Origin of the sequence: Burkholderia perseverans, from assembly GCF_022870505.1 — a bacterium.
Classification (GTDB): Bacteria; Pseudomonadota; Gammaproteobacteria; order Burkholderiales; family Burkholderiaceae; genus Burkholderia; species Burkholderia plantarii.
This window is the reverse complement of sequence record NZ_CP045094.1, coordinates 2,589,629-2,645,953: the sequence shown is the minus strand read 5'-3', so window position 1 is coordinate 2,645,953 and position 56,325 is coordinate 2,589,629. Positions and strand designations below refer to the sequence as shown.

The following is a 56,325-nucleotide window of genomic DNA, read 5'->3' as shown; positions in this document are numbered from 1 at the left end:
CGTGGTGTCGGGCGTCTGCGACGGCTTCATCGGCAACCGGATGGTCGAGCAGTACATCCGCCAGGCGCTGTTCATGCTCGAGGAAGGCGCGCTGCCGGCGCAGGTCGACCGCGCGATCGAGGCGTTCGGCTTCGCGATGGGGCCGTTCCGCATGAGCGATCTGGCCGGCAACGACATCGGCTGGGCGATCCGCAAGCGCCGCTACGTCGAGCAGCCCGACCTGCATTACTCGAAGATCGCCGACCGCCTCTGCGAACTGGGCCGCTTCGGCCAGAAGACGGGCGGCGGCTGGTACGACTACCAGCCGGGCGAGCGGCGCGCGAAGCCGTCGAAGCTGGTCGACGAGATGGTGCTGGCCTATTCGAAGGAAGCCGGCATCGAGCGGCGCGCGATCGGCGACGACGAGATCGTCGAGCGGCTCGTCTACGCGCTCGTCAACGAAGGCGCGAAGATCCTCGAGGAAGGCATCGCGTCGAAGGCCTCCGACATCGACATGGTCTACCTGACCGGCTACGGCTTCCCGCTCTGGCGCGGCGGCCCGATGCTGCACGCCGACGTGGTCGGGCTCTACAACGTCGAGCGCGCGATGCGGCGCCATGCGGCCGGCGCGAACGGCGACGCGTGGCGAATCGCGCCGTCGATCGTCGAGCTGGCGGCGAGCGGCAAGGGTTTCAACGGCTGACGCGCGGAGAACACACGATGATGCGGACCGACGACGTGCTGCTCGTGATCGACGTGCAGAACGATTTCATGCCGGGCGGCGCGCTCGCGGTGGCCGACGGCGACGCGGTGGTGCCGGTGATCAACCGGCTCGCGCGGCGCTTCGACCAGGTGGTGCTCACGCAGGACTGGCACCCGCGCGCGCACGTCTCGTTCGCCGCCAATCACGCGGGCCGCGAGCCGTTCTCGATGCTGACGCTGCCCTACGGCGAGCAGGTGCTGTGGCCCGTGCATTGCGTGCAGGACACCGACGGCGCCGCGCTGCATCGCGATCTCGACGTCCCGCACGCGCGGCTCGTGCTGCGCAAGGGGCTCGACGCGGCCGTCGACAGCTATTCGGCCTTCGTCGAGGCCGATCGCGCGACCTCCACGGGCCTCGCCGCCTATCTGCGGGCGCTCGGCGCGAAGCGCGTCTGGTGCTGCGGGCTCGCCACCGACTATTGCGTCGCGTGGTCCGCGCTCGATGCGCGCGCGGCCGGCTTCGAGGCCGCCGTGATCGACGACGCGTGCCGCGCGATCGACCTGGACGGCTCGCTCGCGCGCGCCTGGCAGGCGCTTCACGGCGCGGGCGTCGCCCGCGTGCATGCGGACGCGGTGCCGCTCTGAGCGGCATGGCGCGCGCCGCGTTCCGTCTACAAGCAATTCGAACCAGGAGACTGGCATGACCGAAGCCGTAATCGTATCCACTGCCCGCACCGCGCTTGCCAAATCGTGGCGCGGTTCGCTCAACATGACGCACGGCGCGACGCTCGGCGGCCACGTGGTCGCCGCGGCGGTGGCGCGCGCGAAGCTCGACCCGGCCCGCGTCGAGGACGTGCTGATGGGCTGCGCGAACCCCGAGGGCGCCACGGGCGCCAACATCGCGCGGCAGGTTGCGCTGCGCGCCGGCCTGCCGGTGTCGGTGCCGGGCATGACGATCAACCGCTTCTGCTCGTCGGGGCTGCAGACCATCGCGCTCGCCGCGCAGCGCGTGATCGCGGGCGAGGGCGACGTGTTCGTGGCGGGCGGCGTGGAATCGATCTCGTGCGTGCAGAACGAGATGAACCACCACATGCTGCAGGAAGGCTGGCTGATGGAGCACAAGCCGGAGATCTACTGGAGCATGCTGCAGACCGCCGAGAACGTCACGAAGCGCTATGGCATCGCCAAGGAGCGCCAGGACGAGTACGGCGTGCAATCGCAGCAGCGCGCCGCCGCCGCGCAGGCGGCCGGCCGGTTCGACGACGAGATCGTGCCGATCACGGTGCTGGCCGGCGTGGCCGACAAGGCGAGCGGGCGGCTCTCGACGCGCGAGGTCACGCTCGCGGCCGACGAGGGGATTCGCCCCGACACCACTCTCGAAGGCGTCTCGAAGATCCGCTCGGCGCTGCCGGGCGGCGTGATCACGGCCGGCAACGCGAGCCAGTTCTCGGACGGCGCGTCGGCCTGCGTGGTGATGAACGCGAAGCTGGCCGAGCGCGAGGGGCTGCAGCCGCTCGGCATCTTCCGCGGCTTCGCGGTGGCCGGCTGCGAGCCCGACGAGATGGGCATCGGCCCCGTGTTCGCGGTGCCGAAGCTGCTGAAGCAGGCCGGCCTGACGGTGGACGACATCGATCTGTGGGAGCTGAACGAGGCGTTCGCGGTGCAGGTACTCTACTGCCGCGACACGCTCGGCATCCCGAACGAGCGGCTCAACGTGAACGGCGGCGCGATCGCGGTCGGCCATCCCTACGGCGTGTCGGGCGCGCGGTTGACCGGCCACGCGCTGATCGAAGGCAAGCGGCGCGGCGCGAAGCGCGTGGTCGTGACGATGTGCATCGGCGGCGGGCAGGGCGCGGCGGGGCTGTTCGAGATCGCCTGAGGCGCGGCGGGGTGGGTGGCGATCGGGTGGCGGGGCGCTTGATGCTGCGCTTCGCGGCGGCGGCAAGTTTGGTAGGCTTCGCCTCTGGACCCGCCGGGCGCCGCGCGCCCGGCCCTGGTGGCCCCTCGGACCCGTTACGCAAGAAGGCATCATGATTCGTCAGATCGTCAGGTGGAAGTTGAAGGAACCGGCAACGCGCGTTGCCGGTCATGCCCAGCCCTCGTCGCTGTCCTCATCCCTGTCCCGGCCGGCACGGTGAGCGCCATGACGACCACCGGCACCCCGCGCCAGACGCCGCCCACCATCGAAAGCCCGTTCGTCGACATGCTCGGCGTGCGGCTCGTCTCGGCCAGGGACGGCGCGAGCGAGATCGCGCTGTCGCTCGACGAACAGCACCTGAACACCTGGAGCATCGCGCACGGCGGCGTGACGATGACGCTGGCCGACGTGGCGCTCGCGATGGCCGCGCGCAGCCTGACCGACGACGGCGTCGGCGTGGTCACGGTGGAGATGAAGGTCAACTTCATGCAGCCGGGCCGCGGCGAGCTGCGCGCCTACGGCCGCGTGATGCACCGCTCCACCACCATGGCCTACTGCGAGGGCGAGGTGCGCGACAGCGCGGGCAATTTCGTCGCCAAGGCGCTCGGCACCTTCAAGTACATGAAGCGGCTCGCGGTGGGCCGCGACGTCGCGCGCCAGCGCACGCGCACCGATCCGGGCGCGACGCCGGGGCCGAGCGACGTCTGAGGCGCGGCTGTCGATCACCGGTCTCGCCACGGGCTTCATTCTGTTCGCGGCAAGCCGGACGGCCGTTCCCGGCTGAGCGCAGCGCCGGCGGCGTCGCGCGACTCGCGGCGGCTGGAGCATGCGCGGGCGCCGCGTCCCGCACCGCCGGCATTTCGATATCACCCCGAGCCGCGCGGCGCCGCGCGCGCGATGGCATCATTGTCCGCTGTCGCCACTGTCCCTCCGACCGATGCCGCTCAATCCCGTCATTGCGCAGGTGCTCGAGATGATCGAGCGCGCCCGGCGCCCGTCCTACGAATCCCAGACGCCGCAGGCCGCGCGCGCCGCCTACGAACGCAGCGCGCCGATCCTCGAGATCGCGTCCGCGCCGATGGCCGAGGTCGAAGACCTGCGCGTGCCGGTGCGCGACGGCACGACGATCGGCGCGCGGCTCTATCTGCCGGTGGCGCCGAGCCTCGCCGAGCCGCTGGCGACGCTCGTCTACTATCACGGCGGCGGTTTCATGATCGGCAGCCTCGACACGCACGACGCGCTGTGCCGGATGTTCGCGCGCGACGCGCATTGCGCGGTGCTGGCGGTGGACTACCGGCTCGCGCCCGAGGCGACGTTCCCGACCGCGCACGACGATGCCGAGGACGCGCTGGTCTGGCTGCATGCGCATGCGAGCGAGTTCGGCCTCGACGCGGCGCGCTTCGCGGTGGGCGGCGACAGCGCGGGCGGCACGCTCGCCGCGGCGGTGGCGGTACTCGCGCGCGATCGCGGCATCGCGCTCGCGCTGCAGCTGCTGATCTATCCCGGCGTGACCGCGCACCAGCAGACCGACTCGCACGCGCGGCTCGCCAGCGGCTATCTGCTGACGGCTGACACGATCCAGTGGTTCTTCTCGCACTACGTGCGCGATCCGGCCGATCGCGAGGACTGGCGGTTCGCGCCGCTCGACGGCCAGCGCGGCGCGCCGTCGTTCGCGGGCGTCGCGCCGGCCTGGATCGCGGTGGCCGAATACGATCCGCTCTCGGACGAGGGCGTCGCCTACGCGGACAAGCTGCGCGCGGCCGGCAATGCCGTCACGCTGATCCGCTACGCGGGCATGATCCACGAATTCTTCAAGATGGGCGGCTACGTGCCCGAGGTCCGGCAGGCGCATGCCGATGCGGCGAGTGCGTTGCGCGCGGCGTTCGACGCGGTTTGAACGGCGGGGTGGGGAAGGGGCGGATGGGGGGAACGCGGACGGCGAGCGGCGTGGGCGGCCGCATGATCGGCGCGATCAGGTTGCCCTGCATCGCGCCGGTGAGCGGCATGGCAACGACGCGCGCCGCGGCAGGCGTGGGCCGCGACGGCACCTGCGTAGCTGGCTTAGCCGGTTCGGTGCCGCGCAAGGCAAGCGCCATGCGCATGCAGCGCCGACGCGCGCCGCAAAATCCGCTCGCCTAGCGCGCGCCGCCTAACGCGACGTCGAAATTCATCGCCCGCTCGAACGCGCCGGGCCGCACGATCCGGTGCGAGCCGTCGTCGTCGCAGCGCTCCTTGATCTCGACCGACAGCCGCGAGCCTTCCTTCAGCGTCACGCGCAGCGCGGTGGTGCCGCGCGTGCCGTACTCGGGCGTCTCGATGAAGGCGGCCGACAGCGCGCGCTCGCGTTCGAGCGGGATGCCGGTGCGCGGCAGCGCGTCGTCGTCGGCCGTGCGCGTGTCGCGCATGATCTCGATCAGCGCGTCGAGCGACGGCGCGGCCTCGTAGGTCAGCAGCGTGCCGAGTTCGCTGCGTTTGTGGACGAGCTTCGGCCACGGCGTGTCGAGCCGCGCGTTCGACAGCCCGTGGATGCCGGCCTCGATCAGGAGCGGCGCGTCGAGCGCGGTGTCGGGCTCGGCCGGCCGGTTGCAGAACCAGGCCAGCTCGCGCCGCCGGCAGTCGCCGACCAGCAGGTTGAAGCCGTTGTAGAGCGCGGCGGTGCCGGCGAGCTGCTGCAGGTAATCGAGCGGTGCGAGGTTGCGTCCGCCGAGGAAGTCGGACACGAGCCGGCCGCGCGTGGGCGCGCCGGCACGGATGTCGAACGGCGCGCGGTAGTTGGTCAGCGCGGCGAAGCGGCCGTCGCGCGACACGCCGAGCCAGGTGCCGCCGCCTTCGAGGTCGCGGCCGGCCAGCACGCCGGGCAGATCTTCCCACCAGGCGAGCGGCGCGCTGGTGCGGCGCAGGAATTCGTCACGGTTCGCGGTGAGCGTCAGCACCGGGCCGTCGTCGGCCTCGGGCTGCCAGTCGAATACGATCAGGCACATCGGGAGATTCCCTCGCTGGGATCGGGGTGCGCGAAGCCGGCACCCGCGCGCGGCGCGCCGGCTTCGCGCGCCACGATAGCACGGGTGCTCAGACTTCGGTGGGCAATGCGTAGGGCAGCGGCAGGAACGCGAGCGGCGCGCCGTCGGCGCTGCCGAGGTGGACGCTGCCGCCTTCCTGCGCGGCGAGCTTGACCTCGGCCAGCAGGTCGACGCCGCCACCCGGCGCGGCCGCCGCGTTGACGATCAGCCCGCACGGCTGGCCCGGGTCGGCGCTGTGGAACAACTCGACGCCGGCCCGCACCTCGGCGGTGTCGCCGTCGACGTGCGCGAGCGCGGTGCGACGCTTGATGGTGCCGCGATACTGGCTGCGCGCGACGATTTCCTGGCCCGGATAGCAGCCCTTGCGGAAATTGACGGCGCCGATCACGTCGTAGTTGACCATCTGCGGCACGAATTGCTCGACCACCGGCTGCGTGATGCGCGGCTCGGCGGCGCGGATCTCGAGCCAGTTCCAGACCGCCGGCGACACGCGCGCGAGCTTCGCGTCGAGTTCCTCGGCGCGCGCCTCGACGTCCGCGCGGCGCGCGATCCACAGATAGCGCGGCTGGCCGGCCGCGTCGGGCAGCCGGATCAGCGTGCCGGCCGGGCCGTCGAGCTTGGTATGCACGCCGTCGGGCAGCGCGTCGAACAGGCCCGAGAGCGCCTCGCGGACGTCGCCCGCGAAACCGAGCGCGACCGATTCGGCACCCGCGTCGCTGAGCTTGGCCTTGGCGCGCAGCACGAACATCGACAGGCGCTTCTGCACGGTGGGCTGGAGTTCCTTCGACAGCAGCAGCTGCACGCCGCCGGACGTGCGCCAGACCAGGAACGAGGCGAGCAGCCGGCCTTTCGGCGAGCAGTAGCCGGCCAGCTTCACGCTGGCCGCGTCGAGATGCTCGATGTCGTTGGTCAGCTGGCTGTGCAGGAAGGTGGCGGCGTCGTCGCCGGCCACGTCGATCAGGCCGAGCTGGGGCAGGGGCGTATAGGCGCCGCGCGTCCGGACGGCCTCGAATTCGGCATCCTGCGGACGCGCGAATTCGGGCGGGGCGGGCGGCGTGGAGGCCGATGAAGCGGGAGCGGCCGTGGCCGGTGTGCCGTTGGCAATCGGTGAGTTCATGGGGCTGGGAGCAGTCAAAACTGACTTTGGCGAAGACAAGCAATCATTATATTGATGTTGTCGCCGTCTCGTTTTGCGTGCCCCTACTGGAGCCATGTTTCCAGTAGGGGCTTATGCGGCGCGGGTTCGTGCGCCTGCTTCGAGCGGCGGGCCCGAATGCGTCGCGGCCTTCGCGTGCCGCATGACGTGCCCGCATTTTCCACCGCGTGAAATGTGCATGAGCGATCCCGGCGCGAGCGCAGGGGGATCCATCGCGCGGCGCGCTGGCATGTCGGCCGCATGAAACGCCGGGCGAGGGCGCAACGGCAAGCGGCCGGGAGCTTCGTGCCTTCACCGCAAGAATCGGAGTTGCCCGCCGGGACCTCGCCGGCAAAGTGACGTCAGGCGCGAATCGCAGTCGACGCGCACCGCCACCTGCCCACGAGGAAATCATGAGCGTCAGCACGATCTTGCCGCCGGAAGCGGCGCATCGAATTGCAACGAGCCGGTCCCCCGTCCTGACCCGGCAACATCTTGAACACGGCGATATCGACGCGCTCGCCGCCATCGATGCACCGGATCTGGTCATCCTCACCGAAGCCGAGCGGCTGGCCTCGCTGCGGCAGACGCTGGCGATTCGCCCGCCGGGCGACGTGTGGGTGTTCGGTTACGGCTCGCTGATCTGGAATTCGGCGATCCGGGCCGTCGAAAGACGCATCGCCAGGATCGAAGGCTGGCATCGTTCGTTTTGTCTCTCCATCACCGCGCTGCGCGCCACCGCGGAGCGTCCCGGACTGATGCTTGCGCTGGATCGCGGCGGCGCCTGCCATGGGGCCGCGTACCGGCTCGCGGAGGACGCGGTGGAACGCGAGCTGCGTCTGCTGTGGCGCAGAGAAATGGTGTGCGGCGCATATGTGCCTCGATGGGTCGAACTGAAGCATGCCGATGGGGAACCCTTCGGTTGGGCCGTCGCGTTCACGATCGACGCGGACGATCCTCGGTATGCGGGCGATCTCGATGAAGACACCGTGGTGGATCGGCTGGCGACGGCGTCGGGCGGGCTGGGAAGCGCTGCCGACTACCTTTTCAAGACCCGTGACGGTCTGCGCGCCAGCGGCATCCGCGATGCCGAATTGGAGCGCCTGGCCGCGCTCGTGAAGGCCTCGCACGACGAATACCGCTGCCAGGCGCCGGCCTGGCGGGAACCCGCAGGCGATGGGCACGCCGCCGGGTTTCGGCTCGATCAGGCAGCAAGAACCGGAGTTCGCGATTTCGACCGGACAGTTATCTTCGTTTCCAGGTCATCGAGCGGTGTCGTTGACCCTCCCGAAACGATTGATAAGGAAACCGAAATGAGAAAGGAAGAGCAAAACAAGGCCATCGTCGGCCGTTGGTTTAGCGAATTCTGGGGCAAGGATCCCAATCTGGCGGTCATCGACGAAATCGCCGCGCCCGACATGCTGCTCCACTATTCACTGCACGAGCCGCGTCGCGGTCGCGCGCAGATCCGTGCGTTCATGACCGACTTCCGCGCGGCGTTCCCCGATCTCAATTTCTGGGGGACGGCCGATCTGATCGCCGAGGGCGATTACGTGGTGGGCCAGTGGGAAGGTGGCGGGACCCACACCGGCCCGGCGCACGACGACTTCCTGATCGGCGGCCTGCCGGCGGCGACCGGGCGCAGGATGCATTTCACCGGCACCACGGTGCTGAAAGTGATCGACGGCAGGATCGTGGAAGAGCGTGGACTGGACGACGGCGTGGCCGCGCTGACCCAGCTCGGGCTGATCGAGGCCACCGCCGTGAATGGCGACGCCTGATTCACCCGGCGGGCCCGCATTTTTGCGGGCCGTTCCCATCGATCCCGTATCCCGTGCCATCGCGTGGTGCGCCGCGCCGCGCCGGCTCGCCGTCCGGCTAGCGCCGGGGCGTGGAGCGCCAGGCGCGCGTTGCTGACCGAAGAGGCGGCCGGGCATGGCGTGGCGGTCACGGCACGAAGGGCGGGGCACGGCGGCGTCGCGAGGCCGGCTGCCAGTGATGAGACGGGCGTGAGGCGCTCGAAGCGAGCGGGCTTCGGCCCGCGACGATCCAACGAGGAGTGCGTCATGAAACTGTTCCTGAGCCAACTGGATTCGCCGCTCGGCGCCATGCTGCTCGTGACCGATGCGCAGCAGGCCGTGCATGCGCTCGATTTCGCCGATCGCCGGGCGCGCCTGCACCGCGGTCTGCGCGAACGCCACGGCGAGGTCGCGTGGGCCGGGAGCGAGGCGCCGGCCGACGTCGCCGATGCCTTGTCCCGATACTTCGCCGGGGAATGGGCCGCCGTGGACGGACTGCGCGCGCAGGCGGCCGGCACCGGGTTGCAGCGCCGGGTCTGGGCCGCATTGCGCCGCATCCCGGTGGGCACGACGACGAGCTATGGCCAGCTGGCCAGGTCGCTGGGGTTCGACGATCCGCGCGCGGCCATCGATATCGGCGCGGCCAATGGTGCCAACCCGATCGCCATCATCGTGCCGTGCCATCGCGTCATCGCCGGCAACGGCGACCTCAAGGGTTATGCCTGGGGGCTGCACCGCAAGCGTTGGCTGCTGGAGCACGAGAAAGCCATCGCATCCCGGGAGGACGCACCACGAACCGCCATGCTGCCGGGGTTCTGATTTCGCGCGGCATCATGGCGGCCGACCGGTCGCGATGCGTGGCGCGCGGCCTTGCAGCCGCCCGTCGCCGGCCCGACGCCGCGCCGGATGCACGAGATCGGCGACGTCCGGTGCGCCGGCGCCGACAGGAAAAACGGCCCGGCTCCACCGCCGGGCCGATGCGCTCCGCGGAACTCGCATCGATCCAGCCTCGTCGGGCGACCGCGCCGTTGCACCGACCCGCGTCAAGCTGGCCGGCCAGCCCCGACGGTGCTGCATGCCACCATCGTCGCCAGGCACGACGGACGGTGCCCTTTATTGCGCCCGCACATTTACAATACGTGACCTAGCGCTCCGAAGCGGCTATCAACGGCGAACTCTCCGTGCTGACCGGATAGAGACTTTTTCGTTTAAAATCAACCTGTTAATGCTGTTGAGATACTAGCCTACCGTGGTGTCCCTACTCTCGAAATGCGCCGCGCTCGCGGCAGCGGCCGTCGTTCTGGCCGCTGCGCTTGCGGGCGGTGGCTATTACTGGTCGACCCGGCCGCTCACGCTCGCGACGCCGACGCTCGATGTCACGATCAAGCCCCACAGCAGCGTCCGGAGCGTCGCCCAGCAGTTGGTGCGCGGCGGCGTGCCGTTGCAGCCGGTGCTGTTCGAGGCGATGACGCGCGCGCTCGGCCTGTCGGGCCGGCTCAAGTCGGGCAACTACGAATTCAAGTCCGGTGTGACGTCATACGACGTGTTGCAGAAGCTCGCGCGCGGCGACGTGAACGAATATGTCGCCACGGTCATCGAAGGCTGGACCTTCAAGCGCATGCGCGCCGAACTCGACGCCAGTCCGGCGCTCGTCCACGACACGGCGCGGCTGAGCGACACCGAGCTGCTGCGCGCGATCGGCGCGCCGGCGGCGGCGGTCGCGCGCGGCAGCGGCGAGGGGCTGTTCTTTCCCGACACCTATCTGTTCGACAAGGGGACGAGCGATCTCAACGTCTACCGTCGCGCCTACCGGCTGATGCAGGAACGCGTCGACGAGGCATGGAGCATGCGCGCGCCGGGGCTACCCTATCGTTCGCCTTACGAAATGCTGACGGTGGCGTCGCTGATCGAGAAGGAAACCGGCCACGCGGCCGACCGCGCCTACGTGTCGGCCGTGTTCGCGAACCGGCTGCGCATCGGCATGCCGCTGCAGACCGACCCGTCGGTGATCTACGGCCTCGGCGACGCCTACGACGGACACCTGCGCAAGCGGGATTTGCAGATGGACACTCCTTACAATACCTACACGCGCCGTGGCCTGCCGCCGACGCCGATCGCCCTGCCGGGCGTGGCGTCGCTGCAGGCCGCCGTGAACCCCGCCCCGACCGCGGCACTCTACTTCGTTGCGAAGGGCGACGGGACCAGCGTGTTCTCGGACACGCTGGGCGATCACAACAAGGCCGTGGACAAATACATTCGAGGTCAATGATGGCGCGTGGAAAATTCATCACGTTCGAAGGGATCGACGGCGCGGGCAAGACGACGCACCTCGCCTGGTTCTGCGAACATCTGCGCGCGAAGGTCGCGCCGACCGGCCGGCAGGTCGTGCAGACTCGCGAGCCGGGCGGCACGGCGCTGGGCGAGGCGCTGCGCGCGGTGCTGCTGGAGCAGCCGATGGACCTCGAGACCGAGGCGCTGCTGATGTTCGCGAGCCGCCGCGAGCATCTCGCGCGCGTGATCGAGCCGGCCGTCACGCGCGGCGACTGGGTGGTCTCGGACCGCTTCACCGACGCGACGTTCGCCTACCAGGGCGGCGGCCGCGGGCTGCCGCGCGACAAGCTCGAGGCGCTCGAACGCTGGGTGCAGGGCGGCTTCCAGCCCGACCTGACGATCCTGTTCGACGTGCCGCCCGAGGTGGCGAGCGAGCGGCGCGGCGCGGTGCGCGCGCCCGACAAGTTCGAGAGCGAGAGCGAGGCGTTCTTCCAGCGCACGCGCGCCGAATACCTGCGCCGCGCCGAGGAAGCGCCGTACCGCTTCCTGATCGTCGACGCGACGCAGTCGATCGCGCAGATCCAGCGGCAGCTCGAAGGCGTGCTGGCCGCGCTCTGATGCCGCCCGCCGCTCCTACGACCCGCTCATCCGACCAGAGGCCGAGATACCGATGATCTATCCGTGGCAAACCGACGACTGGGACCGGCTGCAGGCGCTGCGCGCGCACTGGCCGCATGCGCTGCTGCTGCACGGCCAGGCCGGCATCGGCAAGCTGCGCTTCGCCCAGCATCTGGCGCAGGGCCTGCTTTGCGAGTCGCCGCGAGGCAACGGCGAGCCGTGCGGCACGTGCCCGGCCTGCACCTGGTTCGGGCAGGGCAACCATCCCGACTACCGGATCGTGCTGCCCGAGGCGCTGGCCGGCGAGGCGCCCGGCGCCGTGGCCGAGGAGCCGAAGGCCGACGCCGACGAGGGCGGCAAGAAAACCCGCACGCCGAGCAAGGAGATCAAGATCGAGCAGGTGCGCGGCTTGCTCGACTTCGTCGGGGTCGGCTCGCATCGCGGCGGCGCGCGCGTGGTGGTGCTGTATCCGGCCGAGGCGCTCAACGTGGCGGCCGCCAACGCGCTGCTGAAGACACTCGAGGAGCCGCCCGCGGGCGTGGTGTTCCTGCTCGTCTCGGCGCGGCTCGACCGGCTGCTGCCGACCATCATCAGCCGCTGCCGGCAATGGCCGATGACGGTGCCCTCGCACGCGGCGGCGGTGGCCTGGCTCGCCGCCGAGCACGTGGACGACGCGGCCGCGCTGCTGGCCGAGGCCGGCGGCGCGCCGCTCGCCGCGCTCGCGCTGGCGAGCGACGAGCACCGGCCGCTGCGCGACTGGACGCTCGCGCAGCTGGCGGCCGGCGCGCGCTGCGATCCGTTCGCCTGCGGGGAGTCGCTGCAGAAGCTGCCGATGCCGCTCGTGCTCGGCTGGCTGCAGCGCTGGCTCTACGACCTGCTGGCCGAGCGCAGCGCCGGCCGGCCGCGCTATTTCCCGGCGCAGCGCGAGGCGCTCGCGCGCTGCGCGGCCGCGCTCGACGCCGACGCGTTCACGCGCTTCATGAAGACCGTCACGCGGCAGCGCATGGTGGAGAACCACCCGCTCAACGCGCGGCTCGTGTTCGAGGAACTGTTCCTCGGCTACCGCGCGCTCTACGCCTGAACCCGGCCGCCGGCCCACCCCGAACCCAGACAGGAAGCGCAGATGTTCGTCGATTCCCATTGCCACATCAATTTCGAAGGCCTCGCCGAGCGCCTGCCCGAGGTGCTCGCCAACATGCGCGAGCAGCAGGTCACGCACGCGCTTTGCGTGTCGGTCGACCTGGAGACGCTGCCGGCGGTGCTCGACATCGCCGAGCGCCATGACAACGTGTTCGCCTCGGTGGGCGTGCATCCGGACCACGAGGACGTGAAGGAGCCGACGCTCGCCGAACTCGTCGAGCTGGCCGCGCACCCGAAGGTGGTCGCGATCGGCGAGACCGGGCTCGACTACTACCGGCTCGGCGAGCGCACGCTTGCCGACATGGAGTGGCAGCGCGAGCGGTTTCGCACCCACATCCGCGCCGCGCGCGAGACCATGAAGCCGCTCATCATCCACACCCGCGCCTCGGCCGACGACACGCTGCGGCTGATGGCCGAGGAGGGCGCCTCGGAGGCCGGCGGCGTGATGCACTGCTTCACCGAGCCGTGGCCGGTGGCCGAGGCCGCGCTCGCGCAGAACTTCCACATCTCGCTGTCGGGCATCGTCACGTTCAAGAAAGCCGAGGACGTGCAGGACGTGGCGCGGCGCGTGCCGCTCGAGCGGCTGCTGATCGAAACCGACTCGCCGTACCTCGCGCCGGTGCCGTATCGCGGCAAGCCGAATGAACCTGCGTACGTCAGTTATGTCGGACGCTTTATCGCGGCACAGCGCGGCATCAGCGACGAAGCGCTGGCCGCCGCGACCTCGCAGAACTTTTTCCGGCTGTTCGGCATCGCCGCCTGACGCGGTGCCGGCCCGGAACAACCCAGGGAAGGAGCCAAAATCAATGAAAACGATCCACGGTGCATCCACGATTCGCCCCGGCGCCGCGCTGCGCGCGCTCGTCGTCGCCGCCGGCGTGGCCGCGGGCCTCGCCGCGCCGCTCGCGCAGGCCGAATCGCGCGACGCGATCGTCAAGGCCGTCAAGTTCGACGACATCGACGACATCGCGAAACAGCTGAAGCACGGCCTCGACCCGAACCTGACCGACGACCGCGGCAACCCGCTGCTCGTGATCGCCGCGCGCGAGAAGTCCGACAAGGTCGCCGAGGCGCTCGCCGCCGCGCCGAACGTCGATCTGGAAAAGACCGATCCGGCCGGCGAGAACGGCCTGATGATGGCCTCGCTCAACGGCGACCTGCCGCTCGTCAAGTACCTGGTGGACAAGGGCGCCGAGGTCAGCAAGAAGGGCTGGACGGCGCTGCACTACGCGGCCACCAACGGCCACGACGACGTGGTCAGCTACCTGCTCGACAAGTCCGCCTACATCGACGCCGGCTCGCCGAACGGCACCACGCCGCTGATGATGGCCGCGCGCGGCAACCACGACACCACCGTCACGCTGCTGCTCGACCAAGGCGCCGATCCGGCCATCAAGAACCAGGTCGGCGTGACCGCGCTCGAGTTCGCGAAGCACTATCAGGCGCCCGACGCGGTCGCGATTTTGTCGAAGCGCACGGTGCGGATCGGCGATGCGCGGCCCGCGAATGCGGCCAATGGTCAAAACAGTGCAAAATAGCGGTTTTGGGCGCGGCGCTTGCCGCGCCGTTTTTGTCGTGCCGGCCTGACGCCGCCGACCTGACATAAAGGAACATCCAATGTTGCGGGCTCTGTTTTTTACCGCCGCGTTCGTCGTGCCGCTCTCGGCGCACGCCTTCACGGCCGGTGATCTCGACAAGCTCTGTGCGAAGACCGACGTGAAGTCTCGCGCGTCGTGCGGCGCGTATATCGAGGGCGCCGCCGACGGCGTCTACAACACGATCGACGCGATCGGCGGCACCACCGGGCCGCGCGTCGGCCAGTATTTCTGCCTGCCGCCCGACATCAAGGCGCAGCAGATGACGGACGCGATCCGCAAGTACGTCGCCGAGAACCCGAAGATCGTCGACTACAACGCCAGCACGGCGGTGTCGCTCGGGCTCGGCAAGGCGTTTCCGTGCCGCAACGTGAACTGAGCGCCGGGCGCGCGGCTGCCTGAGCTTGCCCAAGCGCGCCTGAGCCCTCCCGAGCCCACCGTTGCGCGACGGCTGGCGTGCCGCCGGCACCCGGCCGCTGCGCCCCGGCGCGAGCGGGGCTGCCTTTGGCCCGCCGCGCCATCCGACCACCCCGCGCGGGAATCCCGGTTCCCGCCCCTGACGATGCAGCCACCGCGCGATGACGACGACGCTCGATCAACTCGCGGCCATCGCCGATGCGCCGCTCCACTCCTGGCCGGGTACGCTGCTGGTCGCCGTGCTGCTGCTGGCCGCCGTGACCGGCATCCACTGGCTCGGCGCGCGCGTGGTGATCCCGCTTGCGCGGCCCTATCCGTTCATGAGCGTGATCGTGCGCTACATCGACCGGCCCGCGCTAGCGGTGCTGGCCTTTCTCGCGCTCGAATTCCTCTCGCTGCAGGTCGCCGACGAGCTGTCGCACGCGGGCGGCCTGCGCACGCTGTCGGCGGTCGGGCTGATCGTCTCGCTGACCTGGCTGCTGATGCGGCTGGCCGCGGCGACCGGCGAGGCGATCGTGCTGGCCCACCCGGTCGACACGCCGAACAACCTGGAGGCGCGCCGGATCCACACCCAGGCGCGCGTGCTGGCGCGCTCGGTGATGGTGGTGATCGTGATCATCGGCACCGGCGCCGCGCTGATGACGTTCCCGAACGTGCGCCAGATCGGCGCCAGCCTGCTGGCCTCGGCGGGCGTGGCCGGGCTGGTCGCCGGTATCGCCGCGCGGCCGGTGCTCGGCAACCTGATCGCGGGCCTGCAGATCGGCCTGTCGCAGCCGATCCGGCTCGACGACGTGGTGGTGATCCAGGGCGAGTGGGGGCGCATCGAGGAGATCACCGGCACCTACGTGTCGGTGCGGCTCTGGGACCAGCGGCGGCTGGTGGTGCCGCTGCAGTGGTTCATCGAGAACCCGTTCCAGAACTGGACGCGCAACAGCGCCGAGATCATCGGCACCGTGTTTCTGTTCGTCGACTACCGCACGCCGCTCGCGCCGCTGCGCGACGAGCTGGCGAGGATCGTCACCTCGGCGCCCGAATGGGACGGCCGCGTGCAGGTGCTGCAGGTGACCGACGCGACCGAGCGCTCGATCCAGCTGCGCGCGCTGGTCAGCTCGCCCGACTCGTCGCTGTCTTGGGACTTGCGCTGCCGCGTGCGCGAAGGGCTGATCGCGTTCCTGCAGACGCATTATCCGGACAGCCTGCCGCGCGGCCGCATGGAGCTTGCCACGCCGGGCAGCAACGACACGCCGAACCTGCCGTCGTGGCTGCCGGGCGAGCCTGCGTCGAGCACCGCCGCGAACACGCCGGCCGATCCGACCGCCACCGAGACGGTGTCGGTGCGCTGACGGCCGCGCCAGCCCGCTTCCCTGCCGCGAACGCCCCATGCCGATGCCCGATTCCGCCGCGCCGCTGCCGCCGCTGAGCGCGCTCGCGATCGCCAACTACCGCTCGCTGCGCGACTTCATCGTGCCGCTGGCCGGGCTCAACGTCGTGACGGGGCCGAACGGCAGCGGCAAGTCGAGCGTCTACCGCGCGCTGCGGCTGCTGGCCGACACCGCGCAGGGCCGCGCGATCCCGTCGCTGGCGCGCGAGGGCGGGCTGGCCTCGACGCTGTGGGCCGGCCCCGAGCGCTTCTCGCGCGCGATGCTGGCGGGCGAGGCGCCCGTCGAGCCGCTGGTGCGCAGGGAGCCGGTGTCGCTGCGGCTCGGCTTCGCCTGCGCCGATTTCGGCTATGCGATCGATCTCGGCATGCCGATCGTGAACGAACGCACGCTGTTCGGCCGCGACCCGGTGATCAAGCGCGAGTGCGTCTGGAGCGGCACGCTGCTGCGGCCGTCCGCGCTGCTCGTCGATCGCCGCGGCGCGCAGATCCGCACGCGCGACGCGGCGGGCGACTGGCGCACCGTGCCGCAACCGGTCGCGTCGTTCGACAGCATGCTGACCGAATTCGTCGATCCGGCCGGCGCGCCCGAGATGATCGCGCTGCGCGAGCGGATCCGCTCGTGGCGCTTCTACGACCATTTCCGCACCGACGCCGACGCACCCGCGCGGCGCGCGCAGATCGGCACCCACACGCCGGTGCTGGCCGACGACGGCGCCGACCTGGCCGCCGCGCTGCAGACGATCCGCGAGATCGGCGACGCCGAGGCGCTCGACGCGACCATCGACGACGCGTTCCCCGGCGCGCGGCTCGCGGTGGACGACGCGGCCGGGCGCGGCCGTTTCGAGGTGACGATGCGCCAGCCCGGGCTGCTGCGCCCGCTCGGCGCGGCCGAGCTGTCGGACGGCACGCTGCGCTACCTGCTGCTGGCCGCCGCGCTGCTCACGCCGCGCCCGCCGGCCCTGCTGGTGCTGAACGAACCCGAGACGAGCCTGCATCCGGACCTGCTGCCGGCGCTCGGCCGGCTGATCGCGCTGGCCGCGGCGCGCTCGCAGGTGATCGTGGTCTCGCACGCGGCACGGCTCGTCGCCACGCTCGAACGCGAGGCCGACAGCCTGTCGCTGGTGCTGGACAAGCGGCTCGGCGAGACCCGCGTCGACGACGAGGCGCTCGACCGGCCCGCCTGGAAGTGGCCATCGCGTTGAGCGCCCGGTGCCGGGCCGGCGAGCCCGCATCGGTCGACCCCCGAGAGCGGAAAAAATGACCGACGCGAATGTATCCGTGCTGTAACAAGGTCCAGAAAATGCAATCCCGCTGCCGCCGGCCACGGCGATCGCGAATAATATCGGGAGACGGTGCCCCGCTGTTGCGGCACCGCCGACGGGCATCCCGGAGATAAAACGATGAAGATTGCTCAGATCGCGCCATTGACCGAATCCGTGCCGCCGAAGCTCTACGGCGGCACCGAACGCGTCGTCTCCTACATCACGGAGGCGCTGGTCGAACTCGGCCACGACGTGACGCTGTTCGCGAGCGGGGACTCGCACACCAGCGCGAAGCTGGATGCGGTATGGCCGCGCGCGATGCGGCTCGACGTGTCGATCCGTGACCGCGTGGCGCCGCACATGCTGCTGATGGAGCGCGTCGCGCGTCGCGCGAGCGAGTTCGACGTGCTGCATTTCCACATGGACTATTACTCGTTCTCGGTGTTCAAGCGCCAGCCGGTGCCGTTCCTCACGACGCTGCACGGCCGCCTGGACCTGCTCGAACAGCAGCCGATCTTCGACCTGTTCGACACCGCGCCGGTGGTCTCGATCTCGAACGCGCAGCGCCAGCCGCTGCCGCGCGCGAACTGGCTGAAGACGGTGCAGCACGGCCTGCCCGACACGCTCTACACGCCGCAGCCGGTCGAGCCGCGCTATCTCGCGTTCCTGGGCCGGATCTCGCCCGAGAAGCGCGTGGACCGCGCGATCCGGATCGCCGAGCGCTGCGGCCTGCCGATCCGCATCGCCGCGAAGATCGACGCGGCCGACGAGGAATACTTCGAACGCAAGATCAAGCCGCTGTTCGCGCTGCCGCATGTCGAGTACATCGGCGAGATCGCCGACGGCGACAAGGCCGCGTTCCTGTCCGGCGCGCATGCGCTGCTGTTCCCGATCGACTGGCCCGAGCCGTTCGGGCTCGTGATGATCGAGGCGATGGCCTGCGGCACGCCGGTGATCGGCTTCAACCGCGGCGCGGTGCCCGAGGTGATCGAGGAAGGGCTGACGGGCTTCATCGTCGAGGACGAGATCGGCGCGGTGGCCGCCGTAAACCGCCTGCCGCTGCTGTCGCGCACGCGCGTGCGGCAGCGCTTCGAGGAGCGCTTCACGTCGCGCCGCATGGCGCAGCAGTACGTGGACGTCTATCAGGCGCTGATCCGCGCGCAGAAGCGTTCGCGCTTCAAGGTGATCGATTCGGCCTCCTGATCCGGCATGCCGGACGAAAAATGGCGCCCTTCGCGGGCGCCATTTTTTTGGTTCCTCGCAGCGGCGGGGCCTCGAAATCCAGAGCGGCCCCCGCCGCCCGCGCGATCACAGATCCAGCTTCGTCACCTTGGTGCCGTTGATCGACACGTCGCCCATCAGGCCGGCGTTGGTCAGCACCACCACTTCGACCGGCGCCGTGGCCGTGTTCGAATCGACCGCGCCGTTGGCGCCCATCTTGACCAGCGCGACCGAGGCGTCGGCACCGGCGGCCCAGCCGTTCGAGGCGCGGAATTTGTCGAGCGAATCCTGCGTCATGAACAGGAAGATGACGGCCTTCGACTGCGCGCCGGCCTGCAGGCCCACCGACAGCGACGAGGTGTTGAAGTACCCGATGGTGCTGCCGCCCACGCGCAGCGCACCGTTACCCGATTGCGCGCCGACGATGAAGCCGGCCTGCAGCACTTCCGGGAACACCAGCATGCCGCGCGACTTCGCCGCCAGTTCGCGCGAGCCGGGCACCGTGGAATAGAGGCGCGAGAGCGTGGCGTTCACGCTGGCGTCGATGGCCTGGCGCTTCGATGCGTTGGTCGAGGCGGTCGCGGGCTTGTCGGGCGTGGTGGTGCAGCCGGCGAGCGCGAGGCTGCCGACGATGAGCGCGGCGGCGGCTTTCAACACGAGATTGCGTTTTTGCATCGTTTTTCTCCATCAGGTGTGGTTTCGCGGGTTGTCCCGCCAAAACAGGGCAATGCGTCCCGAGTTATATCACAGCGATCCGTATCTTTTTTTCTCCCTCACGTAAAAAAAGCGTCAAATCGTTAAGTTTGGTTAAACCTTTGTTTTTGAGACTAAATTTCTGAATTGACGGAGCGGAGAGAGGGCAGGGACCGGGTGCGAAAATCGTCCGGAAATCGGTCTGAAGCGAGCCGGAAAACGCGCCGCAAAACGATCGTGGGGCGTCCGTTTCGATGCCTGCTCCGGCGCACGGCCAGGCCGCTGTCGCGAACACGGCGGCTCCGCGTCGGACGCGCCACGGCTCGATGTCATGCGGCGCGCCCGATCAGGCGGCGGCGGGCGGATCGACGGGCGGCACCGGGGCATGCCGCAGCGCGCGCCGCAGCAGCCCGATCGCCGCGCCGAACGCGAACAGCAGCGCGGCGGGCGCGATCCAGTAGCCGATCAGCGCGTGGAGCAGATAGGTCGCGAGCGTGCGCCGGCGCAGCGCGTATTCGACCTCGGCCTCGTGCTGGCGCGGCGCGTTGGCGGCCAGCACCGCGTCGGGGCAGCCGGCCGCGCGCGCGGCCTCGGGCGTGCCGCGGCAGCGCGCGGCGAAACCGGCGGCCTGCTGCGCGTCGCTGAACTGCCAGCTGCTCAGTTCGCGCTGCAGGTCGGCGCGGTTGTAGGCGGATTCGTCCCGGACCTCGCGGACCGCGACGATCGCGACCGGGATGGCCCAGCAGGCCACGACCAGCAGCCAGCGGCGTAACCAGCGACGGCGTCTCGTTGTCATTGCTGCCTCCGTTCTCGTGCGGGGCGATGCTTGTGGCGTGGCGTGGCGTGGCGCGGGCATGGCCGGCCCTCGGGTGACGGCAGGCGGATCGGTTTCACGCGCGCGGCTCATCCATCATAGGAGAAAACGCGGCGCGGCACGGGGCGGATTGGGGCGACGGGAGCGAACGGAAGCGGGCGGGGCCGCCATGAAAAATGCCGCGCCCGCGTGAGCGGGGCGCGGCATCGAGCGGGCGCGGGAGCGTCAGGCCGCGGGCTGGTTCGACAGGCAGCTCTTCATGAACGCCTTGCGATCGTCGCCCTTCTTGCCGGCCGCCTGCGTGTTGCAGGCCTTCATCTTGTCCTGCTGGGACATCTTCGGTTTCGCGGACAGACAGTCCTTCATGAAGGCCTTGCGCTCGTCGCCCGACTTGCCGGCCGCCTGCGCGTTGCACGCCTTCATCTTGTCCTGCTGGCTGTTGGCGGCAAACGCGGGCGAAGCCAGCATGCCGCCGACGAGCAGCGCGGCCATCAGCGATCGGATTTTCATTGGACACTCCCGTTGGGTAATTGGCGTTCTCGTGACACCGGACGTCACGCGCGGCTGCGCGCAACGCGAGGCCATTATGGCAAATCATCCCGAAAATACCAAAATGGGCAAACGCGAGGCCCGGCGCGGGCGAGCGCGCGGCGCGCCGGCGCCGGAGGCCGTCGTGGCGAGTGCTTCCGGCACCGGGCGCGAAGGATTGCCGACGCGCGGCGGACAGCGATTACAATCGCGGCCATGACCTATTCGACTCCCCACCCGAACTTGGCCGGCGCCGCGCCGGCGCTGCCGCGCATCGCGGTCCTCGCCACCGGCGGCACGATCGCCGGCGCCGCTCCCGACGCCACCAACACGGCCGGCTACCAGGCCGGCGCGCTCGGCATCGCCTCGCTGCTCGACGCGGTGCCGGCGCTCGCGCGCGTCGCGCGGATCGAAGGCGAGCAGATCGCCAGCATCGACAGCAAGGATCTCGAGCCGGCGCTCTGGAGCGCGCTGGCCGCGCGCATCGACGCGCTCGCGGCCGACGACGGGATCGACGGCATCGTGATCACGCACGGCACCGACACGCTCGAAGAAACCGCCTGCCTGCTGCACCTGACCGTCAAGACCCGCAAGCCGGTGGTGCTGACGGCCGCGATGCGGCCCGCCACGGCGCTGTCCCCGGACGGCCCGCTGAACCTGCTCAACGCGGTGACCGTCGCCGCGCACCGCGCTGCGCACGGGCAGGGCGTGCTGGTCGCGTTCAACAACAAGATCCACAGCGGGCGCGACGTCGTGAAGACCAGCACCTATGCCGTCGACGCGTTCCAGTCGCCGGAGCTGGGCGTGCTGGGCTGGGTGCAGGACGGCCGCGTCGAGTTCGCGCGCGGCGTCACGCGCCCACATACGGCGGCCACGCGTTTCTCGATCGGTACCGACTGGCCGGCCGTGGAGGTCGTCACGAGCTACGCGGGCGTGTCGCGGCTTGGCGTCGATGCGCTGGTGGCCGCCGGCGTGAAGGGCATCGTGGTGGCCGGCACCGGCAACGGCTCGATCCACGCGCGGCTGCAGGAAGCGCTCGTCGAGGCCGCGCGGCGCGGCGTGGCGGTGGTGCGCGCCTCGCGCGTCGGCTCGGGGCACGTGATGCGCAACGGCGCGGCCAACGACGACGCGCTGCGCTTCGTCAGCGCCGGCTCGCTGAACCCGTTCAAGGCGCGCGTGCTGCTGATGCTCGCGCTCGCGGCCGGCGTGAGCGACCCGGCCGAACTGCAGACGGTGTTCGATACCTACTGAGGCGCGGCGCCTCGCGTCGACGCATGTGAAAAACGGACCCAGCGGTCCGTTTTTTCATGGCCGCTTCCGATCGAAGCGGCCGGCGTGAGAAGCAGGGAAATGATGAGGATCGCTGACGAATCCGACAAGCGGACACCCGACGACGACGTCTGACCGACCAAGGCTTCCCCGGCGCCGCCGGGTGCCGCTGCGGACCCCACCAGCCGCTCTCAGCCCAGAGCGGCCTTCAACCGCCCGCCGGACCCGAAGACCCGGCGGGCGCCCCACCGTGCGGCGCGGCGCGTGGCCGGCGCGCCGCGCCCGCGCTCACTTCGGCTCGGCGATCTCGAGGTTCGACATGATCTCGAGCGCGCGGACGATGCCCGAGTGATCCCAGGCCTTGCCGCCGTGCGCGGCGCACACGCTGAACAGCTGCTGCGCGCTCGCGGTATGGGGCAGCGCGAGGCCGAGGCGGCGCGCGCCGTCGAGCGCGAGGTTCAGGTCCTTCTGGTGCAGCTCGATGCGGAAACCCGGCTCGAACGTGCGCTTCGTCATCCGCTCGCCGTGCAGCTCGAGGATCCGCGACGACGCGAAGCCGCCCATCAGCGCGCGCCGCACGCGCTCCGGATCGGCGCCCGAGCGGGCCGCGAACAGCAGCGCCTCGGCCACCGCCTCCAGGTTCAGCGCGACGATGATCTGGTTCGCCACCTTGGTGGTCTGGCCGGCGCCGTTGTTGCCCACCAGCGAGATGTTCCTGCCCATCAGCTCGAACAGCGGCCGGGCCCGTTCGAACGCCTGCTCGGGGCCGCCCACCATGATCGTCAGCGTCGCGTCGCGCGCGCCGACCTCGCCGCCCGACACCGGCGCGTCGAGGTAGTCGCAGCCGAGCGCATTGATCTGCCTGGCGAATTCCTGCGTGTCGAGCGGCGAGATCGAGCTCATGTCGATCACCAGCTTGCCGGCCGTCAGGCCCTTCGCGACGCCGTCGTCGGCGAACAGCACGCTGCGCACGTCGGGCGTGTCCGGCACCATCGAGATGATGATCTCGGCGCTGTCGGCCACCGCCGTCGAGTTCGCGACCACGCGGGCCTGCCCGCGCAGGTCGTCGGGCACCGGGAAGGCGCCGTTGACGACCAGCGAGTGGCCGCCCTTGATCAGGTTGCGGGCCATGTGCGAGCCCATGATGCCGAGGCCGATGAAACCGATCGTTGCCATGTCAGAGTGTCTCCGTGGGGATATGAGGAAAGGGGAGCGTCAGGCGTGCTCGGCGCTGCGCTGCTTCGCTTCGCGCAGCCAGCCGAGCCCGTCGCGGGTGGTCGTGCGCGGCTTGTACTCGCAGCCGACGTAGCCGTCGTAGCCGAGCTCGTCGAGCAGGTCGAACAGGTAGGCGTAGCGGATCTCGCCGGTGCCGGGCTCGTGGCGGCCCGGGTTGTCGGCCAGCTGGACGTGCCCGATCGCCGGCAGGTTCGCGCGCAGCGTCGCCGCCAGTTCGCCCTCCATGCGTTGCATGTGATAGATGTCGTACTGCAGGAACAGGTTGTCGGAGCCCACCGCGCGGATCACGTCGAGCGCTTCGGCCGAACGGTTCAGCGCGAAGCCGGGGAGGTCGTGGTGATTGCACGGCTCGACCAGCAGCCGGATCCCTTCGCGCTTGAGGGTCTCGGCGGCGAAGCGCAGGTTCTCGACGATCGTCACGTGGGTGGTGTCGCGCGGCACGCTCGCCGACGCGATGCCGACCAGGCAGTTCAGCTGCGGCACGCCGAGCGCCTTCGCGTAGTCGATCGCGCGGCCCACGCCGTCCTGGAACTCGGCGCGCCGGTCGGGCAGGCAGGCGATGCCGCGCTCGCCCTGGTCCCAGTTGCCGGCCGGCAGGTTGTGCAGCACCAGCTTCAGGCGATGGGCGGCGAGCCGCTCGGCCAGTTCCTCTTTCGCGTAGGGGTACGGGAACAGGAACTCGACGGCGTCGAAGCCCGCGTCGGCGGCGGCCTTGAACCGCTCGAGGAACGGCACTTCGTTGAACAGCATCGTCAGGTTCGCGGCGAATTTCGGCATGGCGGGTGTCTCCGGTCGGTCAGAAGGAAGCAAGGGTCAATCGAGCAGCGAGATCGCGGTCGGCGCGTGTTCGGGCCGCTCGGCGAGCGGTTCGAACTCGTTGATCGCGTCGATCTCGGCGCCCATCGCGATGTTGGTCACGCGTTCGAGGATCACCTCCACCACCACCGGCACGCTGAACTCGGCGATCAACTGCTTGGCCTGCTCGAAGGCGGGCGCGATCTGTTCCGGTTTGGTCACGCGCAGCGCCTTGCAACCGAGCCCCTCGGCCACGGCGACGTGGTCCACGCCGTAGCTGCCGAGTTCGGGCGCGTTGACGTTCTCGAACGCGAGCTGCACGCAGTAGTCCATGTCGAACGCGCGCTGCGCCTGGCGGATCAGGCCCAGGTACGAGTTGTTCACCACCACGTGGACGTAGGGCAGCTTGAACTGCGCGCCCACCGCGAGTTCCTCGATCATGAACTGGAAGTCGTAGTCGCCCGACAGCGCGACGATCGGCCGGCCCGGGTCCGCGGCGCGCACGCCGAGCGCGGCCGGGATGGTCCAGCCGAGCGGGCCAGCCTGCCCGCAGTTGATCCAGTTGCGCGCCTTGTAGACGTGCAGGAACTGCGCGCCGGCGATCTGCGACAGGCCGATCGTGCTGACGTAGCAGGTGTTGCGGCCGAACGCCTTGTTCATTTCCTCGTAGACGCGCTGCGGCTTGACCGGCACGTCGTCGAAATGGGTCTTGCGCTGCAGCGTCTGCTTGCGCTGCCGGCAGTCGGCCACCCAGGCGCCGCGATCCTGGAGGCGGCCGGACGCCTTCCATTCGCGCGCCACCGCCACGAACAGCTCGAGCGCGGCCTTCGCGTCGGACACGATGCCGAGGTCGGGGCCGAACACGCGGCCGATCTGGGTCGGCTCGATGTCGACGTGGACGAACTTGCGGCCCTTCGTGTAGACCTCGACGCTGCCGGTGTGGCGGTTGGCCCAGCGGTTGCCGATGCCGAGCACGAAGTCCGAGGCGAGCAGCGTGGCGTTGCCGTAGCGGTGCGAGGTCTGCAGCCCGACCATGCCGGCCATCAGCGGGTGATCGTCGGGAATCGCGCCCCACGACATCAGCGTCGGGATCACCGGCACGCCGAGCGTTTCCGCGAACTCGACCAGCAGATCCTCGGCCGCCGCGTTCAGCACGCCGCCGCCCGACACGATCAGCGGCCGCTCGGCCTCGTTGAGCATCGTGAGCGCGGCCTCGATCTGGGCGCGCGTGGCGGCCGGCTTGTAGGCCGGCAGCGGCGCGTAGGTGTCGATGTCGAACTCGATCTCGGCCAGCTGCACGTCGATCGGCAGGTCGATCAGCACCGGGCCGGGGCGGCCCGAGCGCATCAGGTGGAAGGCCTGCTGGAACACGCGCGGCACCAGGGCCGGCTCGCGCACCGTGACGGCCCACTTGGTGACCGGCTTGGCGATCGATTCGATGTCGACGGCCTGGAAGTCTTCCTTGTAGAGCCGCGCGCGCGGCGCCTGCCCCGTGATCGCGAGGATCGGGATCGAATCGGCCCAGGCCGAGTAGAGGCCGGTGATCATGTCGGTGCCGGCCGGCCCCGAGGTGCCGATGCACACGCCGATGTTGCCCGGCGCGGCGCGCGTGTAGCCCTCGGCCATGTGCGAGGCGCCCTCGACGTGGCGCGCCAGCACGTGGCCGATCGCGCCCGACTTGCGCAGCGCGGAGTAGAACGGGTTGATCGCGGCGCCCGGCACGCCGAAGGCGGTCTGGATGCCTTCCTTCTCGAGCACCAGCACTGCGGCGTCGACGGCTCTCATCTTGGCCATGAATGTCTCCTTGGAAATCACGGATCACGTTGTCGTCGCCACTGTAGGTCGACGTGAAAGCTTTGATAAGATCGGCGCTCGTCGCTTATTTCGAAACTAAAAGTATCGAATGCCGCCTGGACGGGCTGTCCGGCGCATCGATCGAGGCACCGGGAGGCCGCCGATGGACCGCTTCAAGCAGATCGAGACGTTCGTGCGCGTGGCCGACGCGGGCAGCCTGGCCGCCGCCGCGCTCGAGGAGGGGGTGTCGCCCGTCGTGCTGGGGCGGCGCATCGACGCGCTGGAGAAGCGGCTCGGCGTGAAGCTGATGTACCGCTCGACACGGCGGCTGGTGGTGAGCGAGGAGGGCGCCGCGTTCCTCGAACGCTGCCGCGGGCTGCTCGGCGACTGGGACCAGGCCGAGAACGAGCTGGCGGCCGGGCGCCGCGCCGTGAACGGGCACCTGATCGTGTCGGCGCCGGCCGCGTTCGGCCGCAAGCACGTCGCGCCGCTCGCGCCGGCCTTCGTCGCCGACAAGCCGGACCTGCAGCTGTCGTTCAACCTGACCGACCGCGTCGTCGATCTGGTCCGCGAGGGCTACGATCTGTCGATCCGGATCGGCGGCGCCGTCGATCCGAACTTCGTCGCGGTGAAGCTCGCGAACAACCGCCGCGTGGTGTGCGGCACGCCCGACTATTTCCGCCGGCACGGCCGGCCGCAGTCGCTCGACGACCTGCCGAAGCACAACTGCCTCGCCTTCAACCTGCAAGGGGGGCAGAACCGCGGCTGGTATTTCCGCCGCAACGGGAAGCTCGTGACGATCCGCGTGGCCGGCAACCTCGACTGCAACGACGGCGAGCTGCTGCACCGCTGGGCCTCGGAAGGGCTCGGGCTCGGCTGGCGCTCGACCTGGGAGATCGCGCGGCAGCTGGAGACGGGCGAGCTCGAGACGGTGCTCGACGACTACGCGCTGCCCGATTACGACATCCTCGCCGTCTACCCGCAGCAGCGATACGTGCCGGCGCGCGTGCGCTATTTCATCGATTACCTGCGCGACGCCTATGCGCGGCCGGGCTACTGGAGCGGCCCGGGCTGAGGCCGCGGCGGGCCGGTTTGCCCCGGGCGATCGCGCCCCACGGTCAAGTCGTTGAAAACACGGCCGATTCAGCGGGCGGACGAAGCGAAACCATTGCACGGGCCTGCCGTTCGGGTTAGAATCTTCGGCTTCTCACTTGCCACACCGGTTCCGACGCCCGGGTGGCTTTAATCCACAAGGAGTGTGTATGCGTCATTACGAAATCGTATTCATCGTGCATCCCGATCAGAGCGAGCAAGTGCCCGCGATGATCGAGCGTTACAAGTCCACGATCACCACGCGCGCTGGCCAGATCCACCGCGTCGAGGACTGGGGCCGTCGTCAACTGGCCTACATGATCGAGAAACTCGCTAAGGCTCACTACGTCTGCATGAACATCGAGTGCGACCAGGCGACGCTCGACGAACTCGAACACGCGTTCAAGTTCAACGACGCCGTGCTGCGTCACCTCATCGTCAAGATGAAGAAGGCCGAGACCGGCCCGTCGCCGATGATGAAGGAAGTTCAGCGCGAAGAAGCCAAGAAGGCCGCTGCCGCGCAGCCGGCCGAAGCGCAGGCTTAAGACCGGATCGGTCAAGCCATCAGGGTACGCATCACTTCGTGAACAGGCTGCAACTGACGGCGAGCGTCGTCGAGCGACAACCGGTGCGGTACACGCCGGCAGGCGTTCCGATCGCGAGTTGCACGCTGCAGCACCGCACGGAGGTCGTCGAGGCAGGCATCCGCCGACAGGTCGAAATGACGATCGAGGCGATGGCCGCCGGCGAGGCGAGCGGCAGGCTGGAACGCTGCGAGATGGGCGTCGAGACGCTCTTCACCGGCTTCCTGGCAAAAAAAAGCCGCAACGCGCGCACCCTGGTGTTTCACATCACAGCATTGCAGGACATAGGAAAGGACTGAATCATGCCCCGTCCCACTGGCAAGAAATTCGACAAGCGTCGTCAGCAACAAAACCCGCTCTTCAAGCGCAAGAAGTTCTGCCGTTTCACGGCAGCCGGTGTCGAGCAGATCGACTACAAGGACACCGAGACGCTGAAGGACTTCATCGGCGAGAACGGCAAGATCACGCCGGCGCGCCTGACGGGTACCAAGGCGCACTACCAGCGTCAGCTCGACACGGCCATCAAGCGCGCGCGTTTCCTCGCGCTGCTGCCGTACACCGACCAGCACAAGGCGTAAGCCGGCGACGCAATAAGGAGAATTCGAATGCAAATCATTCTGTTGGAAAAAGTCGCGAACCTGGGCAACCTGGGTGACATCGTCAAGGTCAAGGACGGCTACGCACGCAACTTCCTGATCCCGAATCGCAAGGCTCGCCGCGCGACGAAGGACGCGATCGCCGAATTCGAAGTCCGCCGCGCGGAACTCGAAAAGGTCGCCGCCGAGAAGCTGTCGGCCGCCCAGGCAATCGGCGAGAAGCTGAACGGCCAGTCGTTCCAGATCACGCAGAAGTCGGGCGTGGACGGCCGTCTGTTCGGCTCGGTCACGAACGCGGACATCGCGGAAGTGCTGAAGAAGGCCGGCTACGAAGTCGAGAAGGCGCAGGTTCGCCTGCCGGAAGGCCCGCTGAAGATGATCGGCGAGCACGGCGTGCAGGTCGCGCTGCACACGGACGTCGTGGTCGACGTGACGGTGAACGTGATCGGCGATCACGCTTAACGTACACTGACGCAAGCAGGTCCGGTTCGGGCGGCTCCGCCGTCCGGGCCACGAGGCAGGGCACGGGAAACCGGCCCTGCCTTTTTCGTTTTCGCTTCGCTCGTGATCCGATAGGGATCCAGCAGCGACCCGATGGCGGCGGCGGCCCGATGGCGGCTGGCGCATCCCGGCCCATTTCGCGATAATCCCAAGCCATGAACGTGCCGCACGACCCCCAAATCGAATCGCTGAAAGTCCCGCCGCACTCGGTCGAGGCCGAGCAATCGGTGCTGGGCGGCCTCCTGCTCGACAACAGCGCATGGGACCGCATCGCCGACTTCCTGTCGCAGCAGGATTTCTACCGCTACGATCACCGGCTGATCTACGAGCACATCGGGCGGCTGATCGCCTCGACGCGGCCGGCCGACGTGGTGACCGTGTACGAGGCGCTCGTCACCTCGGGCAAGGCCGACGACGTGGGCGGGCTGGCCTACCTGAACGCGCTTGCGCAGAACACGCCGAGCGCCGCGAACATCCGCCGCTACGCCGAAATCGTGCGCGATCGCGCGGTGCTGCGCCGGCTCGTGTCGGTGGCCGACGAGATCGCAGCCGACGCGTTCAATCCGCAGGGCAAGGAAGTGCGCCAGCTGCTCGACGAAGCCGAGTCGAAGGTGTTCTCGATCGCCGAGGAAGGCGCGCGCGGCACCCAGGGCTTCCTCGACATCGGACCGCTGCTCACGCAGGTGGTCGAGCGGATCGATACGCTCTATCACACCGCGAACCCGAGCGACGTGACGGGCACCCCGACCGGCTTCGTCGATCTCGACCGGATGACTTCGGGGATGCATGGCGGCGAGCTGATCATCGTGGCAGGACGGCCGTCGATGGGGAAGACCGCGTTCTCGATGAACATCGGCGAATACGTCGCCGTCGAATACGGCCTGCCGGTCGCCGTGTTCTCGATGGAAATGCCGGGCACCCAGCTCGTGATGCGGATGCTCGGCTCGGTGGGCCGGCTCGACCAGCACCGCATGCGTACCGGGCGCCTGACCGACGAGGACTGGCCGAAACTGACGCACGCGGTGCAGAAGATGAGCGAGGCGCAGCTGTTCATCGACGAGACGGGCGGCCTGAACCCGATGGAACTGCGTTCGCGCGCGCGCCGGCTCGCGCGGCAGTGCGGCAAGCTCGGCCTGATCATCGTCGACTACCTGCAGCTGATGACGGGGTCGTCGCAGGGCGAGAACCGCGCCACCGAAATTTCCGAAATCTCGCGTTCGCTGAAGAGCCTCGCCAAGGAGCTCGACGTGCCGGTGATCGCGCTCTCGCAGCTGAACCGCGGCCTCGAGCAGCGGCCCAACAAGCGCCCGGTGATGTCGGACCTGCGCGAGTCGGGCGCTATCGAACAGGATGCCGACGTGATCCTGTTCATCTACCGCGACGAGGTCTACAACCCCGACAGCCCCGACAAGGGCACCGCCGAGATCATCATCGGCAAGCAGCGTAACGGCCCGATCGGGCCGGTGCGCCTGACTTTCACGGGGCAATTCACGAAGTTCGACAACTTCGCCGGGTCGCAGCACTTCCATGGGGATTGACGCCCGCTTGTAAAGCCCGCGCCACGAAATGTTGTATCTGATCGTGGTGCGGTGCGCTTCACTGCAACCGTGGTTCCCGGAGACGGTACAATGACGCCGCTTTTGTGACAGTCATTTGACAATTTCCGGAAACTTCATGTTCGGCCGATTCATGCCCACCGAGGGCAAGTTCTTCGAAATCTTCAATTCGCACGCGAATTTCATCGTGGCCGGCGGCCGCGAGCTCGAATTGCTGATCGACAATCTCGCGGACGCCGAGATCCACAAGCAGAAGGTCCAGTCGGCCGAGAAATCGGCGGACAAGCTCACCCACGAAACGCTGGACCTGCTGCACAAGACCTTCATCACGCCGATCGATCGCGACGACATCCACAAGCTGATCACGACGATGGACGACGTCCTCGACCTGATGGAAGACGTCGCCACGGCCGTGCTGCTCTACGACGTGCAGGCCGTGACCGCGGAGGCGAGCCAGCTCGCGCGGATCGTCACGCAGACCGCGCAGCACCTGCAGCAGGCGGTGGCGCTGCTGTCGGACATGAAGCAGTCCGCGCGCATCCTCAAGGCCTGCGAGGAGATCGACCGCTGGGAGTCGGAGGCGGATCGCGTGCTGCGCTCGGCCATCTCGAAGCTGTTCCGCGAGGAGAACGACGTCAAGACGCTGATCAAGCTGAAGGCGGTCTACGAACTGCTCGAGGAAATCACCGACAAGTGCGAGGACGTGGCGAACATCATCGAAGGCATCGTGCTGGAAAACGCCTGAGCCGACGACGATGCATTCGATACAACTCGCCATCTGGGCCGTCGCGACGCTCGTGATCGTCGCGCTCGTGTTCGACTTCATGAACGGCTTCCACGACGCGGCGAACTCGATCGCCACGGTGGTCTCCACCGGCGTGCTGAAGCCGCAGCAGGCGGTCGCGTTCGCGGCCGTGTTCAACGTCATCGCCTATTTCGTGTTCCACCTGAAGGTCGCGCAGACCGTCGGCAAGGGCACCATCGATCCCGCGATCGTCGACCACTACGTGGTGTTCGGCGCGCTGGTCGGCGCGATCGGCTGGAACGTCATCACCTGGTATTACGGGATTCCGTCCAGCTCGTCGCATGCGTTGATCGGCGGGCTGGTCGGCGCGGCCGTCGCGAAGTCGGGCTGGGGCTCGCTGAACCTCGACGGGCTGATGAAGACGGTCGCCTTCATCTTCATTTCGCCGCTGCTGGGTTTCGTGCTCGGCTCGCTGTTCATGCTGGTGGTGTCGTGGTTCTATTTCCGCACGCCGCCGAGCAAGGTGGACCGGCGTTTCCGCAAGCTGCAGCTGGTCTCGGCCGGGCTCTACAGCCTCGGGCACGGCGGCAACGACGCGCAGAAGACGATCGGCATGATCTGGATGCTGCTGATCGCGACCGGCTACGCGTCCGCCGGCGCCGACGCGCCGCCGGTCTGGGTGATCGGCGCCTGCTACCTGTCGATGGGGCTCGGCACGCTGTTCGGCGGCTGGCGCATCGTGCGCACGATGGGGCAGAAGATCACCAAGCTCAAGCCGGTCGGCGGGTTCTGCGCCGAGCTGGGCGGCGCGATCACGCTGTTCTCGGCGTCGTGGCTCGGCATCCCCGTGTCGACCACGCACACCATCACGGGCGCGATCGTCGGCGTGGGCGCGACGCGCAAGCTGTCGGCCGTGCGCTGGGGCGTGGCCGGCAACATCGTCTGGGCCTGGGTGCTGACGATTCCAGCTTCGGCGCTGATCGCCGCGGCCGGCTGGTGGGTGGGGCACCGGGTGTTTTGATGCGTGATGGCGGCGGCCTTGTGTCGTGCCGCCGGAACCCGCGAGAACGTGAAGCAGCGCCGCGTGCCGATATGGCCGCGGCGTTTTGCTTTTTGAGGGGAGCGTGGTTCGGGTGGGTGCGTCGTGGCCCGCCGTTCGGCGGTGAACGCGAGGCCGGACTCAGTCGCTGCCGTTCGCGAAACGGGCGATCGGATCGTCGCCGTTGCCGGAGGCGGGTGGCGGTGCCGTCGAGGCGCGAATGATCCGCACGCCGTCGGGTGACGCCATCTGCGCCTGTCGTGCGGCCGCGCGTGCCGTGGGCGGGGGCGGTTCGAACGCGTCGGCGGCGGCGTCGATCGCGTCGGGCTCGGTGGTCGCGTTCGCCACGGGCGCCGGCGCGGTGTCGGGGGCGGCGGCATAGGCGCCGCCGCGTGGGGCGGCCGCCGTCTCGACGTTCGCGGAAGCGGACGGCATGACCGGTGCGGCCGGGTTCGTTGCAACGGCGGTTGTCGCCCCCGCGGCGCGGGCTTGGCGCTGCGCGGCCGACAGCGCGGCGGGCGGCGGCTCGAACGCATCGCCAGCGGGCGCGCTGTTCAGAATCGGCGGCGACATGCCATTGGTGGCGACGGTGGTGCCGGGTGCTGCTGCCGGCGCGGCCATGACTGCGGCCGGCGCCGGTGCGGCCGCAGGTGCCGCCTCGACCCGCGCGGCCGCGTAGGCCGGCACGGCGGCCGGCGCCGCGTGCGGCGTTGACGACAGCGACGGCGGCGGTGACGACAGCACCGGCTCGGGCGCGCGATTGTCGGCTTCGTAGGTCGGCGTGTCGAACGGCGTCGGCGTATGGCGTGGCGGCGCGACGCGCCGGATGCCGTCGAAGTGCCTGGCCCAGTAGGGGTTCGTCAGATAGTCGAGCCGCACCGTGCCGCCCGTCGAGGGCGCGTTGACGAAGCGCAGCTTGCCGACGTAGATCCCGACGTGCGAATGCGGCCGCCCGGTGGTGTTGAAGAACACGAGGTCGCCGGGTGCGATCTCGTCGGGTTCGACCGATACGCCGCGCGTGCTCATCTCGGCGGTGGTGCGCGGCAGCGACACGTTGGCGGCGCGCGACACGATATAGCGCACGAGGCCGCTGCAGTCGAAGCCGGCATCGGGCGTGTTGCCGCCCCAGCGGTAGGGAATGCCGACCAGGCTCATCGCCTGGATCGGGATTTCCTCGCGGCCGATGCTGTGATCGACGAAGTTCGGGAAGCCGGGCGGCGGCGCGAAGGCACGCGGCGTGGTGATGCGCGGGCTTGCCGACGAGCGTGCCGACTGCTGCTGCGGTGCGGTCGAGCACGCGGCAAGCAGGGAAACGACGACGATCGACAGCCAGATTCGCAGCATCGGGAGGAGGGCCGGGCGCCGGCGAGGCGCCCGCCGCATGACGACGGGTAATGCGGATGGTAGTCGGTCCGGCGGGGCTTCGGCAAGAACTCTTCAGGCGGGACTTGAAAAGCTGCCTGATTCTTGAGCAATTGAGGAAAAGTTTCTGCGCAAAAACTCTGGCCCTGAAAGCCTTCGGTTTTTAACGGGGCCGGATTATTGGCGGCGGCGGCGCGCCGGCATCCGGATGCGAGCCGCAGCTTTCGACCGTGGATTCAAACCAAAAAAAACGCCCCCGAAGGGGCGTTTCTTCCAACCGCAGCGTTACAGAATATCCGACGCGTAATCGGCCAGCCGCGAGCGCTCGCCCCGAGCCAGCGTCACGTGCCCGCTATGCCCCCAGCCCTTGAACCGGTCGACCACGTAGGTCAGGCCCGAGCTGCCCTCGGTCAGGTAAGGCGTGTCGATCTGCGCGATATTGCCGAGGCAGACGATCTTCGTGCCGGGGCCGGCGCGCGTGACGAGCGTCTTCATCTGCTTCGGCGTCAGGTTCTGCGCCTCGTCGATGATCACGTACTTGTCGACGAAGGTGCGCCCGCGCATGAAGTTCATGCTCTTGACCTTGAGCCGCGAGCGGATCAGCTCCTGGGTGGCGGCGCGCCCCCAGTCACCGGCCGCGTCGTCGGTCTTCTGCAGCACTTCGAGATTGTCGTCGAAGGCGCCCATCCACGGCTGCATCTTCTCTTCCTCGGTACCCGGCAGGAAGCCGATGTCCTCGCCGACCGGCACCGTCGCGCGCGTGACGATGATCTCGTTGTAGCGCTTGTCGTCGAGCACCTGCGCGAGGCCGGCCGCGAGCGCGACCAGCGTCTTGCCGGTGCCGGCCTGGCCGAGCAGCGTGACGAAGTCGATCTCGGGATTCATCAGCAGGTTCAGCGCGAAGTTCTGCTCGCGGTTGCGCGCCGTGATGCCCCACACGTTGTTCTTGTTGTGGCTGTAGTCGCGCAGCGTCTGCAGCAGTGCGGTCTTGCCGTTCAGCTCGCGCACGATCGCGTGGAAGGTCGGCTCGCCGTTGTGCGGCTCGAGATAGACGAACTCGTTGACGAGCATCGAGGCCACCAGCGGGCCGGTCACGCGGTAGTACGTGGTGCCCGTCTTGGTGTCCTGCCAGCTCTCCATGCCCTTGGCATGCTTGGTCCAGAAATCCTGCGGCAGCTCGCGCACGCCCGAGTACAGGAGGTCCTTGTCCTCGAGCACCTGGTCGTTGAAGTAATCTTCCGCTGGCAGGCCGAGCGCGTGCGCCTTGATGCGCATGTTGATGTCTTTCGACACCAGCACGACGAGGCGGTCGGTGCGCTCGCGCTGCAGCGCGCGCACCACGCCGAGGATCTGGTTGTCGGCCTTGCCCTGCGGCAGGCCTTCCACCGGCTCGATGTCGGTCAGCGTGGTCTGGAAGTAGAGCCGGCCGAGCGCCTCGCGGCTGCCCAGGCGCGACAGCGCGATGCCGGCCGAGATCGGGCCGGCGTCGGCCACCAGCGCGTCGAGCGTGCGGCTGACCTGGCGCGCGTTGCGCGCCACTTCCGACATGCCCTTCTTGTGGTTGTCGAGTTCCTCGAGCGTCATCATCGGCAGATAGACGTCGTGTTCCTCGAAACGGAACAGGCTGCTCGGATCGTGCATCAGCACGTTCGTGTCGAGCACGAACAGCTTCTGCAGTTCGACGGTGGGAGCCTTCTTGCGTCCGCGCGTGTTACGCGTGGCGTCGCCGGCGGCTGCGGCCGGCGCGGCGGCGGTTGCCGCGGGCGCTTCGGCGCGTGCCTCGGGCGCGGCCGGCGCGGGCGCCGGAGCCGGCACCGGCGTCAGCAGCGCGGCGGTCTGCCGGGACTTGCGCGATCGCGTGCCGGCGGTCGTCGCGGGCTCGGCCGGCGCGACCGCGTGCAGCGCGGCGGGGGCATTGGCGGCGGGAGCCATCGGGGCGGCGACGTTGGCGGGCGAGGTGTATTCGGCTACGGGCGCGGCGGCGGTGGCCGTGTCCCCATCGGTGGCGCGCTTGGTGTTGCGGCTCGGGCGCGCTTTCGCCTTGTATTCGTCGGGCGGCAGCAGGCTGCCGAGCTTGCTGGGGGGAGTAGGCAAAGGCATGGTGTCCCTCGAGAGGAATCGTGTCGCTTGGGATGCGCCGCGGTTCGCATCCTGTCACGCGCTCGCGTGCAGTTTGCGCGCGGTGGCGCACATGGGTGTCAAAACGCCGGTTCGCCTAGTTTTCGATCAGCTCCTTGACGGACGGACGCGGCACGGGCCGCGAAAGACCATGAAAAAAGCCGCTGCCCCCGAACAGGGGCAAGCGGCTCGGCTTCCTGCTGCGTACTGCGCCTCACGGGCCTAAGCGCCTCGTGCGGTGCGCCTGCGCAGCGGCGAAAAAGATGGGGCTGACGGGCATTCATTGCGGCCCAATATAACCTGCCTCAAAGCGCTTGTACAGCACCGAGCACCTCGTCGACGTGCCCCGGCACCTTGATGCCGCGCCACTCCTGACGCAGCACGCCGTCACCGTCGATCAGGAAGGTCGAACGCTCGATTCCACGCACTTCCTTGCCATACATTTTCTTCAATTTCATGACGCCGAACATCGCGCAGAGCGTTTCGTCGGGGTCCGAAACGAGCGGGAACGGCAACTCGAGCTTGGCCTTGAAATTGTCGTGCGAGCGCAGGCTGTCGCGCGACACGCCGACGATCTCGGCGCCGGCCTTCTTGAATTTCGGGTACAGATCGCGGAACTGCAGCCCTTCGGTGGTGCAGCCGGGCGTGTTGTCCTTGGGATAGAAATACAGCACGAGCTTCTTGCCGTTCAGCGAGGACAGCGTGAACTCGCCACCTGTCGCCGGCGCGGTGAAATCGGGAACTTGGCGGTCGATTTCGACGGACACGGGATTTCTCCTGTTGTTATCGGCGGCGCGGCGCTGGGGCCGTGCCGGGCATGACGGGGAACCGCGGCGAACCGCTCAGCCGGGCTGGACGATCAGTTCGCCGGAGCGACCGGGAATTTCGCCCCACGTAACAGGGTACGATGGCAGCGTGTCGAAATCCAGCGCGGCATGATAGTCGCCCATGGTCGCGAACGTGTGGCCCTGCGCGCGCCAGCCGGCGAGCAGCTGCTCGAACACCGGCGCGAGCTTCTGGCCTTCGAGCTCGGCATGCAGCGTGAACACCTGGTCGTGCGGATTGCCGTCGGTGCGCGCGAGCAGGTGCGCGGCCACGTTCGACTCGTCCACGCCGTCGATGCCGAGCACCTCGTCGAGCGTCGGCAGCGTGGTCGGCAGTTGCACGTGGCCGAGTGTGCGGCCCGCCACCACCGGCCGGTACGGCCCGTGGCCACGGCCGTCGGACGCATAGCGCATGCCCCAGGCGTCGATCTGCTCGAACGCGGCGTCGTTCATCTGCCAGCCGGCCGCGCCGTGCGTCGCGGGCGGCGCGCCGAAGATCTCGATGAAGCGCGCGTGGCTCTTGCCCATCTCGCGCGCGGTCCAGTCACGTTCGCGCGTGCGCACGTTGTCCTGCCAGTAGACGTGATCCCAGGTGTGGATGCCGCATTCGAAGCCGGCCTCGTGGATCGCGCGCATCTCGGCGGCCGCGCGGCGGCCGATGTCCGGCCCCGGCAGCAGCACGCCGTACATCAGCTGGCGGATGCCGTAGTGCTCGACCACCGAGGTGCGCGAGACCTTCTTCAGGAAGCCCGGCCGCAGCACGCGGCGCATCGCCCAGCCGGTGTGATCGGGGCCGAGGCTGAACAGGAAGGTCGCGCGCGCGGCGTGGCGATCGAAGATCCGCGCGAGGTTCGGCACGCCCTCGCGCGTGCCGCGCAGCGTGTCGACGTCGATCTTGAGGACGATGCGGGCCAACGCGTCAGCCTTGCTGCTCGACCAGCGCGCGTGCGTCGGCCACGTGGCCGCGATACGCCTCGAAGATGTTGCGCAGCGCGTCGTCGAACGTCGATTCCGGTGCCCAGCCGAGCTCCTGCATCGTGTTGTCGATCTTCGGCACGCGGTTCTGCACGTCCTGGTAGCCGTTGCCGTAGTAGGCGCCCGCGGTGGTCTCGACCAGCTGCACCTGCTTCGCCGAATCGGCGTACTCGGGGAATTCGGCGGCCAGTTCGAGCATCTTGTGCGCGAGTTCGCGCACCGAGTAGTTGTTGCTCGGGTTGCCGATGTTGTAGATCTTGCCGGTGGCCACGCCGTCGCGGTTCTCGATGATCTTCATCAGCGCGCTGATGCCGTCGTCGACATAGGTGAACGCGCGCTTCTGCGAGCCGCCGTCGACGAGGCTGATGTTCTCGCCGCGCACGATATGGCCGAGGAACTGCGTGACCACGCGCGAGCTGCCTTCCTTCGGCGTGTAGATCGAGTCGAGGCCCGGGCCGATCCAGTTGAACGGGCGGAACAGCGTGAAGTTCAGGCCTTCCATGCCGTAGCCCCAGATCACGCGGTCCATCAGCTGCTTCGAGCAGGCGTAGATCCAGCGCGGCTTGTTGATCGGGCCGTAGGTCAGCGCCGAGGCGTCCGGGTCGAACTGCTCGTCCGAGCACATGCCGTAGACCTCGGAGGTCGACGGAAATACCAGATGCTTGCCGTACTTCACGGCCGAACGCACGATCGGCAGGTTCGCCTCGAAATCGAGTTCGAACACGCGCAGCGGCTGCTGCACGTAGGTGGCGGGCGTGGCGATCGCGACCAGCGGCAGGATCACGTCGCACTTCTTGACGTGATACTCCACCCATTCCTTGTTGATCGTGATGTCGCCTTCGAAGAAGTGCATCCGCTCGTGGTTGACGAGATCGCCAAGCCGGTCGGTCTGCATGTCCATCCCGAACACTTCCCAATCGGTGGTTTCAAGAATGCGTTTGGACAGGTGATGGCCGATGAAGCCGTTCACACCCAGGATCAGGACTTTTTTTGCTTTCATGACTGGCGGGAGGAATCAATGAACTGCGCGAATTGAGCGGGAGAGACGACCGGGCCGGAATCCGGGCCGCCGTTGCGCGCTTCGCGCAACTCGAGGATGGTGACGGCGCGGCTGTCGCCGCACACGCCGAATAGCGCATTATCGCGCACCTGCAGGCCCGCGGGCAAATCCCGCGCGGCCTGCGCGGCGGCCGAGCCGGGCGCGGCCAGGCGTGCGCGCGCGATCACGAAGCGCGTGCCGGCGAGCTCGGTGAACGCGCCCGGATAGGGCGGCGCGACCGCGCGAATCAGGTTGTAGACCTCGGCGGCCGGCTTCGACCAGTCGATGCGGCCGTCCTCGGGCTTGCGCCCGCCGAAGTAGCTGCCCTGCGAAAGGTCGTTCGGCAGGTGCGCGGCCTCGCCCGCGAGCAACGCGGGCAGCACGCGCCAGAGCGTCTGCTCGGCGGCCACCGTGACCTTGTCGAACACCTGCGCGGCGGTATCGTCGGGCAGGATCGGCACCGCGGTCTGGCCGACGATCGCGCCGGCGTCGGGCTTCGCGGCCATCTCGTGCAGCGTCGCGCCGGTCTCGGTCTCGCCGTTGAGCACGGCCCAGTTGGTCGGCACCCGGCCGCGATACTTCGGCAGCAGCGAGCCGTGCAGGTTGTAGGCGCCGCGCGCGGCCAGCGCGAGCAGTGCCACCGGCAGCATGTGCCGGTAGTAGAACGAGAAGATGAAGTCGGGCCGCGCGGCCGAGACGGCCTCGCGCAGTTCGGCGCCGGCCGGATCGGCCGGCGTGATCACGGCAATCCCGTGCTCGCGCGCCACCGCGGCGACGCTGCCGAACCAGATGTTCTCGGTCGGGCTGTCCTCGTGCGTGACGACCAGCGCGACCTCCACGCCGCGCGCGAGCAGCACCTGCAGGCAGCGCACGCCGACGTTGTGATAGCCGAATACGACCGCGCGCGGTTTCATCGCGAAGCCTCCGCGGTGCCGCCGGCGGTGCCCGGCAGCGGCAGGTGGGCGCGCTCGGGGTGCTCCTCGAGCACGGTCTGGATCAGGTAGCGTGGCCGCGCGCGCACCTGCTGGTAGATTCGTCCGATGTATTCGCCGAGCAGGCCGAGCGCGAAGATGATCACGCCGAGCAGGAAGAACGTGATCGCGAACAGCGTGAACACGCCCTGGACTTCGGCGCCGACCACGAAGCGGCGGATCAGCAGCAGCAGGAACAGCGCGGCCGAGCCGATCGACAGGATCACGCCGACGAACGACAGCCACTGCAGCGGCACCACCGAAAAGCCGGTCACGAGGTCGAAGTTGAGCCGGATCAGGCTGTAGAGCGAATACTTCGATTCGCCGGCGAAGCGTTCCTCGTGCGCGACCTCGATTTCGGTCGGGTTCTGCGCGAACGTGTAGGCCAGCGCCGGGATGAAGGTGTTGACCTCGCCGCAGCGGTTGATGGTGTCGATGATCTGGCGGCTGTAGGCGCGCAGCATGCAGCCCTGGTCGGTCATCTTGATGCGCGTGATGCGCTCGCGCAGCCGGTTCATCGCGGCCGAGGCCTTGCGGCGGAACAGGCTGTCCTGGCGCTGCTTGCGGATCGTGCCGACGTAGTCGTAGCCCTCGCGCATCTTCGCGACCAGCTTGCCGATTTCCTCGGGCGGGTTCTGCAGGTCGGCGTCGAGCGTGATGACGATCTGCCCGCGCGACTGCTCGAAGCCGGCGAGGATCGCCATGTGCTGGCCGTAGTTGCCGTTGAGCAGCACCACGCGCGTGGCGTCGGGACGGACGCGGAACTGCTCGCCGAGCAGGGCGGCCGAGCGGTCGCGGCTGCCGTCGTTGATGAAGATCACTTCGTACGACGCATCGAGCGCGTCGAGCGCCGGATAGAGTCGGGCGAAGAGCGCGGCGAGCCCGTCTTCCTCGTTGTACACGGGGATGACGATCGAGACTTCCGGGTTCGTGGCGCGTGGTTCAGGGTGAGTCATTTCCGCTTATTTTCCGTATCGTTCGCAAATCTGGTTGACGGCGTCGACCACGCGCGTCACGTCGTCCCCGCTCATCTGCGTGAACAGCGGCAGCGTGACGGTCGAGGCGCCGAAGCGCTCGGCGTGCGGGAACATTCCCTCGTGGAAGCCGCGCGCGCGGTACAGCGTAAACAGATGGATCGCCGGGTAATGCACGCCCGAGCCGATCCCGCGTTCCTTCAGCTGCGCCATGAATTCCGGACGGCTCAGCGCGAGCCGCTCGAGCGGCAGCGTGATCTGGAACATGTGCCAGTTGCTGTTCGCGAAGTCGGCCATCGGCAGCCCGACGCCGAGCGCCGCCGCCGGGCCGCCGGCGAACGCCTCGAAGTAGGCGCGGGCGAGCGCGCGGCGCTGCGCCGTGAAGCGCTCGACCTTCTCGAGCTGGCCGAGGCCGACGCGGGCCGCGACATCGGTGAGATTGTACTTGCCGCCAAGCACGTCGCAGTCCATCCCGTCGAAGCCGGTGCGCGTGATGCCCTGCAGCCGGTATTTCTGTGCCAGCAGCGCTTCGTCCTCGTCGTTGAGCACCAGCGCGCCGCCCTCGATCGAGGTGACGTTCTTGTTGGCGTGGAAGCTGAACGAGACCAGATCGCCGAGCGCGCCGATCCGCTTGCCGTTCCACGACGCGCCGAACGCCTGCGCGGCATCCTCGATCACGCGCAGGCGGTGCTCGCGCGCAATCGCGTAGAGGCGGTCCATGTCGACCGGCAGGCCGCTCAGATAGACCGGGATCACGGCCTTGGTGCGCGGCGTGATCGCGCGTTCGAGCGCGTCGAGATCGAGGTTGCGCGTGGCCGGATCGATGTCGACGAACACCGGCGCGGCGCCCGTCTCGAGGATCACGTTGCTGGTGGAGACCCAGCTCGCGGGCGTGGTGATCACCTCGTCGCCGGGGCCGACCCCGGCGATGCGCAGGCCGATCTCGAGCGTCGCAGTGCCGGAATTGAAGGTACGCACCGGGCGGCCGCCGCAGTATTCGGACAGCGCGGCCTCGAAACGCTGGTTCTGCGGGCCGGTGGTGATCCAGCCCGAACGCAGCACCTCGACGACGCCCTGGATGGTTTCCTCGTCGATCTCGGGTTTGACGAACGGCAAAAACGGAACGGATGTCTGGCTCATGGCGGCTGGCTGGGTAGGTGTCGAATGGGGCGGGATCACGGCCGATCCGCCATGCGCATTAAACACTGGTTCGCGAGATTACAACGTCTCTTTTTGTTGGGGGAAGGGGGCGGCGCCGGCAATCGCGCCGCGATCCGACGCGGCGCAACGGCAGGGGCCGGCGCAGGGCTCAACTGCGCGCCAGCACCAGCACCCCGACCAGGATGATGCCGATGCCGATCAGGCGCTGCACCGACAGCACCTCGCCGAACAGGTACCAGGCGGCGAACGCGTTCACCACGTAGCCGAGCGAGAGCATCGGATAGGCGATCGAGACGTCCACGCGCGACAGCCCGACGATCCAGACCACTACGCTCAGCACGTAGCAGCCGAGCCCGCCGATGATCGGCAGCTGGGTGGCGATCTTGAAGCCGACCGGGATGATGTTGGCGCGCGTGAACTCGAAATGGCCGACGGCGTTGACGCCGGCCTTCAGCAGCAGCTGCGCGCAGGCGTTGAGCAGCACGCCGGTGACGATGCAGACGAGGGAAACGGGATTCATGGCAGCGGGGTCCTCAGGGTTGCGGCTTGGCCATCGGCTTCTCGACGATCACGCGGCGCGTGTCGCGCGCGATCACCGTCATCGGCAGGCCTTGCGCGGCCAGCGCGGCGTAGCGCTCGGGGCGCATCACCGCGAGCGCGGCCGGCTCGGCGCGCCAGCGGCGCTCCCATTCCTCGATGGTCGGCACCCACTTTTCGGGCTGCTGCGAAATGCCGAACGCGAGTTCGTCCTGATAGGCCACCAGCGTGGTGGTGTGGCCGACGTAGAACGGCAGCGTGTGGTCGAGCATCTCGACCGAGTAGAACGGCGTGTCGGGCGGCAGCTTCGCGAATGCGGCGCGCACCGCCGGCGCGAGCAGCGCGCCCGAGCTGTAGCGGCCGAACGCGTCGTGGCCGGTGCCGCCGATGGTGCCGAGCAGCAGCCAGCCGGCGCCGAACACCAGCGCGGTCGCGGCGATGCCGCCCCGGGCGCGGCGGTTCACCCACAGCGCGACCAGCGTGAGCGCGAACGCGACCGCGAGCGCCGCGTAGACCCAGTGCTGGAAGCTGACGTAGAGCGCGTTCGGGGTGCGCGTGTCGCCGAGGTGGCCGAGCGCGATCGAGCCGCCGGCGGCCGCGATCAGGAACACCAGGTAGCCGAGCAGGTGGCGGCGGTAATGCTCGCGCGCGACGAGCGGCAGGTAGGCGCCCAGCACCAGTGCGAGCGACGGCGCGACCGGCAGCACGTACGACACCAGCTTCGAGTGCGAGGCGCTGAAGAACAGGAAGATGAAGCCGCTCCAGACCAGCAGCGCCGTCATCGGCGCGAAGCCGTTCGGCTGGCGCGGCATCCGCCATGCGTGGCGCACGCTCTGCACGGCGATCGACAGCCACGGCAGGAAGCCCACCAGCAGCACGCCGACGAAGTAGTAGACCGGGCCGGGCCGGTTCTGGTCGGGCGTCAGGTAGCGGCGGAACTGCTGGACCACGAAGAAGAAGTCGAAGAACTCGGGGTTGCGCTGCTGGACCAGCACGAACCACGGCGTGGCGACCGCGAAGAAGATCGCGAGGCCGCTCACCAGGTGCAGGCGCCGCCAGAGCGCCCAGTCGCGCGCGATCAGCGTGTAGAGCACCAGCACCGCGCCGGGCAGGATCACGCCGATCAACCCCTTGGACAGCACCGCGAGCGCCATCGAGGCCCAGCACAGCCACATCCAGCCGCGCGTGGCGCGCACCGGCAGCCCCGGGCGCTGCGCCAGCAGCAACGCGCAGAGCGTGACGGCCATCCAGAACGACAGGCCCATGTCGAGCGTGTTGAAATGGCCCATCAGGTTCCAGTACGGCGAGGTGGCGAGCACCACCGCCGCGCACAGGCCGGCCAGCGGATTGAACACGCGCGCGCCGGTATAGCCGACCAGCAGCACGCCGGCGAAGCTCGCGAGCGCGGTGTAGAGCCGCGCCTGCCATTCGCCGATCCCGAACCAGGCAAACGTCAGCGCGTTCAGCCAGGTCTGCAGCGGCGGTTTTTCGAAATACTTGTAGCCGTTGTAGCGCGGCGTGATCCAGTCGCCGGTCACGAACATCTCGCGCGCCATTTCGGCGTAGCGGCCCTCGTCGCTCGGGATCAGGTGGCGCAGCCCGAGCGGGCCGAACCAGATCGCGGCGAACGCAAGCAGGATCAGGATAAATGCGGCACGGTTGAGCGGTAGCCTCGATGGCGTATCGTTCATGAGTCGGTCAGCCTGTCAGACAACGGAAATCGGAATCGGGAAAGGCGGCGCGGCCCGAAGGCCGTGCGGCAACAAGTAGCAGTCACCCGCTGGTGTGGCGGCCGCGCCGCCGGATTTGTAACGCATCGCGCGTCAACGTTCGCTTGATGACGGTTCGCTCAATGATGCTGGATCAAGGTGAATCATCGGCAACGGCACGGTTCGCGCGGATGGGCGGGCGACGGGCGATGCCGGCGGTTCAGCCGGCGCGCTCGATCAGCAGCGCCGCGGCCACCTTGCGGCCCTCGGCCATCAGGATGTTGTAGGTGCGGCAGGCGGCCTGGAAATCCATCGTCTCGACGCCGATCCGGCGCGCCGTCAGGGCGGCCGTCAGGCGCGGGTGCGGGAAGCGCAGTCTGGCGCCGCTACCGAAGATCACCACTTCCGGGGCCGGATCGAGCAGCATCGCGAAATGGTCGGGCGTGAGCGCCTCGAACGACGCGACGGGCCAGGGCGCCACGGGCGCACCCGGCAGCACGATCACGCTGTGTTCGTGGCGTGCCAGGTTGATGTCGACGTAATCGGGGCCGTAGCCGGTGACGGTGTTGAGCGCGTCGCTCGGGTCCTGATGTAGTTTCAAATCGTTGTCCGCGGTGTCGGGAAAGCCGCTCCGGCCCGGGCGCCCGGCCTGCCTGCCGGGGCGCCCCGGCGGCGGCCGCCACGGCCGGGCGGGCCCGGCCCGCGACGGGCCGGCACCGGCCGGCGGGCCGGAATGGTGCATTGCGAAAGCGGGTGAAAATCCGCTAAATTATAGCTTTTCCGCCGCCCCCGGGCGGCATTTGCGTCGCGCGTCGCCACAAGCCGCGTCCGGCCTCGCTCCCGACCGTCTCCTAGACAGCGCGCACCGACCGGCCGCTCTCCAGTTTCGACTCCCATCCTCCAGCTTCGCAGGCCTTGCCCAGGAACGTGCCCGCCGTGAAACCGATTCAGAAATCCAACAAGCTGCTCAACGTGTGCTACGACATTCGCGGCCCGGTGCTCGAGCATGCGAAGCGTCTCGAGGAAGAGGGGCACAAGATCATCAAGCTGAACATCGGCAATCTGGCGCCGTTCGGCTTCGAGGCCCCGGACGAGATCATCCAGGACATGATCCGCAACCTGCCGGCGTCCTCGGGCTACTCGGATTCGAAGGGCGTGTTCTCGGCGCGCAAGGCGGTGATGCACTACACGCAGCAAAAGGGCGTGAAGGGCGTCGAGCTCGATGACATCACCATCGGTAACGGCGCCTCGGAACTGATCGTGATGGCCACCCAGGCGCTGCTGAACGACGGCGACGAGGTGCTGCTGCCGGCGCCCGACTATCCGCTCTGGACCGCGGCCGTGAGCCTGTCGGGCGGCACGCCCGTCCACTACATCTGCGACGAGTCGAACCGCTGGATGCCGGACCCCGACGACATCCGCCGCAAGATCACGCCGAACACCAAGGCGCTCGTCGTGATCAACCCGAACAATCCCACCGGCGCGCTTTATTCTGACGAATTGCTGCGCGAGCTGATCGCGATCGCGCGCGAGCACGGCCTCGTGATCTTCGCCGACGAGGTCTACGACAAGATCCTCTACGACGGCAAGACCCACACGGCGCTCGCCTCGCTTGCCGAGGACGTGATCTCGGTCACCTTCAACAGCCTCTCGAAGAGCTACCGCTCGTGCGGCTACCGCGCCGGCTGGATGTTCGTGGCCGGCCTGACGGGCGAGAACCGGCGCCGCGCGAAGGATTACCTGGAAGGGCTCGGGATCCTCTCGTCGATGCGCCTGTGCGCCAACGTGCCGGGCCAGTTCGCGATCCAGACCGCGCTCGGCGGCTACCAGAGCATCAACGAGCTGCTGGTGCCGGGCGGGCGCCTGTACCGCCAGCGCGAGCTCGCCTACGACATGCTGACCGCGATCCCCGGCGTCACCTGCGTGAAGCCGGACGCCGCGCTCTACATGTTCCCGCGGCTCGACCCGAAGCTCTACCCGATCCAGAACGACCAGCAGTTCATTCTCGACCTGCTGCTCAAGGAGCGCGTGCTGCTGGTGCAGGGCACCGGCTTCAACTGGCCGACGCCCGACCACTTCCGGGTGGTGTTCCTGCCGAACGTCGACGACCTGGCCGATTCGATCAACCGGATCGCGCGCTTCCTCGACGGCTACCGCAAGCAGCACGCGGCCTGAGCCGCCCGCCATCGCCTTCATTTCCACTTCAAATACTCCAGACGACACGCAGCATGGAACCGATCAAAGTCGCCCTGTTGGGCTTCGGCACCGTCGGCGGCGGCACCTTCGAGGTGCTGCGCCGCAACCAGGAAGAAATCAAACGGCGCGCCGGCCGGGGCATCGTGGTCACGCGCATCGCGGTCCGCAACCCGGCGAAGGCGCAGGCCGCGCTCGGCGATCTCGCCGGCATCGATATCACCACCGATTTCCACGCGGCCGTGGACGATCCATCGATCTCGATCGTCGCCGAGATGATCGGCGGCACCGGCATCGCGCGCGAGCTGGTGCTGCGCGCGATCGCCAACGGCAAGCACGTGGTGACCGCCAACAAGGCGCTGCTCGCCGTGCATGGCAGCGAGATCTTCGCGGCCGCGCGCGAGAAGGGCGTGATGGTGGCGTTCGAGGCGGCCGTGGCGGGCGGCATCCCGATCATCAAGGCGCTGCGCGAGGGCCTCACGGCCAACCGGATCCAGTACATCGCCGGCATCATCAACGGCACCACCAACTACATCCTGTCCGAGATGCGCGAGCGCGGCCTCGATTTCGCGACGGCGCTGGCCGGCGCGCAGGCACTCGGCTACGCCGAGGCGGACCCGACCTTCGACATCGAGGGCGTGGACGCCGCGCACAAGGCGACCATCATGAGCGCGATCGCGTTCGGCGTGCCGGTGCAGTTCGAGCGCGCCTACGTGGAGGGCATCAGCAAGCTGGCCGCCACCGACATCCGCTACGCCGAGGAACTCGGCTATCGCATCAAGCTGCTCGGCATCACGCGCCGCGCCGAGGCCGGCATCGAGCTGCGGGTCCACCCGACGCTGGTGCCCGAGAAGCGCCTGCTCGCCAACGTCGAGGGCGCGATGAACGCGGTGGTGGTGCACGGCGACGCGGTCGGCACCACGCTCTACTACGGCAAGGGCGCGGGCGCCGAGCCCACCGCCTCGGCCGTGGTCGCCGACCTGGTGGACGTCACGCGCCTGCACACGGCCGATCCCGAGCATCGCGTGCCGCATCTGGCGTTCCAGCCGGAAAGCCTGTCGAACACGCCGATCCTGCCGATCGAGGACGTCACGAGCGGCTATTACCTGCGCCTGCGCGTGGCCGACGAAACCGGCGTGCTGGCCGACATCACGCGCATCCTCGCCGATTCGGGCATCTCGATCGACGCGCTGCTGCAGAAGGAGTCGGACCAGATCGACTGCGGCGCCGACGAAACCGACATCATCCTGATCACGCACGTGACGGTCGAGCGCAACGTGAACGCCGCGATCGCGCGTATCGAAGCGCTCTCCACGGTGCGCTCGCAGGTCACGAAGCTGCGCATGGAAGCGCTCAACTGAGGACGACATGAATTACATTTCGACGCGCGGCGCCGGCATCGGCGAGCGCCACACGTTTTCGGACATCCTGCTCGGCGGCCTCGCGAAGGACGGCGGGCTCTACCTGCCCGCCGCGTACCCGCGCGTGAGCGATGACGAGCTGGCGCGCTGGCGCGCGCTGCCGTATGCCGATCTCGCCTTCGAGGTGCTCTCGAAGTTCAGCGACGACATCCCCGCCGACGAGCTGCGCGCGCTCACGCGCCGTACCTATCGCGCCGAGGTCTACGCCAACACGCGGCACGGCGAGAACGCGGCCGACATCACGCCGCTCAAGCCGCTCGGCACCGAGGGCGGCGCGCCGGTCTCGCTGCTCGAACTGTCCAACGGGCCGACGCTCGCGTTCAAGGACATGGCGATGCAGCTGCTCGGCAACCTGTTCGAGGCCACGCTCGCCAGGCATGGCGAGACGCTGAACATCCTCGGCGCGACTTCGGGCGACACCGGCAGCGCGGCCGAATACGCGATGCGCGGCAAGGTCGGCGTGCGCGTGTTCATGCTCTCGCCGCACGGCAAGATGAGCGCGTTCCAGCGCGCGCAGATGTACAGCCTGCAGGATCCGAACATCTTCAACCTCGCCGTCGAGGGCGTGTTCGACGACGCGCAGGACATCGTCAAGGCGGTCTCGAACGATCACGCGTTCAAGGCACGGCACAAGATCGGCACCGTCAACTCGATCAACTGGGCGCGCGTGGTCGCGCAGGTCGTCTACTACTTCAAGGGTTACTTCGCGGCCACCACGAGCAACGACCAGCGCGTCTCGTTCACGGTGCCGTCCGGCAACTTCGGCAACGTCTGCGCCGGCCACATCGCGCGCATGATGGGCCTGCCGATCGAGAAGCTGGTGGTGGCGACCAACGAGAACGACGTGCTCGACGAGTTCTTCCGCACCGGCCGCTACCGCGTGCGCGGCGCCGCGCAGACGTACCACACGAGCAGCCCGAGCATGGACATCTCGAAGGCGTCGAACTTCGAGCGCTTCGTGTTCGACCTGCTCGGCCGCGATCCGGCGCGCGTGCTGCAGCTGTTCCGCGACGTCGAGGAGAAGGGTGGCTTCGACCTGGCGGCGAGCGGCGATTTCGCGCGCGTGGCCGAGTTCGGCTTCGTGTCGGGGCGCAGCACGCACGACGACCGCCTCGCGACGATCCGCGACGTCTACCAGCGTTACGCGACGATGATCGACACGCACACGGCCGACGGCGTGAAGGTCGCGCGCGAACACCTGCAGCCGGGCGTGCCGATGGTCGTGCTCGAGACGGCGCAGCCGATCAAGTTCGGCGAGACGATCCGCGAGGCGCTCGGCCGCGAGGCGGAGCGGCCGGCCGCGTTCGAGGGCATCGAGGCGCTGCCGCAGCGCTTCGAGGTCGTGAAGGCCGACGTGCAGCAGGTGAAGGACTTCATCGTCGCGCATACGGGCGACTGAGTCCGCGGGGGCGGCGGGCGGGGCAGGCGATCCGGTCCGCGGCGCCCGCTGCTCACCGCGCCGGATCACGGCCGCGACGGGGGGATGTGCCGTCGCGGCCGTGTCGTTTCCGGGCCGCGCGAGCCGAATGAACCGCGCATGCATGGCGCGCCATGCCGGCAAGCCTCCCGCGAGCGAGCGGGCGCATGCCGCCGCGCCCGGCAGCGGATCGCCCGTGTCCGCGGTCCGCTCGCTACAATAGCGGTTTCGCCGCTCTGCCCACGCTCCTACCGAGATGTCCACCCCCGCTCCCCAGGCGCCGCGCGCGCCGATGCTGTCGACCGCCGAGGCGCTTGCCGCGCTGCTCGGCGCCGCCGTGCCGCTCGCGGACACCGAAACCGTGCCGACGCTCGACGCGCTCGGCCGGGTGCTGGCCGCCGACGTGGTGTCGCCGCTCGACGTGCCGCCGATGGCGATCAGCGCGATGGACGGCTACGCGGTGCGCGTCGCCGACCTGACCCAGGGCGAGCGCCGGCTGCCCGTCTCGCAGCGGATTCCCGCCGGTCACGCGGCCGAGCCGCTGGCGGCCGGCACCGCGGCGCGCATCTTCACCGGCGCGACGGTGCCGCCCGGCGCCGACGCCGTGGTGATGCAGGAGCAGGCTGCGGCCGCGGGCGAGGCGGTCGACATCCTGCACACGCCGAAGGCCGGCGAATGGATCACGGCGCAAGGTGCCGATATCCGGCGCGGCACGGTGATCCTGCCGGCCGGTACGCGGCTCGCGCCGCAGGCGCTCGGCCTGGCCGCCTCGGTGGGCAGCGCGCATCTGACGGTGCGGCGCCGCGTGAAGGTGGCGGTGTTCTTCACCGGCGACGAACTGACGATGCCGGGCGAGCCGCTCGCGCCGGGCGCGATCTACAACTCGAACCGCTTCACGCTGCGCGGCCTGCTCGAACGCTTCGGCTGCGACGTGACCGATTTCGGCATCGTGCCCGATTCGCTCGACGCGACGCGCGCCACGCTGCGCGAGGCCGCGCGCGATCACGACCTGATCGTGACGAGCGGCGGCGTGTCGGTGGGCGACGAGGATCACGTGAAGCCGGCCGTCGAGGCCGAGGGGCGACTCACGCTCTGGCAGATCGCGATGAAGCCGGGCAAGCCGCTGGCCCACGGCGCCGTGCGGCGCGCGGCGCGGGACGGCGCCCACGGCGCCGTGAACCAGGGCGAGGGCGCCGGCGAGGCGCAGTTCATCGGCCTGCCGGGCAACCCGGTGTCGAGCTTCGTCACGTTCCTGCTGTTCGTGCGGCCGTTCCTGCTGCATCTGGCGGGCGCCACCCAGGTTGCGCCGCGCGCGCTGTCGCTGCGCGCCGATTTCACGCTCGCCAAGGGCGACCGGCGCAACGAATTCCTGCGCGCGCGCGTGAACGAGGCGGGCGGCCTCGAGCTCTATCCGAACCAGAGTTCCGCGGTGCTGACCTCGACCGTCTGGGGCGACGGGCTGATCGACAATCCGCCGAACCAGTCGATCAGCGCCGGCGAGACGGTCCGTTTCCTTCCCTTTTCCGAATTGCTCGGCTGAGGCCGGGCACGCAAGACCGATGAAGATCGAACTGAAATTCTTTGCGAGCGTGCGCGAGGCGCTCGGCGTGGCGAACGAATCCGTGACGGTGCCGGACGGCATCGCGACCGTGGGCGACGTGCGCGCCTGGCTGCGCGCGCGCGGCGGCGCCTGGGCCGAGACGCTGGCCGACGGCCGCGCGCTGCGGATGGCCTGCAACCACGTGATGACCGACGCCGACACGCGCCTCACCGACGGCTGCGAAGTCGCGTTTTTCCCGCCCGTGACGGGCGGCTGAGGAGCCGCGATGGCCACGATCCGGGTGCAGACCGACGATTTCGAGGTGAGCGCGGAGCTGGCCGCGCTGCGCGCGCGCAATCCGCGCATCGGCGCGGTGGCGTGCTTCGTCGGCACGGTGCGCGACCTCAACGAAGGCGACACGGTCGCCGCGCTCGAACTCGAGCATTATCCGGGCATGACCGAGAAGGCGCTCGAGGCGATCGCGGCCGACGCGATCGCGCGCTGGCCCGGCATCGACGTCGCGATCGTGCATCGCGTCGGCCGGCTGCTGCCGCTCGACCAGATCGTGTTCGTGGCGACGGTGTCCGCCCATCGCGGCGAGGCGTTCGCGTCCTGCGAGTTCGTGATGGACTACCTGAAGACCCAGGCGCCGTTCTGGAAGAAGGAAACCACGCCGGCCGGCGAGCGCTGGGTCGATGCGCGCAGCAGCGACGACGCCGCGCTCGCGCGCTGGGGCCTCGCCTCCGGCAACGCGCGCGACGAGGGCTGAGCGGCGCGCTGCGCCGCTTCGCTTCATCTCCGCCTGGCCGTTCAGCCGTTCCGCCGCCCCGACATCCCGCAGCCACCGCGTTTTCACCCATGACCGATTCCTTTTCCGGCGCCATCCGGCTGGTTCCGTCGCCCGGCGCCGCCGGGCTGTCTGCCTCGCAACGCACCTTCAACGCGCTGACCAGGCAGGTGGCCGCGCGGCGCGAGCGGCTGCGCGCGTGGGAGGCCGTCTGGCCGGCGTTCCAGCAGCGCTACGTCGACGAATGGGTGCCGCTCGCTCGCGCGGCGACCGGACACGAGGCCGAACTGGTGCGTCGGCTCGACGTCGCGTTCGACATGAAGGGGCTGACGAAGGCCGAACGCGCGCTGGTGTCGGAGCTGGTCGTGGCGTTCGCGCGCCCGCTGCTCGGCGGCGACGCGGCCGGCGGCCTGCGCGAGATCCATGCGCGCCATCACCGGTCGGCGCACGGTGGCGAGGCGGCCGGCGAGGCGAAGCCGCGCGCACGTGACCGCAAGCGCGCCGGGCCGGCCGGCGGCGCGGCCGATGACGAAGCGCGGCAGCGTCCCGAGGCACCGGACGAGGCGTCGGATGAAGAATCGGACGAAGCGATGATGCGCCGCATCCAGGCGGAACTCGACGCGCAGGAAGCGCGCGCGGCGGCCGATGCAGAAGCCCGCGAGTCGGGGCGCAGCGAGCGCCAGCGTGCGTCGAAGCGCAAGGCGGCCGAGGCGGCCGAGGCGGCGGACGAGTCCAGCGCGCAGGACACGCAGGAGAACCCCGACGAAGCCGAGCGCGCCGCCGCCGAGGCCGTCCCCGAGCTGCCGCCGGTGCAGGTCAGCCGCTCGCTGCGCGAGTTGTACCGGCGCCTCGCCAGCGCGCTGCATCCCGACCGCGAGCCCGATCCCGACGAGCGCGCGCGCAAGACCGACCTGATGCAGCGGCTCAATCGCGCTTATGACAAGCAGGATCTGCTGCAGCTGCTGGAACTCGAACGCGACCTGAACCGGGCCGATACGGACCGGCTCGCCGGCGCCGGCGACGAGCTGTTGCAGCATTACAACGGCATCCTGAAGGCCCAGCTCGGCGCGCTCGACCGCGAGCTGCATCGCGTCGAGGCCGACTTTCGTCATGGCTACGGGATCGGCGCGTCGGCCGTGCTGGCGCCGGATACGGCGCTGCGCACGCTGGCCGGCGACATCGCCGCGCTGCGGCGGGCGGTGGCGGAACTCGAACGCGATCTGCTGGCGTTTCGCGACATCGGCTCGCTGAAGGACTGGCTGCGCGGGTTCGAGGCCTGAGCGCGCGCCACGCGGGCGGCGGCGCCGGGCGCCCTTACGCGTCGTCGTCGTTGACGCCGCGACCGATGATCTTCGCCGGGAACGGCTCGCCGCGCGGGCGCACCGGATGCGTGTCGTCGCCGACGCGCGGGCGTTTCGGCGCGATCGCGTCGAGCAGCGCCTGCTGCTCGTCCGGAATCCGGTAGTCCCAGCCGAAATGGCTCAGTTGCAGGCTCTGCGCGATCCGCAGCGCCGGCTCCATGAAGCGCACCGCTGCGGCCGGTTCGTAGCGCGCCGCCACGGTCTGCAGGAACAGCGTCAGCCAGCGGCTGAAGTGGGCTGGCTCGAGACCGTCGAGCGGCTGGTGCCTGGCCTGCACGTTGCCGCGATAGTCCTTGGTGCCGAGCACGAGGCTCGACCAGAACGTCACCATCTTTGGCAGGTGCTGGTCCCAGCGGCCGTCCAGCTTCGCGCCGAACACGGGGCCGAGCAGCGGGTCGGCGCGCACGCGGTCGTAGAACGCGTCCACGAGCGCGGCGATGTTCTCGACGGTCGGTTCGGCGGCGCGCGGCGCCGCATCGGGTCGCGTATTCGGGGCCGGAGCGCTGGCCGGCGTGGCAGAAGTCGTCATCATCTAAAAGGTGTGTCGGCCGACCACATCGGCGATTTTGTCGCACAATGTCGCAGGGCCATCCACTAATAAAGTGCTTCCGGGACGCATATTATCCGCGATCCTGATCGGCAAGGTCTCGCGTGCGGGGCGCGCGGGCCTGCCGGGGCATTCCAACGATACGATTTCGCTCATGAGACTGACCGATTACACCGACTATTCGCTGCGCGTGATGCTGTTTCTGGCGGTGCGCGGCGAGGGTTTGTCGACGATCCAGGAGATTTCGGACGCCTACGGCATCTCCAAGAATCACCTGATGAAGGTCGTGCAGCGGCTCGGCGAGCTGGGCTGGGTGGAGACGGTGCGCGGACGCAACGGCGGGCTGCGGATGAACCCGGCTTCGGCGTCGCTGACGGTCGGCGAGGTGGTGCGGGCGAGCGAGAGCGACTTCGCGCTGGTCGGCTGTTTCGGCGGCGAGGGCGAGGCGATCGCGCACCGCCCCTGCGTGATCGAGCCGCACTGCCGGCTGAAGGGCGTGCTGGCCGCCGCGCGCGACGCGTTTTTCGCCGAACTCGACCGCCACACGATCGCCGACCTGTCGCGGCAGGGCGCGCAGCTTGCTACCGCGCTCGGCATCGTGCCGATCGTGATCGAGCCGGTCTGAGCGGCGCGAGCCGCCGCGATCGCCGCTGCCGCCGCCGATCGCACCCTCGTCATTCCCGCCACCGCGAACCTGCCGCGAAACGCTCCGGGCGTCGCATCCGCACCCGCCGCCGCGCTCCTCTCGCCGGCGCTTTCTCCCCGCCGCCGGGCAACCGGCCCGCACGCCGCCCGCGCCCTGTCCACCGCCTGTTGCTGCTGCCGCGCGCCTCGCCGATCATGCTTCGCGAAGCCCCGCCACCCGCGCCGGCCGGAGCGCGGCACACATCTTGCCTTGGGACCGCTTGAAAGCCGGATAACCATCCTCATGTTGGTGCTATTCGAAAATTGGAGGTCTCTTCATGAGAATCGACAAGCTCACCACCAAGTTCCAGGAAGCCCTCGCCGACGCGCAGAGCCTCGCCGTGGGCCGTGACAATCAATACATCGAACCGGTTCACGTGCTGGCCGCGCTGATCGGCCAGCAGGACGGCTCGGCGCGCTCGCTGATGTCGCGCACGGGCGTCCACGTGCAGGCGCTGCAGGGCGCGCTGAACGAGGCGATCTCGCGGCTGCCGCAGGTGACCGGCACGGGTGGCGACATCCAGATCGGCCGCGAACTGGCCGGCCTGCTGAACCAGGCCGACAAGGAAGCGCAGAAGCTCAACGACAGCTTCATCGCGAGCGAGATGTTCCTGCTCGCGGTGTCCGACGACCGCGGCGACGCGGGCAAGCTCGCGCGCCAGCACGGCCTCACGCGCAAGTCGCTCGAAGCGGCGATCGCGGCCGTGCGCGGCGGCTCGCAGGTGCATAGCGCCGACGCCGAAAGCCAGCGCGAGGCGCTCAAGAAGTACACGGTCGACCTGACCGAGCGCGCGCGTTCCGGCAAGCTCGATCCGGTGATCGGCCGCGACGACGAGATCCGCCGCTCGATCCAGATCCTGCAGCGCCGCACCAAGAACAACCCGGTGCTGATCGGCGAGCCGGGCGTGGGCAAGACCGCGATCGTCGAGGGGCTCGCGCAGCGCATCGTCAACGGCGAGGTGCCCGAGACGCTGAAGAACAAGCGCGTGCTGTCGCTCGACATGGCCGCGCTGCTGGCCGGCGCGAAGTATCGCGGCGAGTTCGAGGAACGCCTGAAGGCCGTGCTCAGCGACGTCGCGAAGGACGAAGGCCGCACCATCGTGTTCATCGACGAGATCCACACGATGGTCGGCGCGGGCAAGGCCGAGGGCGCGATGGACGCCGGCAACATGCTCAAGCCCGCGCTGTCGCGCGGCGAGCTGCACTGCATCGGCGCGACCACGCTCGACGAGTACCGCAAGTACATCGAGAAGGATGCCGCGCTCGAGCGCCGCTTCCAGAAGGTGATCGTCGACGAGCCGAGCGTCGAGGCCACCATCGCGATCCTGCGCGGCCTGCAGGAGAAATACGAGCTGCACCACGGCGTGGACATCACCGACCCGGCGATCGTCGCGGCCGCCGAGCTCTCGCACCGCTACATCACCGACCGCTTCCTGCCCGACAAGGCGATCGACCTGATCGACGAGGCCGCTTCGAAGATCAAGATGGAGATCGATTCGAAGCCCGAATCGATGGACCGGCTCGACCGGCGCCTGATCCAGCTGAAGATCGAGCGCGAGGCCGTGAAGAAGGAGCAGGACGAGGCATCGCAGAAGCGTCTGCAGCTGATCGAGGAAGAAATCGAGCGGCTCGGCCGCGAGTACGCGGACCTGGAAGAGATCTGGACCGCCGAGAAGGCCGCCGTGCAGGGCAGCGCGCAGCTGAAGGAAGACATCGACAGGGTGCGCGCCGACATCGCGCGCCTGCAGCGCGAAGGCAAGCTCGAGAAGGTGGCCGAGCTGCAATACGGCAAGCTGCCGCAACTCGAGGCGCAGCTGAAGCAGGTCACGCAGGCCGAGGAGCAGAAGGAGCTGAGCCCGTCGCGGCCGCGCCTCCTGCGCACCCAGGTGGGCGCCGAGGAGATCGCGGAAGTGGTGTCGCGCGCGACCGGCATCCCGGTGTCGCGGATGATGCAGGGCGAGCGCGAGAAGCTGCTGCACATCGAGGAGAAGCTGCACGAGCGCGTGATCGGCCAGGAAGAGGCGATCGACGCGGTGGCCGACGCGATCCGCCGCTCGCGCGCGGGGCTGTCCGATCCGAACCGTCCTTACGGCTCGTTCCTGTTCCTCGGCCCGACGGGCGTGGGCAAGACCGAGGTCTGCAAGGCGCTGGCCGGGTTCCTGTTCGATTCGGAGGACCACCTGATCCGCATCGACATGAGCGAGTTCATGGAGAAGCACAGCGTGGCGCGGCTGATCGGCGCGCCGCCGGGCTATGTCGGCTACGAGGAAGGCGGCTACCTGACCGAGGCCGTGCGTCGCAAGCCGTACAGCGTGATCCTGCTCGACGAGGTCGAGAAGGCGCACCCGGACGTGTTCAACGTGCTGCTGCAGGTGCTCGACGACGGCCGCATGACGGACGGGCAGGGCCGCACGGTCGACTTCAAGAACACCGTGATCGTGATGACCTCGAACCTCGGTTCGCAGGTGATCCAGTCGATGGCCGGTTCGCCGCAGGAGGCGGTGAAGGATGCCGTGTGGGAAGAGGTCAAGCTGCACTTCCGGCCCGAGTTCCTGAACCGGATCGACGACGTCGTGGTGTTCCATGCGCTCGACCGCGCCAACATCCAGGCGATCGCGAAGATCCAGCTCGCGCGCCTGCATGACCGGCTCGCCAAGCTCGACATGCAGCTCGACGTGTCCGACGCGGCGCTCGACCAGATCGGCAAGGTCGGCTACGACCCGCTGTTCGGCGCGCGGCCGCTGAAGCGCGCGATCCAGCAGGAGATCGAGAATCCGGTCGCGAAGCTGATCCTTGCCGGACGCTTCGGGCCGAAGGACGTGATCCCGGTGGACGTGCAGGACGGCAAGTTCGTGTTCGATCGCGTCGTCCACTGAATCCGGCCTCGGCGCGCGGTTGCCGTGCCAATGAAAAACCCCGCCTTGGCGGTAATGCCGTTCAGTTAAGCAACTGAACGGCATTTTTGTTTTGGGGAAGGAGTGGTTGTAAACGCTGCGCTGAAGTGT

Annotated in this window: 54 protein-coding genes and 1 pseudogene (1 of these 55 running past the window's edge); 35 read left to right on the top strand and 20 right to left on the bottom strand. The window is 68.9% G+C overall.

From position 1 onward, the window contains the following. The 5 genes from BpN12_RS26275 to BpN12_RS26255 form a co-directional block, all read left to right on the top strand. Positions 1–682, top strand: the 3' end of a protein-coding gene (locus tag BpN12_RS26275) for a 3-hydroxyacyl-CoA dehydrogenase NAD-binding domain-containing protein (RefSeq protein WP_246795143.1). Its footprint begins 1,403 nt before the window's first position; the window shows 682 of its 2,085 coding nt (coding positions 1,404–2,085); the start codon falls outside the window, past its left edge; the stop codon is at positions 680–682. A 17-nt stretch (positions 683–699) separates the two neighbouring features. Beyond that, positions 700–1,326 carry a bifunctional nicotinamidase/pyrazinamidase gene (pncA, locus tag BpN12_RS26270; RefSeq protein WP_246795142.1) on the top strand — a complete coding sequence of 209 codons (627 nt, stop codon included), beginning with the start codon at positions 700–702 and terminating at the stop codon, positions 1,324–1,326. Positions 1,327–1,381: 55 nt separating this feature from the next. Next, positions 1,382–2,560 (top strand): acetyl-CoA C-acyltransferase, encoded by a 1,179-nt coding sequence (locus BpN12_RS26265; RefSeq protein WP_246795141.1) that lies wholly within the window; start codon positions 1,382–1,384, stop codon positions 2,558–2,560. A gap of 264 nt (positions 2,561–2,824) precedes the next feature. Continuing rightward, a complete protein-coding gene (locus tag BpN12_RS26260; protein ID WP_042625251.1) occupies positions 2,825–3,307 on the top strand; it encodes a PaaI family thioesterase in 483 nt (160 codons plus the stop codon). Between the two features lie 229 nt (positions 3,308–3,536). Beyond that, entirely contained in the window at positions 3,537–4,496 is a 960-nt protein-coding gene (locus tag BpN12_RS26255) for an alpha/beta hydrolase (protein WP_246795140.1), read from the top strand. A gap of 238 nt (positions 4,497–4,734) precedes the next feature. Here the strand turns inward: BpN12_RS26255 and BpN12_RS26250 are convergent, their stop codons facing one another. Continuing rightward, entirely contained in the window at positions 4,735–5,580 is an 846-nt protein-coding gene (locus BpN12_RS26250) for an NRDE family protein (RefSeq protein WP_246795139.1), read from the bottom strand. An 88-nt stretch (positions 5,581–5,668) separates the two neighbouring features. Further along, the gene (ygfZ, locus tag BpN12_RS26245) at positions 5,669–6,736 is read right to left on the bottom strand and encodes a CAF17-like 4Fe-4S cluster assembly/insertion protein YgfZ (protein WP_246795138.1); all 1,068 of its coding nucleotides are present in this window, start codon (positions 6,734–6,736) and stop codon (positions 5,669–5,671) included. A gap of 431 nt (positions 6,737–7,167) precedes the next feature. Between ygfZ and BpN12_RS33415 the strand changes: the two are divergent. From BpN12_RS33415 to BpN12_RS26190, 12 genes and pseudogenes are all read left to right on the top strand, one after another. After that, positions 7,168–7,818: pseudogene (locus tag BpN12_RS33415) on the top strand (gamma-glutamylcyclotransferase); the annotation flags it as partial. 249 nt (positions 7,819–8,067) lie between these two features. Beyond that, positions 8,068–8,535, top strand: coding sequence for an ester cyclase (locus BpN12_RS33410; RefSeq protein ID WP_342346228.1), 468 nt, complete (start codon positions 8,068–8,070; stop codon positions 8,533–8,535). 285 nt (positions 8,536–8,820) lie between these two features. Next, complete coding sequence (locus tag BpN12_RS26235; RefSeq protein ID WP_246795136.1) at positions 8,821–9,372, top strand: methylated-DNA--[protein]-cysteine S-methyltransferase; 552 nt, start codon at positions 8,821–8,823, stop codon at positions 9,370–9,372. A gap of 433 nt (positions 9,373–9,805) precedes the next feature. After that, on the top strand, positions 9,806–10,822 hold the full coding sequence (gene mltG / locus BpN12_RS26230; protein WP_246798015.1) for an endolytic transglycosylase MltG: 1,017 nt from the start codon (positions 9,806–9,808) through the stop codon (positions 10,820–10,822). Continuing rightward, positions 10,822–11,442, top strand: coding sequence for a dTMP kinase (gene tmk / locus BpN12_RS26225; RefSeq protein WP_198251901.1), 621 nt, complete (start codon positions 10,822–10,824; stop codon positions 11,440–11,442). Before mltG ends, tmk begins: the two co-directional genes overlap by 1 nt. 52 nt (positions 11,443–11,494) lie before the next feature. Then, positions 11,495–12,523 (top strand): DNA polymerase III subunit delta', encoded by a 1,029-nt coding sequence (locus BpN12_RS26220; RefSeq protein ID WP_246795135.1) that lies wholly within the window; start codon positions 11,495–11,497, stop codon positions 12,521–12,523. Positions 12,524–12,565: 42 nt separating this feature from the next. Then, positions 12,566–13,345, top strand: a complete 780-nt coding sequence (locus BpN12_RS26215; protein ID WP_246795134.1) for a TatD family hydrolase — start codon at positions 12,566–12,568, stop codon at positions 13,343–13,345. 43 nt (positions 13,346–13,388) lie between these two features. Beyond that, positions 13,389–14,120, top strand: a complete 732-nt coding sequence (locus BpN12_RS26210) for an ankyrin repeat domain-containing protein (RefSeq protein WP_246795133.1) — start codon at positions 13,389–13,391, stop codon at positions 14,118–14,120. A 79-nt stretch (positions 14,121–14,199) separates the two neighbouring features. Further along, positions 14,200–14,556, top strand: a complete 357-nt coding sequence (locus BpN12_RS26205; RefSeq protein WP_042625242.1) for a Rap1a/Tai family immunity protein — start codon at positions 14,200–14,202, stop codon at positions 14,554–14,556. Positions 14,557–14,755: 199 nt separating this feature from the next. After that, the gene (locus tag BpN12_RS26200) at positions 14,756–15,937 is read left to right on the top strand and encodes a mechanosensitive ion channel family protein (RefSeq protein WP_246795132.1); all 1,182 of its coding nucleotides are present in this window, start codon (positions 14,756–14,758) and stop codon (positions 15,935–15,937) included. A gap of 64 nt (positions 15,938–16,001) precedes the next feature. Next, on the top strand, positions 16,002–17,177 hold the full coding sequence (locus BpN12_RS26195; RefSeq protein WP_246798014.1) for an AAA family ATPase: 1,176 nt from the start codon (positions 16,002–16,004) through the stop codon (positions 17,175–17,177). A gap of 198 nt (positions 17,178–17,375) precedes the next feature. Further along, positions 17,376–18,440: a glycosyltransferase family 4 protein gene (locus tag BpN12_RS26190; protein WP_246795131.1), complete on the top strand. Its 1,065-nt coding sequence runs from the start codon at positions 17,376–17,378 to the stop codon at positions 18,438–18,440. Between the two features lie 105 nt (positions 18,441–18,545). Here BpN12_RS26190 and BpN12_RS26185 read toward each other — a convergent pair whose 3' ends face one another. The 3 genes from BpN12_RS26185 to BpN12_RS26175 all read right to left on the bottom strand — a co-directional run bounded on the left by BpN12_RS26185 (position 18,546) and on the right by BpN12_RS26175 (position 20,475). Further along, on the bottom strand, positions 18,546–19,133 hold the full coding sequence (locus BpN12_RS26185; protein ID WP_246795130.1) for a BPSL1445 family SYLF domain-containing lipoprotein: 588 nt from the start codon (positions 19,131–19,133) through the stop codon (positions 18,546–18,548). Positions 19,134–19,497: 364 nt separating this feature from the next. Beyond that, positions 19,498–19,947: a hypothetical protein gene (locus BpN12_RS26180; RefSeq protein WP_246795129.1), complete on the bottom strand. Its 450-nt coding sequence runs from the start codon at positions 19,945–19,947 to the stop codon at positions 19,498–19,500. Positions 19,948–20,190: 243 nt separating this feature from the next. Then, complete coding sequence (locus BpN12_RS26175; RefSeq protein WP_198251909.1) at positions 20,191–20,475, bottom strand: PsiF family protein; 285 nt, start codon at positions 20,473–20,475, stop codon at positions 20,191–20,193. Between the two features lie 234 nt (positions 20,476–20,709). Between BpN12_RS26175 and BpN12_RS26170 the strand changes: the two genes are divergently transcribed. After that, the gene (locus BpN12_RS26170; RefSeq protein ID WP_246795128.1) at positions 20,710–21,744 is read left to right on the top strand and encodes an asparaginase; all 1,035 of its coding nucleotides are present in this window, start codon (positions 20,710–20,712) and stop codon (positions 21,742–21,744) included. A 306-nt stretch (positions 21,745–22,050) separates the two neighbouring features. Here BpN12_RS26170 and BpN12_RS26165 read toward each other — a convergent pair whose 3' ends face one another. From BpN12_RS26165 to gcl, 3 genes are read right to left on the bottom strand one after another with little or no spacing between them, the layout of a single operon-like run. After that, entirely contained in the window at positions 22,051–22,938 is an 888-nt protein-coding gene (locus BpN12_RS26165; protein ID WP_246795127.1) for a 2-hydroxy-3-oxopropionate reductase, read from the bottom strand. 39 nt (positions 22,939–22,977) lie between these two features. Next, entirely contained in the window at positions 22,978–23,775 is a 798-nt protein-coding gene (gene hyi / locus BpN12_RS26160; RefSeq protein ID WP_246795126.1) for a hydroxypyruvate isomerase, read from the bottom strand. Between the two features lie 36 nt (positions 23,776–23,811). Further along, positions 23,812–25,587 carry a glyoxylate carboligase gene (gene gcl / locus BpN12_RS26155; protein WP_246795125.1) on the bottom strand — a complete coding sequence of 592 codons (1,776 nt, stop codon included), beginning with the start codon at positions 25,585–25,587 and terminating at the stop codon, positions 23,812–23,814. A 163-nt stretch (positions 25,588–25,750) separates the two neighbouring features. Here gcl and BpN12_RS26150 point away from each other — a divergent pair, with 163 nt between their 5' ends. The 8 genes from BpN12_RS26150 to BpN12_RS26115 all read left to right on the top strand — a co-directional run bounded on the left by BpN12_RS26150 (position 25,751) and on the right by BpN12_RS26115 (position 31,682). Further along, entirely contained in the window at positions 25,751–26,662 is a 912-nt protein-coding gene (locus tag BpN12_RS26150; protein ID WP_246795124.1) for a LysR family transcriptional regulator, read from the top strand. 187 nt (positions 26,663–26,849) lie between these two features. Next, positions 26,850–27,224, top strand: a complete 375-nt coding sequence (rpsF, locus tag BpN12_RS26145; RefSeq protein ID WP_042625231.1) for a 30S ribosomal protein S6 — start codon at positions 26,850–26,852, stop codon at positions 27,222–27,224. A gap of 38 nt (positions 27,225–27,262) precedes the next feature. Next, a complete protein-coding gene (priB, locus tag BpN12_RS26140) occupies positions 27,263–27,562 on the top strand; it encodes a primosomal replication protein N (protein WP_042625230.1) in 300 nt (99 codons plus the stop codon). Positions 27,563–27,565: 3 nt separating this feature from the next. Then, a complete protein-coding gene (gene rpsR / locus BpN12_RS26135; protein WP_006486248.1) occupies positions 27,566–27,841 on the top strand; it encodes a 30S ribosomal protein S18 in 276 nt (91 codons plus the stop codon). 27 nt (positions 27,842–27,868) lie between these two features. Then, the gene (gene rplI, locus BpN12_RS26130) at positions 27,869–28,321 is read left to right on the top strand and encodes a 50S ribosomal protein L9 (protein ID WP_246795123.1); all 453 of its coding nucleotides are present in this window, start codon (positions 27,869–27,871) and stop codon (positions 28,319–28,321) included. A 194-nt stretch (positions 28,322–28,515) separates the two neighbouring features. After that, positions 28,516–29,898, top strand: a complete 1,383-nt coding sequence (locus tag BpN12_RS26125; protein ID WP_246795122.1) for a replicative DNA helicase — start codon at positions 28,516–28,518, stop codon at positions 29,896–29,898. A gap of 136 nt (positions 29,899–30,034) precedes the next feature. Beyond that, the gene (locus BpN12_RS26120) at positions 30,035–30,661 is read left to right on the top strand and encodes a DUF47 domain-containing protein (protein WP_246795121.1); all 627 of its coding nucleotides are present in this window, start codon (positions 30,035–30,037) and stop codon (positions 30,659–30,661) included. Positions 30,662–30,671: 10 nt separating this feature from the next. Then, on the top strand, positions 30,672–31,682 hold the full coding sequence (locus tag BpN12_RS26115) for an inorganic phosphate transporter (RefSeq protein WP_042625226.1): 1,011 nt from the start codon (positions 30,672–30,674) through the stop codon (positions 31,680–31,682). 159 nt (positions 31,683–31,841) lie between these two features. Here BpN12_RS26115 and BpN12_RS26110 read toward each other — a convergent pair whose 3' ends face one another. The 11 genes from BpN12_RS26110 to BpN12_RS26060 all read right to left on the bottom strand — a co-directional run bounded on the left by BpN12_RS26110 (position 31,842) and on the right by BpN12_RS26060 (position 43,971). After that, positions 31,842–33,044: a C40 family peptidase gene (locus tag BpN12_RS26110; RefSeq protein ID WP_246795120.1), complete on the bottom strand. Its 1,203-nt coding sequence runs from the start codon at positions 33,042–33,044 to the stop codon at positions 31,842–31,844. A 303-nt stretch (positions 33,045–33,347) separates the two neighbouring features. Beyond that, complete coding sequence (locus BpN12_RS26105; protein WP_246795119.1) at positions 33,348–35,162, bottom strand: PhoH family protein; 1,815 nt, start codon at positions 35,160–35,162, stop codon at positions 33,348–33,350. A gap of 323 nt (positions 35,163–35,485) precedes the next feature. Further along, positions 35,486–35,947 carry a peroxiredoxin gene (locus tag BpN12_RS26100; RefSeq protein WP_042625223.1) on the bottom strand — a complete coding sequence of 154 codons (462 nt, stop codon included), beginning with the start codon at positions 35,945–35,947 and terminating at the stop codon, positions 35,486–35,488. Between the two features lie 75 nt (positions 35,948–36,022). Continuing rightward, on the bottom strand, positions 36,023–36,919 hold the full coding sequence (locus BpN12_RS26095; RefSeq protein ID WP_246795118.1) for a polysaccharide deacetylase family protein: 897 nt from the start codon (positions 36,917–36,919) through the stop codon (positions 36,023–36,025). A 4-nt stretch (positions 36,920–36,923) separates the two neighbouring features. After that, positions 36,924–37,979 carry a bifunctional UDP-4-keto-pentose/UDP-xylose synthase gene (locus BpN12_RS26090; protein WP_198251920.1) on the bottom strand — a complete coding sequence of 352 codons (1,056 nt, stop codon included), beginning with the start codon at positions 37,977–37,979 and terminating at the stop codon, positions 36,924–36,926. After that, entirely contained in the window at positions 37,976–38,932 is a 957-nt protein-coding gene (locus tag BpN12_RS26085; protein ID WP_246795117.1) for a formyltransferase, read from the bottom strand. The genes BpN12_RS26090 and BpN12_RS26085 overlap by 4 nt, the downstream gene beginning before the upstream one ends. Next, positions 38,929–39,945 carry a glycosyltransferase gene (locus BpN12_RS26080; RefSeq protein WP_246795116.1) on the bottom strand — a complete coding sequence of 339 codons (1,017 nt, stop codon included), beginning with the start codon at positions 39,943–39,945 and terminating at the stop codon, positions 38,929–38,931. The genes BpN12_RS26085 and BpN12_RS26080 overlap by 4 nt, the downstream gene beginning before the upstream one ends. Before the next feature lie 6 nt (positions 39,946–39,951). Then, positions 39,952–41,103: a DegT/DnrJ/EryC1/StrS family aminotransferase gene (locus tag BpN12_RS26075; protein ID WP_246795115.1), complete on the bottom strand. Its 1,152-nt coding sequence runs from the start codon at positions 41,101–41,103 to the stop codon at positions 39,952–39,954. A gap of 169 nt (positions 41,104–41,272) precedes the next feature. After that, complete coding sequence (locus BpN12_RS26070) at positions 41,273–41,644, bottom strand: EamA family transporter (protein WP_015875453.1); 372 nt, start codon at positions 41,642–41,644, stop codon at positions 41,273–41,275. 13 nt (positions 41,645–41,657) lie between these two features. After that, on the bottom strand, positions 41,658–43,352 hold the full coding sequence (locus BpN12_RS26065) for a glycosyltransferase family 39 protein (RefSeq protein ID WP_246795114.1): 1,695 nt from the start codon (positions 43,350–43,352) through the stop codon (positions 41,658–41,660). A gap of 238 nt (positions 43,353–43,590) precedes the next feature. Further along, positions 43,591–43,971, bottom strand: coding sequence for an Mth938-like domain-containing protein (locus tag BpN12_RS26060; protein ID WP_246795113.1), 381 nt, complete (start codon positions 43,969–43,971; stop codon positions 43,591–43,593). A gap of 335 nt (positions 43,972–44,306) precedes the next feature. Here BpN12_RS26060 and BpN12_RS26055 point away from each other — a divergent pair, with 335 nt between their 5' ends. The 7 genes from BpN12_RS26055 (at position 44,307) to BpN12_RS26025 (ending at position 52,008) form a co-directional block, all read left to right on the top strand. Further along, positions 44,307–45,545 (top strand): pyridoxal phosphate-dependent aminotransferase, encoded by a 1,239-nt coding sequence (locus tag BpN12_RS26055; protein WP_246795112.1) that lies wholly within the window; start codon positions 44,307–44,309, stop codon positions 45,543–45,545. 53 nt (positions 45,546–45,598) lie between these two features. Next, positions 45,599–46,924, top strand: a complete 1,326-nt coding sequence (locus tag BpN12_RS26050; protein ID WP_246795111.1) for a homoserine dehydrogenase — start codon at positions 45,599–45,601, stop codon at positions 46,922–46,924. Between the two features lie 7 nt (positions 46,925–46,931). Further along, positions 46,932–48,383 (top strand): threonine synthase, encoded by a 1,452-nt coding sequence (gene thrC, locus BpN12_RS26045; protein WP_246795110.1) that lies wholly within the window; start codon positions 46,932–46,934, stop codon positions 48,381–48,383. A gap of 274 nt (positions 48,384–48,657) precedes the next feature. After that, a complete protein-coding gene (locus BpN12_RS26040; protein WP_246795109.1) occupies positions 48,658–49,941 on the top strand; it encodes a molybdopterin molybdotransferase MoeA in 1,284 nt (427 codons plus the stop codon). 19 nt (positions 49,942–49,960) lie between these two features. Further along, positions 49,961–50,218 (top strand): molybdopterin converting factor subunit 1, encoded by a 258-nt coding sequence (moaD, locus tag BpN12_RS26035; protein ID WP_042625213.1) that lies wholly within the window; start codon positions 49,961–49,963, stop codon positions 50,216–50,218. 9 nt (positions 50,219–50,227) lie between these two features. Continuing rightward, a complete protein-coding gene (gene moaE, locus BpN12_RS26030) occupies positions 50,228–50,710 on the top strand; it encodes a molybdopterin synthase catalytic subunit MoaE (protein WP_246795108.1) in 483 nt (160 codons plus the stop codon). 89 nt (positions 50,711–50,799) lie between these two features. Next, positions 50,800–52,008, top strand: a complete 1,209-nt coding sequence (locus BpN12_RS26025) for a J domain-containing protein (RefSeq protein ID WP_246795107.1) — start codon at positions 50,800–50,802, stop codon at positions 52,006–52,008. 34 nt (positions 52,009–52,042) lie between these two features. Here the strand turns inward: BpN12_RS26025 and BpN12_RS26020 are convergent, their stop codons facing one another. After that, positions 52,043–52,618, bottom strand: coding sequence for a group III truncated hemoglobin (locus BpN12_RS26020; protein ID WP_246798013.1), 576 nt, complete (start codon positions 52,616–52,618; stop codon positions 52,043–52,045). Between the two features lie 172 nt (positions 52,619–52,790). Here BpN12_RS26020 and BpN12_RS26015 point away from each other — a divergent pair, with 172 nt between their 5' ends. Both BpN12_RS26015 and clpB read left to right on the top strand, forming a co-directional pair. Next, positions 52,791–53,261, top strand: a complete 471-nt coding sequence (locus BpN12_RS26015) for an Rrf2 family transcriptional regulator (protein ID WP_246795106.1) — start codon at positions 52,791–52,793, stop codon at positions 53,259–53,261. A gap of 337 nt (positions 53,262–53,598) precedes the next feature. Then, complete coding sequence (gene clpB / locus BpN12_RS26010; RefSeq protein ID WP_246795105.1) at positions 53,599–56,196, top strand: ATP-dependent chaperone ClpB; 2,598 nt, start codon at positions 53,599–53,601, stop codon at positions 56,194–56,196. Positions 56,197–56,325: the final 129 nt, after the last annotated feature.

Excerpts from the sequence above, each read along its gene's own strand:
- moaD (WP_042625213.1), top strand. The coding sequence starts at position 49,961 with ATGAAGATCGAACTGAAATTCTTTGCGAGCGTGCGCGAGGCGCTCGGC.
- BpN12_RS26040 (WP_246795109.1), top strand. The coding sequence starts at position 48,658 with ATGTCCACCCCCGCTCCCCAGGCGCCGCGCGCGCCGATGCTGTCGACC.
- BpN12_RS26115 (WP_042625226.1), top strand. The coding sequence starts at position 30,672 with ATGCATTCGATACAACTCGCCATCTGGGCCGTCGCGACGCTCGTGATC.
- BpN12_RS26075 (WP_246795115.1), bottom strand. The coding sequence starts at position 41,103 with ATGAGCCAGACATCCGTTCCGTTTTTGCCGTTCGTCAAACCCGAGATC.
- thrC (WP_246795110.1), top strand. The coding sequence starts at position 46,932 with ATGAATTACATTTCGACGCGCGGCGCCGGCATCGGCGAGCGCCACACG.
- BpN12_RS26210 (WP_246795133.1), top strand. The coding sequence starts at position 13,389 with ATGAAAACGATCCACGGTGCATCCACGATTCGCCCCGGCGCCGCGCTG.
- BpN12_RS26260 (WP_042625251.1), top strand. The coding sequence starts at position 2,825 with ATGACGACCACCGGCACCCCGCGCCAGACGCCGCCCACCATCGAAAGC.
- BpN12_RS26085 (WP_246795117.1), bottom strand. The coding sequence starts at position 38,932 with ATGAAACCGCGCGCGGTCGTATTCGGCTATCACAACGTCGGCGTGCGC.
- BpN12_RS26125 (WP_246795122.1), top strand. The coding sequence starts at position 28,516 with ATGAACGTGCCGCACGACCCCCAAATCGAATCGCTGAAAGTCCCGCCG.
- BpN12_RS26110 (WP_246795120.1), bottom strand. The coding sequence starts at position 33,044 with ATGCTGCGAATCTGGCTGTCGATCGTCGTCGTTTCCCTGCTTGCCGCG.
- BpN12_RS26105 (WP_246795119.1), bottom strand. The coding sequence starts at position 35,162 with ATGCCTTTGCCTACTCCCCCCAGCAAGCTCGGCAGCCTGCTGCCGCCC.
- BpN12_RS26205 (WP_042625242.1), top strand. The coding sequence starts at position 14,200 with ATGTTGCGGGCTCTGTTTTTTACCGCCGCGTTCGTCGTGCCGCTCTCG.
- pncA (WP_246795142.1), top strand. The coding sequence starts at position 700 with ATGATGCGGACCGACGACGTGCTGCTCGTGATCGACGTGCAGAACGAT.
- rpsF (WP_042625231.1), top strand. The coding sequence starts at position 26,850 with ATGCGTCATTACGAAATCGTATTCATCGTGCATCCCGATCAGAGCGAG.
- BpN12_RS26255 (WP_246795140.1), top strand. The coding sequence starts at position 3,537 with ATGCCGCTCAATCCCGTCATTGCGCAGGTGCTCGAGATGATCGAGCGC.
- BpN12_RS26190 (WP_246795131.1), top strand. The coding sequence starts at position 17,376 with ATGAAGATTGCTCAGATCGCGCCATTGACCGAATCCGTGCCGCCGAAG.
- tmk (WP_198251901.1), top strand. The coding sequence starts at position 10,822 with ATGGCGCGTGGAAAATTCATCACGTTCGAAGGGATCGACGGCGCGGGC.
- BpN12_RS26080 (WP_246795116.1), bottom strand. The coding sequence starts at position 39,945 with ATGACTCACCCTGAACCACGCGCCACGAACCCGGAAGTCTCGATCGTC.
- hyi (WP_246795126.1), bottom strand. The coding sequence starts at position 23,775 with ATGCCGAAATTCGCCGCGAACCTGACGATGCTGTTCAACGAAGTGCCG.
- BpN12_RS26170 (WP_246795128.1), top strand. The coding sequence starts at position 20,710 with ATGACCTATTCGACTCCCCACCCGAACTTGGCCGGCGCCGCGCCGGCG.
- BpN12_RS26015 (WP_246795106.1), top strand. The coding sequence starts at position 52,791 with ATGAGACTGACCGATTACACCGACTATTCGCTGCGCGTGATGCTGTTT.
- BpN12_RS26185 (WP_246795130.1), bottom strand. The coding sequence starts at position 19,133 with ATGCAAAAACGCAATCTCGTGTTGAAAGCCGCCGCCGCGCTCATCGTC.
- BpN12_RS26090 (WP_198251920.1), bottom strand. The coding sequence starts at position 37,979 with ATGAAAGCAAAAAAAGTCCTGATCCTGGGTGTGAACGGCTTCATCGGC.
- BpN12_RS26070 (WP_015875453.1), bottom strand. The coding sequence starts at position 41,644 with ATGAATCCCGTTTCCCTCGTCTGCATCGTCACCGGCGTGCTGCTCAAC.
- BpN12_RS26235 (WP_246795136.1), top strand. The coding sequence starts at position 8,821 with ATGAAACTGTTCCTGAGCCAACTGGATTCGCCGCTCGGCGCCATGCTG.
- ygfZ (WP_246795138.1), bottom strand. The coding sequence starts at position 6,736 with ATGAACTCACCGATTGCCAACGGCACACCGGCCACGGCCGCTCCCGCT.
- BpN12_RS33410 (WP_342346228.1), top strand. The coding sequence starts at position 8,068 with ATGAGAAAGGAAGAGCAAAACAAGGCCATCGTCGGCCGTTGGTTTAGC.
- BpN12_RS26175 (WP_198251909.1), bottom strand. The coding sequence starts at position 20,475 with ATGAAAATCCGATCGCTGATGGCCGCGCTGCTCGTCGGCGGCATGCTG.
- rplI (WP_246795123.1), top strand. The coding sequence starts at position 27,869 with ATGCAAATCATTCTGTTGGAAAAAGTCGCGAACCTGGGCAACCTGGGT.
- BpN12_RS26020 (WP_246798013.1), bottom strand. The coding sequence starts at position 52,618 with ATGACGACTTCTGCCACGCCGGCCAGCGCTCCGGCCCCGAATACGCGA.
- BpN12_RS26215 (WP_246795134.1), top strand. The coding sequence starts at position 12,566 with ATGTTCGTCGATTCCCATTGCCACATCAATTTCGAAGGCCTCGCCGAG.
- BpN12_RS26200 (WP_246795132.1), top strand. The coding sequence starts at position 14,756 with ATGACGACGACGCTCGATCAACTCGCGGCCATCGCCGATGCGCCGCTC.
- BpN12_RS26150 (WP_246795124.1), top strand. The coding sequence starts at position 25,751 with ATGGACCGCTTCAAGCAGATCGAGACGTTCGTGCGCGTGGCCGACGCG.
- BpN12_RS26065 (WP_246795114.1), bottom strand. The coding sequence starts at position 43,352 with ATGAACGATACGCCATCGAGGCTACCGCTCAACCGTGCCGCATTTATC.
- BpN12_RS26180 (WP_246795129.1), bottom strand. The coding sequence starts at position 19,947 with ATGACAACGAGACGCCGTCGCTGGTTACGCCGCTGGCTGCTGGTCGTG.
- BpN12_RS26265 (WP_246795141.1), top strand. The coding sequence starts at position 1,382 with ATGACCGAAGCCGTAATCGTATCCACTGCCCGCACCGCGCTTGCCAAA.
- gcl (WP_246795125.1), bottom strand. The coding sequence starts at position 25,587 with ATGGCCAAGATGAGAGCCGTCGACGCCGCAGTGCTGGTGCTCGAGAAG.
- BpN12_RS26025 (WP_246795107.1), top strand. The coding sequence starts at position 50,800 with ATGACCGATTCCTTTTCCGGCGCCATCCGGCTGGTTCCGTCGCCCGGC.
- clpB (WP_246795105.1), top strand. The coding sequence starts at position 53,599 with ATGAGAATCGACAAGCTCACCACCAAGTTCCAGGAAGCCCTCGCCGAC.
- BpN12_RS26220 (WP_246795135.1), top strand. The coding sequence starts at position 11,495 with ATGATCTATCCGTGGCAAACCGACGACTGGGACCGGCTGCAGGCGCTG.
- moaE (WP_246795108.1), top strand. The coding sequence starts at position 50,228 with ATGGCCACGATCCGGGTGCAGACCGACGATTTCGAGGTGAGCGCGGAG.
- rpsR (WP_006486248.1), top strand. The coding sequence starts at position 27,566 with ATGCCCCGTCCCACTGGCAAGAAATTCGACAAGCGTCGTCAGCAACAA.
- BpN12_RS26250 (WP_246795139.1), bottom strand. The coding sequence starts at position 5,580 with ATGTGCCTGATCGTATTCGACTGGCAGCCCGAGGCCGACGACGGCCCG.
- BpN12_RS26120 (WP_246795121.1), top strand. The coding sequence starts at position 30,035 with ATGTTCGGCCGATTCATGCCCACCGAGGGCAAGTTCTTCGAAATCTTC.
- BpN12_RS26165 (WP_246795127.1), bottom strand. The coding sequence starts at position 22,938 with ATGGCAACGATCGGTTTCATCGGCCTCGGCATCATGGGCTCGCACATG.
- BpN12_RS26050 (WP_246795111.1), top strand. The coding sequence starts at position 45,599 with ATGGAACCGATCAAAGTCGCCCTGTTGGGCTTCGGCACCGTCGGCGGC.